Here is a 57,671-nt window from a genome sequence, read left to right on the forward strand (position 1 = left end):
ACATACGCCGCCGACACCTCACCCACCGAATGACCCACCACAAAATCCGGAACAACCCCCCACGACCCCAACAACCGAAACAACCCCACCTGCACCGCAAACAACCCCGCCTGAGCAAACACCGTCCGATCCAACAACCCCCCACCCAACGAGCCCTCACCCAACGAACCCGCCCCAACCGACCCCGACCCACCGAACACCACCTCACGAACCGACCCCACCCCACACTCCTGCAACACCCCACTCAACTCACGATCCAACTCCCCGACCACCTCATCAAAAGCAGCCGCGAACACCCCAAACCGCCCATACAACTCCCGACCCATCCCCACCCGCTGACTCCCCTGACCCGTAAACAAAAACCCCAACCCACCACCACCCCGCCCCTGAACCACCACCCCTGACGACTCACCCGACGCCAACGCCTCCAACCCCGCTACCAACTCCCCCCGACCAGCACCCACCACCACCGCACGCTCCTCCAACACCCCCCGACCACGCGCCAACGAAAACCCCACATCCCCCACACCCAGACCCGGATCAGAGCCCACAAACCCCGCCAACCGACCCGCCTGACCCCGCAACCCCGCCACCGACCGCCCCGACACCACCCACGGCACCACCCCACCCACCGACACCGAACCAGCCACCAACTCGCTCCCGGCGACATCGCCAACCACCCCAGCACCGGCCACCACAGCGACAGCCCCGCCGTCAGACCTCCCCTCGACCACCTCGACATCCCCGACAGACTCCTCCGGAGCCTGCTCGATGATCACGTGAGCGTTCGTCCCGCTCACCCCGAACGCCGACACCCCCGCCCGACGCGGACCACCCGACACCGGCCACTCGCGCGCCCCGGTCAACAACTCCACCGAACCCGCCGACCACTCCACAAACGGCGACGGCTCATCCACATGCAACGTCGCCGGCAACACCCCACGCCGAATCGCCTGCACCACCTTGATCACACCAGCCACCCCAGCCGCCGCCTGGGTATGCCCGATATTCGACTTCAACGACCCCAACCACAACGGCCGCCCCACCGGCCGACCCCGCCCATACGTCGCCAACAACGCCTGCGCCTCAATCGGATCACCCAACCTCGTCCCCGTCCCATGCGCCTCCACCAGATCCACATCCACCGGGGACAAGCCCGCACCCGCCAGCGCCTGCCGGATCACCCGCTGCTGCGACGGACCATTCGGAGCCGTGAGCTGGCTGCTGCGACCGTCCTGGTTCACCGCGCTACCACGCAGCACGGCCAGAACCTCGTGGCCGTTGCGGCGGGCGTCCGAGAGCCGTTCGAGTGCCAGCAGTCCAACTCCTTCGGCCCATGCGGTGCCGTCCGCCGCCCGGGCGAACGCCTTGATCCGACCGTCCGGGGCCAGCCCGCGCTGCCGGGAGAACTCGATGAACATCCCGGGCGCGGCGAGTACCGTGGCACCGCCGGCGAGCGCGAAGGAGCATTCGCCCAGCCGGAGTGCCTGGGCGGCGAGGTGCAGTGCCACGAGTGAGGACGAGCAGGCCGTGTCGACCGTGACCGCGGGTCCCTCGAACCCGAACGAGTACGCGATCCGGCCCGACGCCACGCTGGTGGTGTTGCCGGTGAGCACGTAGCCGTCGGTGTTGCGCGCCGGCCGATGATGGAGGCTGGGCCCGTACTCCTGGGCGATGGCGCCGACGAACACGCCCGTGTCGCTGCCGCGCAGGGTGAGCGGGTCGACGGCGACGTTCTCCAACGTCTCCCAGGCGGTCTCCAGGAGCAGCCGCTGCTGCGGGTCGGTCGCCAGCGCCTCACGCGGCGAGATCCCGAAGAACTCCGCGTCGAAGTCGGCGGCGTCGTACAGGAACCCGCCCTCGCGCACGTAGGAGGTGCCGCTGCGGTCCGGGTCGGGATGGTAGATGCCGTCGAGATCCCAGCCCCGGTCGGTGGGGAAGGGACCGATCACGTCCCGTTCCTCGCTCACCACCCGCCACAGGTCGTCCGGGGAGGCGATGCCGCCGGGAAACCGGCAGGCCATGCCCACGATCGCGATCGGTTCTCTGCCGGCGGACTCGACCTCGTGGAGACGCCGCCGGGTCTGCTGGAGCTGCAGGGTCACCCGGTTGAGGTAGGTGCGGAGCTTCTCTTCGTCGGTCATGGGAGAGGTGCCCTTCACGAGAGGCGCAGTTCGTTGTCGATCAGCTCGAAGATCTCGTCGTTCGTGGCCGCGCCGATACGGGCGAGGTCGTCTTCCGTGGCGGGCCGTGGTCCGCCCCATCTGGTCAGGAGGTCGTTCAGCCGGGCCATGACGCGCTCGCGCGTATCGGAGTCGAGGGCCTCGTCGGTGAGGGCCGCCTCGATCCGGTCCAGTTCGGCCTCCGGCTCGGGTGTCCTGGCCGGCGGGACGAGCAGGGTTCGCAGGTACGCGGCGAGTGCGAGCGGGGTGGGATGGTCGAAGACGAGGGTGGTGGGCAGTCGCAGCCCGGTGACCTTGTCGAGCCGGTTGCGGAGTTCGATGCTGCTGAGCGAGTCGAACTCCCCGTCGAGGAAGCCGCGGTCGGGATCGATGGCGTCGGAAGTCGGGTGGCCGAGCACGGTGGCCGCGGTGGACCGGACAAGTGTCAGGAGGCTGCGCAACTGGTCGGCCTCCGACCGGCCGGCCAGTTCCTCGGCGATGGATGTCGCGGGTGATGCCGTCTCCGCCACCGGTACGGCGATCCGGCGGGGCAGTCCATGTGCTGTTCCTCTCAGCAGCGGAGAGCCGGTCTCCTGGGAGTCGGGCCGGCCGATCCTGGCCGTCACCGCGACCGGCTCCGGTGCGGCCAGCGCGGCGTCGAACAGGGCGAGCGCGTACTCGGTCGGCATGGCGGGCAGGCCGGAACGGGCCAGTCTGGCCACGTCCGTCCGGGTGAGGTCGCGGGTCATGCCGCTGGTCTGCGCCCAGTGTCCCCAGGCGAGCGAGGTGGCGGGCAGGCCGTGCGCGCGGCGGTGGTGGGCGAGGGCGTCGAGGAAGGCGTTCGCGGCGGCGTAGCCCGCCTGGCCCGCGTTGCCCAGGATTCCCGCCGCGGAGGAGAACACCACGAACGCCGACAGGTCGAGCCCCCGGGTCAGCTCGTGCAGGTGCCAGGCGGCGTCGGCCTTGGGGCGGAACACGCCACGTACGCGGTCGGCGGTGAGCGAGCCGATCACCCCGTCGTCGAGCGTCCCCGCCGCGTGCACGACGGCCGTGAGGGGGTGGTCTGCCGATATAGAGGCGATCAGTGAGGACAGGGCGGCGCGGTCGGCGACGTCGGTCGCGGCGATCCGCACCTCGGCGCCCAGCGCGGTGAGTTCCGCGCGCAGTTCCGCGGCGCCCGGCGCGTCCGGGCCCTTCCGCCCGGCGAGCAGCAGGTGACGGACCCCGTACCGGGTGACGAGGTGGCGCGCGGTGATGGCGCCCAGCGTGCCGGTTCCACCGGTGAGGAGTACGGTTCCCGCCGGGTCGAGGCGGGTGGGCAGGGTGACGGCCAGTTTGCCGGTGTGCCGTGCCTGGCTGAGATGACGCAGGGCGTGATGGGCGTGCCGGGCGTCCCACGCGGTGACCGGTAGCGGCACGATCCTTCCCTCGTCGAACAGGGCGGCGAGCACGTCGAGGATCTCGGCGATCCGGTCGGGGTCCACCTCGAACAGGTCGAAGGCCTCGTACGTGACGCCGGGATGGGCCGCCGCCACGTCGGCGGGGTCGCGCTTGTCGGTCTTGCCCAGCTCGACGAACCTGCCGCCGTCCGAGAGCAGTCGCAGGGACGCGTCGGTGAACTCGTGGGCGAGGGAGTTGAGGACGACGTCGACGGAGGGGAACCCGGACTCGAAGTCGAGGGTGCGGCTGGAGGCGATGTGGTCGTCGTCGAGTCCTTGCCCGCGCAGGGTGTCCCACTTGGCGGGCGAGGCGGTTCCGTACACCTCGACCCCCCAGTGCCGGGCGAGCTGGACGGCCGCCATACCGACGCCCCCGGTGGCCGCGTGGACCAGCAGGCGCTCGCCGGGGTGGATGTCCGCCAGGTCGGCGAGACCGTGGTAGGCGGTGAGGAAGGCCACCGGCACGGTGGCGGCCTGCGCGAACGTCCATCCGGCCGGGACGCGCGTCAGGTAGCGCCGGTCGGTGACGGCGAGCGGGCCGACGGTTCCGTGGATCAGGCCCATGACACGGTCTCCGGGCGCCAGGCCGGTCACGCCGGGTCCGGTCTCCACGACGACACCCGCGCCCTCGGCACCGATTCTGGCCTCGCCGGGGTACACCCCGAGGGCGATGAGCACGTCCCGGAAGTTCAGCCCGGCCGCCCTGAGCGCGACCCGGACCTCCCCCTCGGCCAGCGGACGTTCCGCTTCGGGAGCGGGCAGCGAGGTGAGATTCGCCAGCGCGCCGGGGACGTTGACGTCCAGCCGCCAGGTCTCGTCAGGAAGGTCCAGTGCGTCTCCCGCCGGGCGGGCGAGCTTGGGCGCGAGTATCTCTCCCCCGCGTATCGCGAGCTGGCTCTCGCCCGTGGCCAGCGCCACCGCGACGGCCTCTCGCGGCTGCGAGTACGCGCCGAGGTCGAGGTCGAGCAGGACGACACGGCCGGGGAACTCGGTCTGTGCCGTGCGGCCCAGGCCCCAGATCCCTGCGTGCGCGAGGTCGTCGACGTTCTCTCCAGGATGGGTGGCGACGGCGCGGCGGGTGACGACGACCAGTTTGGTCGCCGCGAACCGCTCGTCCAGCAGCGCTTCGCGCAGCCGTTCCAGCACCGTGGCCGTTCCGGCGTGCAGTGCCTCCGGCAGCGCTGTGTTCAGCGCTGTGTCCTGTCCTTCGCCTCGTACCGTGCCGGGGGTCGTGTCTCTCCGCGTGTCTCCGGCGGCCGCCGAGATAAGCAGGACATCCGGAGCAACTTCCCCCAATGATCCTAAATCAGTAAATATCGGCACATCAGGTAGGTCGAGGCCCGCTCCGACCACCGCCCAGCGAGCCGGTGTCGACGGCAGGACGGCGGGTGCGGGCACGGAAGTGGACGCGGGTGCCCAGTCCAGCCGGTACGGCACCGCGTGGTCACGCGCGAGGGAGGCGCCGAGCCGCTCAGGCGAGGCGGGCCGGAACGTGAGGGATTCGACGGAGACGACGGGCGTGCCCGTGGCGTCGGCGGCGGTGATCCTGACCGTTTCCTGGCCGATCGGCGTGATCCGCACCCGCAGTGCGGTCGCCCCCGACGCCTCCAGCGACACCCCGTCCCACGAGAACGGCAGGTGAATGCCCTGCGGCTCGTCGGAGAAGGCGATCCCGACGACCGCGTGCAGTGCGGCGTCGAGGAGCGCCGGATGCACACCGTAGCCGTTGGCCTCGGCGAGATGCTCGGCCGGCAGCCGTACCTCGGCCAGGGTGTCGTCGCCCAGCCGCCACGCCCCCACGAGTCCTCGGAAGGCGGGGCCGTACTCGTATCCCCTGTCGGCGAGCCTCTCGTACAGACCTGCCAGATCGACGGGAACCGCTCCCCGCGGCGGCCAGGTCCCGTCCGCCTCTTCGCGGCCTGGAACGGCGGCGACCAGGGCGCCGGTGGCATGACGGGTCCAGCCGTCAGAAGGGCCGATCCTGGAGTGAACGGCGATCGGCCGGCGGCCGGAGCCGTCGTCGGCGCCGGTGAACACCTGCACCTGCACCTCGCCGCGCTCCGGGACGACGAGGGGCGCCTCCAGCGCCAGCTCGCCGAGGCTCAGCCCGCCGTGCCGGTCGGCGGCCTGCAGGGCGAGCTCGACGAACGCCGTACCGGGAAGCAGCGTGCCACCGGAGACGACATGGTCGGCGAGCCAGGGAAGGGTACGTGACGAGAGGCGTCCGGTCAGGAGCGAGCCTTCACCACCCGCGAGGTCGACCGCCGCGGCGAGCAGCGGGTGGTCCGCCGTCTCCAGCCCCGCGGCGGCGGGTCCCGAGGCGAAGGAGGAGGGATCCAGCCAGAACCGGCGTCGTTGGAAGGCGTAGGTGGGCAGGTCGACCAGCCTCGCGTCACGACCGTTCAGGGCCGCCCGCCAGTCGACGTTCACACCGTGGACGTGCAGGTGGGCGAGGGCCGAGGTGAACGCCCGGACTTCCGTACGGCCGGAAGGCGCGGGGCGGTTCCGATGGCCGGGGCCGTCGTCAGGGGCGTCAGCACGATCAGCGCGGTCGGAGCGGTCGGAGCGGTCGGAGCGGTCGGAGCGGTCGGAGCGGTCGGAGCGGTCGGAGCGGTCGGAGCGGGACGCGGCGGCGAGGGTGCGCGGCGGGGAGTCCGCGAGGCATTCGTGAGCGAGGGCGGTCAGGACCGCGTCGGGGCCGAGTTCGAGGTAGTCGGTCACACCGAGGTCACGCAGGGCCGAGATCCCGTCGTGGAAACGGACGGCCCGCCGGATGTGGCCGACCCAGTAGCCGGGGTCGCGCAGTTCGTCCGCGCCGGCCGGGCGGCCGGTGACGTTGGAGATCACCGGGATGCGCGGTGCGGCGAAGTCGAGGCCCTCCGCGACCCGCCGGAAGTCGTCGAGCACCGCGTCCATGTGCGGCGAGTGGAAGGCGTGGCTGACCCGCAGCAGCTTGGCCCCGCGGCCCTCCCCTCGCCGTCGTGTCACGATCTCCGCCACCACCGCCTCGCTCCCGGAGACGACCACGGAGTCGGGGCCGTTTACGGCCGCGATGTCGACCTCGCCGCGATGGCCGTCCAGAAGTGTCCGGATCTCCTCTTCCGTCCCCCGCAGGGCGGCCATCGCGCCGACGGCCGGAACCGCCTGCATGAGCCTGCCGCGGGCGGTGACGAGGGTCGCGGCGTCGGGCAGCGACAGGACACCCGCGACGTGGGCGGCGGCGATTTCACCCACGGAGTGGCCGATGAGGTGGTCGGGGCGCAGGCCGAAGGACTCGGCCAGCCGGTACAGGGCGACCTCGAAGGCGAAGAGCGCGGGCTGGGCGTACGCGGTCGTGTCCAGCAGTGCGGCGTCGGCGGTGTCCGGTCCGGCGAACATGACGTCGAGAATCGGGCGGTCGAGATGGTCGTCCAGGTGCGCGGCGACGGCGCCGAGGGCGTCGGCGAACACCGGGAAGGTCTCGGCGAGGTCCCTTCCCATGCCCGGACGCTGGCTGCCCTGGCCGGTGAACATGAACGCGAGCCCGCCCGACCTGGTGGCGGCACCGCGTACGACACCCGGGGCGGATCCTCCCTCGGCGAGAGAGACGAGCCCGTCCAGGAACTCCGTACGACCTCCGGCGAGCACGACGGCGCGGTGGTCCAGGGCGGCACGGGCCGTGGACAGGGTGAATCCGACGTCGGCCACGTCGAGCGAGGGGTCGGCGGCGATCCGTGCCCGCAGCCGCGCGGCCTGCTCTCGAAGAGCCTCCTCGGTCCTCGCCGAGAGGGGCCACGGGATGACACCGGAATCACGGGATTCGCCAGATTCGCGGTATTCGCCCGGATCGGTGACCGTGGCGAGATCACCGGCCCCGTCTGGCCGTTCGCGCGGCCCGGTCTCCTGCGGCGCCTGTTCCAGCACAAGGTGGGCGTTGGTGCCGCTGATACCGAAGGAGGAGACGGCGGCCCGGCGCGGGCGGCCGGTCCGTGGCCACGGGGTGGCCTCGGTGAGAAGCGAGACGGCGCCCGCCGTCCAGTCGACGTGCGGTGACGGCCGGTCGATGTGCAGGGTGGGCGGCAGGGTCGCGTGCCGGAGCGCCTGGACCATCGCGATGACGCCGGTGACGCCCGCGGCGGCCTGTGTGTGGCCGAGGTGTGATTTCGACGAGCCGAGCAGCAGCGGGCTCCCCTCACGGCGGTCACGGCCATAGGTCGCCAGCAGTGCCTGTGCCTCGATCGGGTCACCCAGCGCGGTCCCCGTCCCGTGTGCCTCGACGGCGTCGACATCGGCGGGCGAGAGCCCCGCGCCGGCGAGAGCCTCCCTGATGACCCGCTCCTGCGCGGGACCGCTGGGAGCGGTGAGCCCGTTGCTGGCGCCGTCCTGATTGACCGCGCTGCCCCGGACGACGGCGAGTACCGGATGACCGTGGCGCCGGGCGGCCGACAGCGGCTCCAGCAGGACCAGGCCGGCCGCCTCCGACCAGGCGGTGCCGTCGGCCGCGGCCGCGAACGGCTTGCACCTGCCGTCGGGCGCGAGCCCGCCCTGCCTGCTGAACTCGGTGAACATGCCCGGCGCGGACATCACCGTGACGCCACCCGCGACCGCGAGTTCACACTCCCCCGCGCGGAGCGCCTGGACCGCCAGATGCATGGCCACCAGGGAGGACGAGCAGGCGGTGTCGACGGTGATCGCGGGCCCTTCCAGCCCCAGCGTGTAGGCGAGCCTGCCCGAGGCGACGCTGGTCAGGGTGCCGGTGAGGGCGTGACCTTCGTGGCCTTCCGGCGTCTCGTGCAGGCGGGGGCCGTACTCCTGCGGAATCACGCCGACGAACACGCCCGTACGACTGCCACGCTGGCCGGAGGGGTCGAGCCCCGCCCGCTCGTAGAGCTCCCACGACGATTCGAGCAGCAGCCGCTGCTGCGGGTCCATCGCCGCGGCCTCGCGCGGACTCAGCCCGAAGAAGGCGGCGTCGAACAGGTCGGCGTCGTGGAGGAATCCTCCCTCCCCGGTGGCGGACGTGCCGGGTCCTTCGGGTGCGAGGAGCCGGTCCACGTCCCAGCCCCTGTTCTCGGGAAAGCCACCGATCACGTCCCTGCCGGACAGCAGCAGCCGCCACAGTTCCTCGGGTGATTCCGCGCCGCCGGGCCATCGGCCGCTCATCGCGACGATCGCGATCGGCTCTTCGTCCGCGGTTGTCGTCCGCGCGAGTTCCTCGGGTCCCGCCGCGGGGTCGGTGGCCTCGGCGTTCAGGTCGGCGTTCAGGTAGGCGGCGACGGCTCGCGGCGTCGGGCGGTCGTAGACGAGTGAGGCGGGCAGGCGCAGCCCGGTCGCCGCGGCGAGCCGGTCGCGGAACTCGACCCCCGCCGCCGAGTCGAAGCCCAGATCCTTGAACGTCAGATCCTCGTCGACCGCGTCCCCCGCCGCGTGGCCGAGCACGATCGCCGCGCTCGTCCTGACCAGGTCGAGGGTCGTGCGCTCCCGCGCTCCGGGTACCTCGACCGACGCGGCGGCCACGGAGACTGAGGCGTTCCCCGAGGTCTCCGCCGGTGTAACGGGAGCGGGGGCGGTGTCGATCCACAGGCGCCGGCGTTGGAAGGCGTAGGTGGGCAGATCGACCCGCCCCGCCCCGGCGCCGATGACGTCCGTCCAGCGGACGGCTCCGCCGTGGATGTGGACCCGGGCGAGCGAGGTGAGAAACTGACGCGGGTCGCCGTGACCGCGCCGTAGCGTACCGATCGCGAGCACCTCGCCGGCGCTCTCCCCTATGCCCTCGGTGAGGATCGGGTGCGGGCTGCTCTCGACGAACACGCGGTGCCCGTCGGTGACGGCGGCCAGGACCGCCTGTTCGAGCTCCACTGTCTGGCGCAGGTTGCGATACCAGTAGTCCGCGGTGAGTTCGGCCGTGTCGAGCCGGGCACCGGTGACGGTGGAGTAGAAGGCGACGGCCGACGCCCGCGGCCTGATCCCGGCCAGCTCGTCGAGGAGACGCCGCCGCAGCGGCTCCACCTGGGGCGAGTGGGACGCGTAGTCGACGGGAACGTTCCGCACCCGGACGCCCTCCCCGCGGTATTCGTCGAGGAGTTCCGCGAGCGCCTCGGCGTCGCCTGAGACCACGGTGGAGGCGGGTCCGTTGACGGCCGCGACGCCGAGTCGCCCGTCCCAGCGGGCCAGCCGTTCGCGCACCGCTCCCGCGGGAAGCAGGATGGAGGCCATCCCCCCGGTGCCCGCGATGGCCGCGATGGCCTGGCCGCGCAGGGCGACGATCGCGGCGGCGTCGTCGAGCGACAGGGCGCCGGCGATGTGGGCGGCGGCGATCTCCCCCTGCGAGTGGCCGATGACGGCGTCGGGGCGGACTCCCGCCGACTCCCACAGCCGCGCGAGCGAGACCATGACGGCGAAGAGCGCGGGCTGCACGACGTCCACCCGGTCCTGCGGTGGTGCGCCGGGCCGTCCGGTGAGCAGGTCGACCAGCGACCAGCCGACGTACGGCGCGAGGGCGTCCGCGCACGCCCGGATGTGCCGGGCGAACACCGGTGAGGTACGCAGCAGATCCGCGGCCATGCCCTCCCACTGGGATCCCTGCCCGGGGAAGACGAACACGGTGCCGCCGCCGTCGGGTTTCACGCCGCCCCGTACAAGGGAGGCCGCCTGCTCTCCGCCGGCCAGTGCCCGCAGGCCGTCGAGGAGTTCGGTTCCGTCACCCACGAGCACCGCCCGGTGTCTGAACGCCGTCCGGGTCGTGGCGAGCGAGAACGCCACGTCCGCCGGAGCGAGGGAGTCACGCGCGGTGAGGAGGTCGCGCAGCCGCCCTGCCTGCTCGCGCAGCGCGGTCTCGCTCGCACCCGACAGCACCCACGGCACCACCTCGGCCTCGCCCGGCTCCCGCGCGGCCCGCGAGAACAGCCGCTCCCCGCTCGTTTCCGAGAGCACACCGGTTTCGGCGGGCGGTGGTTCCGCGAGCACGACATGGCAGTTGGTACCGCCCATGCCGAACGAGCTGACCCCGGCGACGAGCGGCCGGTCCTGCCTCGGCCAGGGGCCGGTGCCCGACTGCACGCGCAGGTTGAGGCGATCGAAGGGGATGTCCGGGTTCGGCGTCTCGAAGTTGAGGCTGGCGGGGATCCGCCGGTGCACGATGCTCAGCGCCGCCTTGAGCAGGCCGACGATTCCCGAGGCGCCCTCCAGGTGCCCGACGTTCGTCTTGGCCGATCCGACCACGAGGGGGTCGGCGGAGGCCCGGTCCGCTCCCAGCGCGACGCCGAGCGCCGCGGCCTCGATCGGATCTCCGACCCTCGTCCCGGTGCCGTGGAGTTCGACGTACTGAACGGCATCGGGCGCCACCCCCGCGCGTTCGGTGGCGAGCCGGATCACCTCGGCCTGCGCGGCCGGGTTCGGCACGGTGAGACCGCCGGTCCCGCCGCCGGCACCGTCGGCCCTGCCGCCCGGGTCGCCGTCGTTGTTGACGGCGCTGCCACGGATGACGCAGTGAATCCGGTCGCCGTCGGCGACGGCCCTGGCCAGCGGCTTGAGGACGACGACGCCTCCCCCCTCGCCGCGCACGTAGCCGTTCGCGCGGGCGTCGAAGGTGAAGCAGCGCCCGTCCGGCGAGAGCCCGCCGAACTTCTCGGCGGCGATGGTGGCCTCGACGACGATGTTCAGGTTGACACCTGCCGCGATCGCGAGGGTCGACTCGCCCCCGCGCAGGCTCTCGGCGGCGAGATGGACCGCCACCAGGGACGAGGACTGGGCGGAGTCGACCGTCAGGCTCGGTCCTCGGAGCCCCAGCGCGTAGGAGACGCGATTGGCGATGAGGCCGCGGTTGAGCCCGGTCATCGTGTGGCGGGTGATGGCGCCCGTTCCCTGCCGGTGCAGGAGGGTGGCGTAGTCGGCCGCGATGGCACCGACGAAGACGCCGGTGAGGGTGGCCGCCAGGTCGGCGGGCAGGATCCCGGCGTCCTCCAGCGCCTCCCAGGCCAGCTCCAGGACGAGGCGCTGTTGCGGGTCCATCGCCGCCGCCTCGCGCGGGGAGATCGCGAAGAATTCGGGGTCGAAGCGGTCGACGTCGTCGAGGAACCCGCCGAACCGAGGAGTCCGCACTTTCTCGTCCCAGCGGTCGGCGGGCACCTCCGTGATCGCGGAGCGTTCCTCACGCAGCAGATTCCAGAACGCTCCCGGATCGGGGGCGTGCGGCAGCCGACATGCCATTCCGATGATGGCGATCGCGTCGGCCGAACCGTTTCCCCATTCATTCGACGCCGAACGGCCGATACTCATCTTTGCTCCATGTCATGAACCGGCGAGAAATGCTGGAACAATTCTCGCCATTCGGTTCCGAATGGAGCACCCCTAGCAACCCCTAAGGGTGGTTAATCCAGGAAAGCCGGAAGGTCGGCCCGGCGGGAAACGCCGAGCTTCCGGTAAATATTCGTCAGGTGCTGCTCGACCGTGCTCACCGTGACGTAAAGCTTTTCGGAGATCCGCCGGTTCGTATATCCCTGGGAGGCCAGGGCCGCGACCCTGCGCTCGGCGTCGCTGAGGTCCACCTCGCCGGGGCCCGCGGGGGCGGGACTCTCCGATGGGTCCGGCACACCCCGCGAAAGTACGCCGGTCAGCGACTCGGCACCGCAGGAGCTCGCGATGTGGCGAGCCCTGCGCTGGACGGCCCTGGCCCGGTGGGACTCACCGAGACGGGAGTGGGCGCGGCCGAGCTCCGCGAGCGCGAGGGCCAGCTCGAACTGGTCCTGGACGGTCTGCAGGATTTTCACCGCCTCCTCCAGAACGGCCGGGCGCGCCTCGACGGCGAGCGTCGCGGCCCGCAGGCGTGTCGCGATGCCCCTGGTACGGGTGACCGCGCCGCCCAGAAAGGCCAGCTGATCAGCGACGAGCGTCGCGGCCTCCTTGATCCGGCCGAGGTCCAGACAGGCTCGGGCGGCACCGAGACGCCAGGCGGCGATCCCCGGCAGGTCGACGTCCCAGCGCTCCATGAGATCGCCGCAGGCCCGGAAGTCGGCGAGGGCGGCCTCGGCGGCACCGGTCGCCAGCCGGTAGCCACCGCGAGCGAACAGGTAGTGCAGCCCGACGGGCGTGTCGAACATCGCCTGGGGAACCGGTACGGCCAGGTAGCGGGCGGCGTCCTCGTACTTGCCCATACCGACCTTCGCGGTCACCATGGCCGCGAGCGGGAAGCCGAGGGCCACTCCCCAGCTGGTCACCGGCATGTGGGTGAGCGCCGCGTGGGCGCATCGTTCCGCCTCCTGGAGCCGGCCTTGACGAACCGCGATCTCGGCTCGGATCGCCGCGAACATCCCCTGCCAGCTGGGGGCACAGTGGGTCGTGGTCTGTTCGAGCAGCGGCTCGCACCACCGCCGGGCCAGGTCCGTCCGGTCGGCGTAGATCAGGGTCATGAGCGCGGCGGTGAGCGAGTCCAGCGCGGTCTTCCCCATGGGGCACAGCCGCAGGACCTGCTCGGCACGGGTGACGGCCTTCTGATCCTCATGCCCGGTCAGGAAGGCCGACAGCACCCGCACCCCCTCCAGGCCGGTGACCACCTCGACCTCGGCGGCACCGTCCAGGCCGCGATCCGCTCCGGACCGGTGAGTCCGCAGGCCCGGATACCAGCAGGAGACCCAATCGATCACCTCGTGGAACGGTCCCGCGAGCTCCGTGCCCGAGTCCACGAGGTCACCGAGTTTGCGCAGTGTCCGCGTGGCCTGCTCCACATGGCCTCGCCAGAGCAGTCGCCGCACCGACCGCGGCGTACCGGCCTCCCCGATAAGGGATCTTTCCCGAAGCCATCGGTCGAACAGGTCCGCGACCCGCGCCGATGTCTTCTCGTCGAATTCCGCGTCGCCGAAGACTTCCCTGAGCAATTCCAGGGAGGAGGTGAGCGGGAGGGCGGGGGGACGTGATAATTCACGAGCCGTCGCTCTCCCGGCGCCACTTTCACGGCGCGGCGCGTCCGCCGGCCACTCGATTTCAACCTGAGAACCCATTAATTCCACACGACTCTCCGCCGAGAAAAGAAGCAGCGGTCGTCGATGCGATTTTCGCATCCTGCACCGGCCGCAAAGAATCAACGCCTTCCGTTCGGCCCAGCCGTCACCGTCGTCCCCGAGTCGACCCCGTGCCGTGCCATCGCGTTCCCGACCCCACCCCCTATTGTCTATATTTCCTACTAAGTAACCATAAAATACCCTGAGGAGTCAAGCCGGGCAGGGGCCACCGCCCCGCTGCCTTCGGGAAACGGGCAAGCCCCTTCCTGCGGCCGGTGAAAACCTGTGGCGGGGCGGCGGGGAGCGGTGCCAGGGTTCCCGGATGACCGTACCTCGCGTTGATCTGCTCATCCGGCAACTCGACATCGCATGGGCGCTGTTCGAGTATCACCTGAAGGACCTCGACGACCCGGCCTGCCTCTGGGAACCCGCGCCCGGCTGCTGGACCGTCCGGCCCGACGACCGGGGCCGCTGGACGGCCGACTGGGAGGTGCCCGAGCCCGATCCCGCGCCGGTCGTCTCGATCGGTTGGCTGACCTGGCACATCGGTTTCTGGTGGACGACCACCCTCGGGCACTGTTTCGGATCCGGGGCGCCCGAGCGCGAGGAGATCACCTGGCCGGGCACCGCCACGGCCGCGGCCGACTGGCTGCGCGCTCTGAAGGACGACTGGCGGGCGGCGCTGCTGCCGCTCACCGACGCCGACCTCGACTCGTCCGACAGGACCGCCGGCCTGCCGTGGGGGCAGGATCAGCGGCTGGTCGACATAGCGGGCTGGGTCACCGTCGAGCTGACCAAGAACGTCTCCGAGATCGGCCTCGTCCGCCACCTTCACCAAGCACTGGGCCCGTCCTTACGAGATGCGAACGTCGTCGCGGTGTCCCCCTCCCACGAGCCGGGGCGGGGATAGCGTCGCCGCATGAGGACACTGGTCACCGGTTCCGCCGGGTTCATCGGAAGTCATGTGATCGAGGCCCTGGAGGAGGCCGGGCACGAGGTCGTCGGTCTCGACATACGGGCCGGTGGCGGGGATGTGCGCGACGACGCGGCGCTGGACCGCGTGCTGGGCGGTGTCGACGCCGTGGTGCACCAGGCGGCGAAGGTGGGGCTCGGAGTGGATGTGTCCGACCTGCCGGACTACGCCTCGGTGAACGTGCTGGGCACCGCCACGCTGCTGGCCGCGATGGCGCGGCACGGCGTCGAGCGGCTGGTGCTGGCCTCGTCGATGGTGGTGTACGGCGAGGGCGCCTACGACTGCGCGACCCACGGCAGGGTACGGCCCGGCCCCAGGACCCGCGACGACCTCGTCCGGGGGGAGTTCGAACCCCGGTGCCCGAGCTGCGGACTCTCCGTGACGTGCGCCGTCATCGGTGAGGACGCCCCGGCCGACCCGCGCAACGCCTACGCCACGACCAAGCTCGCCCAGGAGCATCTGGCGGCGAACTGGGCGCGCGAGACGCGCGGCGCCGCCGTCGCGTTGCGCTACCACAACGTGTACGGGCCCCGGATGCCGCGCGACACCCCGTACGCGGGGGTGGCGGCGATCTTCCGGTCGGCGCTGGAGGCGGGCCGGGCCCCTCGCGTGTTCGAGGACGGCCGCCAGCTCCGGGACTTCGTGCATGTGCGCGATGTGGCGGCGGCCAACCTCGCGGCGCTCTGCGCGCTCGGCTCGTCGGCCGGGGGAACGCTCACCGCCTACAACATCGCGAGCGGGGAGCCGCACACGGTCGGGGAGATGGCCGCGGCGCTCGCGGACGAGCGCGGCGGCCCGGTGCCCGTGACCACCGGCGAGTACCGGCTGGGCGACGTACGGCACATCGTCGCCAGCCCGGAACGCGCGCGGGCCGAGCTGGGCTTTCGCGCCACCATCCCGTTCGCGGACGGGATGAAGGAGTTCGCCGGCGCCCCGCTCGGCTGACGGGAGTCACCGGGTCGGCTGATCGGGCGGACTCGACGCCTGACAGCCGCCGGTGAGTGAGCGCTTTCTGCGGCTGGACCGATGTCGAGCCCCGAAGGCGGACCGGTCACCAGGGGGAGATGACGAGTCCCTGCAGCAGGAGCCCCGTCAGGGCCTGGGCGGCGAGCCAGCGGCGGCTCGGGGACCAGGCCGCCGCCAGGACGATCCAGGTGGCGTAGGGCACCCAGATGCGCTCGACCTCTCCCCTGGTCACCCCGCTGACGTCGAGGGCGAGCACGGCCACGATCGCCGCCGCGACCAGGGCGCGCGCGTCACCGGACACCGCCCGCAGCAGAGCGGGCACGCCGCGGGGCACCGTCCCCAGCGGGGCACGCGCGCCGCCTGGCGCCATCCGCGCCAGGCCCGCGGCGGTCGCCGGGCCGGTCAGCAGGGCGAGCACGGCCAGGTTGGCGACGAGGAAGTAGAGGTAGGGCCGCGCCGCGCCGGGGTCGGCGGTCCACTCCGCGTGGGTGGCGAGCACTCCGGCCGGCCAGAGGAAGCCTCCCGCGGCGAAGGCGGCCGTAACCGCCGCCACCCCCGCCAGGCAGGCGACCGCGCTCGCGCGGGAGATCCGGGCGACGACGGCGGCGACCACCGGGATCAGCAGGTAGGGCACGAGACCGTAGCTGAGGTACGGCAACGCCCCCAGCAGTACTCCGGCCGCCACCCCGGAAAGGAGGCGCGTCCTGCCCGCGCCTCCGGACACCAGCAGTGCCACCCCCCAGGCGCCCACCCCCGCGAAGAAGGCGTCCATACTCGTGGCGATCCAGACCGCGGCGGGGCTCAAGGCGAGGTACGGCAACGCGCGTCTGGCCGCCTCCTCCCCCGCGACGCTCCGGACGGTGACCGCGACCGCCACGACCGTCGAGCAGCCGACCAGCACGACCAGTACCGCCGCCCAGAACGGACCGGGCAGTCCCACCCTCGCCAGGGCCCAGAGCACCAGCACGGGCAACGGCGGATGTCCTCGCACATGGGTGGGATAGCCGGGAAGCCGCTCGGTGAAGGAGCCCAGCCAGCCCAGCGGGTCGTCTCCCACGGCGGGCAGCACGGCCGGATACTCGTGAGGGCCGGTGAACGGCCTGGTCAGTCCCTCGCCGGAGACGGCGAGCAGCACCGTCCAGGCCAGAGCCGTGCCGTAGGCGAGGAGCAGGGCGGCGCCGAAGCGCGACCGCGCGGTCAGGACGGGCAGTACGGCGACCGCGAGGGCGCCGAGGAGCAGAGGCGGCAGAAGCGAGACCGACGGCGTGCGGAAGTGTCCGTGCAGGGGTGGCAGGTGATCGATGGGCAGCATGCCCAGCGCGTGCAGGACGGCCCCGGCGGCGAACGCCGCGACGACGAGCGAGACCCAGACGGCGAGCGCCCGCCCGCTCCGGCGGCCGCCGGGGTCATCGGGAGCGGAGGGAGCAACGGCCGCACGCGGACCCTCGACCTGCCTGCGGGAGAGTTTGATCACCCTCCCACACTAGGTACGGGCCGCTTTCTTTCCCTGACACGTCACTACTCCGTAAGAGTTGACGGGCCTTGTCGACCTTAGCGTTCTCAAACATGAAGATCGATGTTGTGCTCCCGTGCCTGGACGAGGAGACGGCTCTGCCGTGGGTGCTGGAGCGCATGCCCGACGGTTACCGGCCGATCGTGGTGGACAACGGTTCCACGGACGGATCGGCGCGGGTCGCGGCCGAGCTGGGAGCGCTGGTGGTGAGTGAGCCCAGACGCGGGTTCGGTGCCGCCTGTCACGCGGGACTGCTCGCCTCGACCGGCGAGGTGGTGTGCTTCATGGACGCCGACGCGTCCCTGGACCCGGGCCAGCTCCCTCGGGTGACCGAGCCGGTCGTCTCAGGTCGCGCCGACCTGATGCTCGGCAGGCGGGTTCCCGTGCCGGGAGCGGCCTGGCCGCTGCACGCGCGGCTGGGCAACGCCTTTCTCGGCCGGCGGCTGGCCGGGCGTACCGGCACCAGGCTCCGCGACATCGGCCCGATGCGCGCCTGCCGCCGCGCGGACCTCCTCGCCCTGAACCTGACCGACCGGCGTTTCGGCTACCCGTTGGAGATGGTGCTGCGCGCGGCCGACCAGGGCTGGCGGATCGCCGAGACCGGGGTGGCCTACCTGCCTCGCGCCGGGCGGTCCAAGGTCACCGGCACCGTACGCGGCACGCTGCGCGCGATCGGTGACATGCGCAAGGTCATGAGCGAACCGGGCGGCGCGCGATGACCGGCGACCGGAACGCGCCGCGGCGGGACCCGCACACCCGCGACGCCCGGAACACGACGCGACAGAGCGCGCCCTTCAAGGACGGCGTCCCGAACACGACACGGCGAACCGCCAGCCCCCGGGACGGCGAGCGGCGTGACGTGGTCGGCGCCGGGCAGGGCGGCCGAGCAGGCGGAGGTCAGGCCGTCCAGGCGGGCGACGGCCAGATCGTCGTCATCGCCAAGGAGCCGGTGGCGGGCGAGGTCAAGACCAGGCTCACCCCGCCGTTCAGCCCCGAGGAGGCCGCGACCCTGGCCACCGCCGCACTGGCCGACACCCTGGGCGCGGTGGCCGACGCTCCGGCACGCCACCGGGTGCTGGCGCTGCGCGGCGACATCGGCCCTTGGCTGCCGCCGGGTTTCACCGTCCTGCCGCAGCGGGGTGCCGGGCTGGACGAGCGGCTCGCCGCCGCCTTCGAGGACGCGTACCACTCCCGCCCCCTGCCCATGGTTCTGATCGGCATGGACACCCCGCAGGTCACCCCGGCGCTCCTGACCGACGCGATGGCCGGGCTCGCCACCCGCGACGCCGTGTTCGGCCCCGCCGCCGACGGCGGCTTCTGGCTGCTCGGCCTGCGCCGGCCCGACCCCGCGCTCCTGCTCGGGGTGCCGATGTCGCGGCCCACGACCGGCGCCGCCCAGCTGCTGCGGCTGCGTGCGGCGGGCCTGTCGGTGGGCATGCTCCCTCTCCTGCGGGACGTGGACACCGCCGACGACGCCGCGGCGGTCGCGGCCCAGGCGCCCGCGTCCTGCTTCGCGACCGTCCTCGCCGCGCTCGGGACGAGGGCGATCCGGTGACCGGGCGACCGTACGACGCGCCGCCCGCCGCCCGGAGGGCACGGGTGATCCGGTGATCGGGCAGCTCTACGAGAAGTCCCTGGCGGGCGCCACCGTCGAGATGGAGTACGCCGACGGCAGGACCGCGCCCCTCGACGCGGCCCGCTGGCTCGCCCCGATCGACGGGGACGAGGCCATGCTGTCGCGGTGCGCGGCCCCCACCCTGGACGTCGGGTCCGGTCCCGGCCGCCTCACCGTCGCACTCGCGCGGCGAGGCGTTCCCGCCCTGGGCGTCGACATCGCCCCCTACGCCGTCCGGCTCACCCGGCGCGCGGGAGGCCGGGCGATCTGCCGCGACGTCTTCGACCACCTGCCCGGCCACGGCCGCTGGGCCACCGTGCTGCTCGCCGACGGCAACATCGGGATCGGCGGCGCCCCGGACGCCCTGCTGCGCAGGGTCCGCGAGCTGGTACGGCCCGGGGGCGAGGTCATCGCCGAGGTTCAGCCACCGAGCGCGTCGGGCCGCGTCGAGCATCTGCGGCTGCGCGGCCGCGAGCTCGCCGGCCCGTGGTTCGGCTGGGCCACCGTGTCCGTCTCCGACCTGGGAACCCTCGCCGGGCGTAACGGTTTCTCCCGGGTGGACTCGTGGAAGGAGGCCGGAAGGTGGTTCGCGAGCCTGCGCTGACGGGGAAGGTCCACCGGAACGCCACGCTCGGAGGGCGTCGTTCCTTTCTTCGGCGTTGTGCCGTTCGAACGCGTCGGGAGGTGACGCACCGCGCCTTCCGGCATCACAGGTCGGCGACGACGCTCGCCATATGACATGCCGATGGACAGCGGCGGATCGAATTCGTCGATTATCGACAAAGGCTCACCGGGGGTGAGCCGACGGCGAACGGGGCATCCCGTCTCCCGGAGCGCTGCCCCGCGGAGGAGAATCGATCCCCATGTCCGGGGAACTCTCGTGTCGTGCGGATCCCTTAGCGCCTGAAGACAAGCCGCCACGGCATCAGGGCCGATTCCCACTGCACCCGGAGGCTCATCTTCGAGTCACCCGCCCGGCGGTCGGAGAAATGGATGGGGATCTCGACGATCGTCATTCCGGCCCTGATCGCCCGATAGTGCATCTCCACCTGGAAGCTGTAACCCCCCGAGGAGATCGTGCCGAGGTCCAGGGCGGTGAGGCTTTCCGCCCGCCAGATCTTGAACCCGGCGGTCACGTCCCGCAGCCCGAGGCGCAGGATGGTGCGGACGTAGAAGTTCGCCCACCTCGACAGGGCCCGCCGCCACAGGCTCCACTCGGCGGCCAGCGTCCCGCCCGGCACGTACCGGCTGCCGATCACGCACGCCGCCCCCGTCGCCCGCGCGGTCTCCAGCAGACGCGGAACGGCGTCGACGGGGTGCGAGAAGTCGGCGTCCATCTGCACCACGAACTCCGCCCCCGCAGAGAGCGCGGTCTCCATGCCGTCGACGTAGGCGCGCCCGAGCCCTTCCCTGACCTGCCGGTGCACCACGTCGACCCGGCCGGGGTGCGCGGCGGCCAGTCGGTCGGCCACCTGGCCCGTACCGTCCGGGGAGTCGTCGTCGACCACCAGGATTCGCAGGCCGTCGAGCGGCAACGCGAGCAGGGCCTCCGCGATCGACGGAAGGTTGTCCGCCTCGTTGAACGTCGGGATCACGACGGTGACGGTGGCCATGGTCGGGGTCAGGGCCTTCCGGGATCGATGGTCGGATGTTCTTCGCCGCGAACGACGTGGCGCCGCCTTCCGGTGATGTCCGACACCGGAAGGGACGAAGATCAACCCAATGCTAGCGGCCGCGCCGTTCCCCTCCCGACCGAAGGTCACCGCACGTCGTGTCGCCATGAGTATGAGCAGGAAAAACCCATTGCGCTCACATCAGGTCGACGTATTCTAAAGGATCATCCATTCATAATGGAACCGGGCGGCGACCGATTATCGCGGGGACATTATGCGGGCCGAATCCATGTCGGCCGGCCAACCCCTGGAAATCGCCTGTGACGAGTCCGGTTCGGAGGGTGAGAATCTCATCGGGGGAACACCGATGTTTTCACGCACGCCGGCCTGTGCCTGGACGTCGAGTCGGCGGCCGGCCGCATTCGGGAGATACAAAAAATGGCGCCCTCTCCAGCGGTGGAATACAAGGCCGATCTTCTGCTCCGCGAGAAGAACGGGCCGGCGAGGTACCGGAACGGCGCGGAAGACAGCGTCGGGCGAGCTCAACGGCCGGGGTGACGCGGAGCTCACCGCTCTGCTGCGGCCGCACGTGGATTCGTTCTCGGTCTGGGGAGACCACCGGAGCCGGTCCCTGTGGAGCCCGCCCCCGGCACCCGTTCGCAAGGCCCGGGCGACTCCCCCCGGCGTGCGACCAGGTTGCATTACTGGATAGCGATAGTATCTACTATTGGATAGTTCAACTATCCGAGTAAGAGGTGCGTCGATGTCCGCATTCGTGGTTGAAATCGTTCTCGTGGCCGCCACCCTCGGCTTCCGAGCGCTGGGCGCGCTCGGCGCCCGCCGCTTCGCCACCTGGCCGGTGAGCGCGGCACACGGGATGGCCGCCATGCTCGTCGTCACCGCCACCGCGCACTTCGTCCCGGCCGAGGTGACCTTCATGCCCAACCACGCCGACCTGGTGCGCATGGTGCCGCCCGTCGTGCCGTTCCCCGGCGCCGTGGTCTACGCGACCGGCGTACTGGAACTCCTCGGCGCCGCGGGACTCGTGGTCGCCGCGACACGCCGGGCCGCCGGGATCGGCCTGGCCGCTCTCTACGTGCTGCTGCTTCCTGCCAACGTCTACGCGGCCGTCGCCGACGTCCCCTTCAACGGCGACGAGGCGACGCCCCTGTGGCTCAGGATCCCGCAACAGGTCGTGTACATCGCCGTCGCCCTCTGGGCGGCCAGGTCGGCCGACACCACCCTGACCCGCCCCACCCGGACCGCGCGATCTCTCCGCGCCGAGAGCTCGGAGTCCGCGACCCGCTGAGCAGCGGACGTCTCGCGGAACAGGCCGCCGTCCGGCGCCAAGGCCAGGCCGCGAGAAAAAGAACTGACCGGCCTTGGCGACGAGTCCGGGACGGCGGCCCTTCTCATTCCTCCCGCAGCCCCTCCGGCCGCAGCGTCCGGCGCAGGATCGGCCGGGCGGCCCGCGCCACCAGCACCGCGGCCAGCACGCCGATCCCCACCATGAGCATCGCCCGGGCAGCGGCGACGGAGAGCGCCGCCGGCAGGTAGATGTCCGCCAGCGACAGGACGACCACTGCCACCCCCGCGACGGCGGCCACGACGCACACCGGCAGCGCCGCGATGAGCGCCTGCCGGGTGAGGACCCGGCCCAGCGCGAAGCCGGGCGCGCCCGAGGCGGCCAGGGCCGCGAACGAGCGCCGGTGATCCAGCAGGTCCTCCGCCTGGTGCACCACGAGGGCGGCGGCCGAGGTGACCAGCGCGATCAGCAGGGCGAGGTCGACGAGCAGATAGGCCACACCCCAGGAGTGATTGATGCCGCCCCGGAGAAGGATCTGCCCCTGCTGGGCACCGACCGCGGAACCGAAGAACACGGTCAGCCCCACCACCGCCAGCGCGCGGGCCCACCCCCGGGGGTCGGCCCCGACAATCCGGGCGGCCAGCAGGGTCTCGGCCGACCCGGTGCGGTCGCCGATCCGCCGGGCGGCGGCCCTGATCAACCACGAGGCGGCGAGGACCAGGCCGAACAGCAGGAGCACCACGCCGGCGGTCATGGACAGCGCCGCCCCGTACGGCACGACGGGGATCTTGTTCTTGAGTCCGGCGACGAACATCACGGCACCCGCCGCGGCCAGCGCCAGGTCGGACGCCCTGGGACCGGCCGGGGGCGTCCGCCGGACCACGCCCAGCGGTGAGGCCACCACGTGCCGTCCCGCCCTCAGCCCGGACAGCGTCCCGGCGAGCAGCACCACCGCGAGGATCGCCAGGATCTGCGCCGGTGGGACACGGGGCACCGCACCCTCCAGTGACCACGCCGACACCAGGTGCGCCACCAGGTACAGCGCGACGCCGGACACCCCGCCCAGCAGGAACCGCCACCCGCTCTCGTACGCCCCGAGCAGGCGCACCTCGCGCGGCGTGGCCCCGGCCAGCCGGAGCGCGGCGAGCCTGCGCTCCCTCGTCGCGGTGGCCAGCCGGCTCACCTGATGGACGAAGGCCATGGTGGGCACGACCAGCAGGGCCAGCGTCAGCGCGGTGACGAGCCGCGCCTCCCTGCCGGAGAAGAAGCCGAGATACTCGATCCGCCTCTCGACGAGAAACCCCTCGGGGTGGCGCGAGAAGCCGAGCCCGAACGCCAGCAGGTTCGCCGCCACGCACAGCAGGAAGGTCGCGAGCGCCGCCCCCGCGGCCATGAGACGCCCCCGCACCCGCTCGCGCCGCGACCCGCCCCTGGCGAGCATCCGCATCACGGTGATCACACGGTCACCCCGGCCGTCCTGCCGTCGCGCAGCACGATCTCCCGGTCGGCGTAGGCGGCCACCCGGTTGTCGTGGGTGACGATCACCAGGGTGGTGCCGTCCGCGCGTGCCGTGCCGACGAGCTCGTCCATCACCCGTTCACCGGCCAGCGAGTCGAGCGCGCCGGTCGGCTCGTCGGCGAAGACCACCCGTGGACCGGTGACCAGGGCGCGGGCCACGGCGACCCGCTGCAGCTGTCCGCCGGACAGCTCGCCGGGGCGCCGAGCCGCGCAGTCGGCCACCTCCAGCCGCTCCAGCCGCGACCGGGCGGCCAGCAGCGACTCCTGGCGTCCGTGCCGGTTGAACAGCAGCGGCAGCGCCACGTTCTCCTCGGCGGTCAGCTCGGGGACGAGCCCGCCTGACTGGAAGACGACACCGAAGCTCTGCCTGCGCAGCATCGTCCGGTCGGCGTCGTCGAGGGTGTCGACGCGCCGCCCGTCGAAATGGACCTCCCCCGACTCGGGACGGATGATCCCGGCCAGGCAGTGCAGCAGGGTCGACTTGCCGGAGCCACTCGGGCCGGTGATCGCGACGATCTCCCCGTCGCCGATCTCCAGGGACACGCCGTCCAGTGCAACGGTCCTGCCGAAGGTCTTGCGTAACGCACGTGCCTCAAGCATCGATCTCCTCCTTGAGATCCGCGAGTCGTTCCATGGCCGTCTCGATCCAGCGCAGGTCGGCGTCGAGGTGCTGAAGGGCGTAGTCGGCGGCGAGCGCCTGCGCGGGGGACCCAGAGGTCCGCTCCGCGGTGAGTTCGCGCATCCGCGCCAGGTGGGCCGCGCGCTGCCTGACCAGGTAGCCGTCGGCGGCGCCTCCGGCCACGATCGCCACCACCACGCGCGAGACGAGCGTGCTGGAAACGTGCGGCGCGGGTGTCTCCACCTGCTCCAGCCACCGGGTCAGCTCTGCCAGCCCCTCCTCGGTGAGCGCGTACACCGTGCGCTCGGGACCGCTCTCCTGCACGGTCTCCGCCACCTCGGCGAAGCCGTCCCTCTGCAGGCGCTGCAACGTCGCGTAGACCTGCCCGTACGCGAGCGGCCTGGCGCCCGGCAGGCGCTGGTCGTGCTCGCGTTTGAGTTCGTACCCGTGCTTGGGCCGCTCCGCGAGCAGCCCGAGCATCACGTGTCCTGTAGACATGATCGGGACTATACATTCAATACATACACTGAGCGAATAGACAAAGGCCGATCGTCTTGCGCCGGGGAAGACGATCGCCGGCGTCGTTGGAACAGACCTCGGTAACAGGTGAATCCGCGACGCCGGTCGTCATGTCGGCGGGTCCTGCGGCGTCATGCGGAAGGCGTGCGCGTGCTCGGCCCCCGGTCGCGGAAGGCGCACCCGGTCACGGAAGGTACGCGCCGCGTTTTCCGGTGGCCTCCCGTACCCGCGGGGAGTTCTCGCTCGCGGTGACCGGGAAACGCGGCGTTGCTCCGATGCGTTTGTGGCATTACGGTTGACCTTGTGACTGCCGGGTCGGCCTTGGGCCAACAGCGAGTAGGGCACCCGGCCGAGGCGTGAGCCCCGGGCGGGCCAGAGGCCCTCCCCTTTTCCTCCCGCGCTCTCAGCGCGACGTTTCTCCGTGGACGCGACCTGGATCTCTCCTTCGCGGTCTCCACGTCTCATGTAGCCCGCGCGTGTGATTCCCACCGGTTTTCCATGGTCCGGTGGCTTCCACGTCCCGCGTGACGCCCACCTGCTCTCGCGGCACAGGTCACCGCGGGTTTCGCACCGTTCGTGAACCGGCCCCGGCGATGAATCGCCGACCGGGCCGGGCACCCGGCGCGCCTTCCTGATTTCCCGCACCACGGTCGCGGTCGCCCCGTGGTGATTTCGTCCTGCCCATCGGACGGTCCTTCGTCATGCCCGCGAACAGTCGCGGGACCATCGATTCCGGAGAAGAAAACAAAGAATGCCCAACGAATTCAACCAGCAGATCATCGAGGAGTTCCGCGCCAACGGCGGGCGGGTCGGCGGCCCCTTCGAGGGGGCCCGGCTGCTCCTGCTCACCACCGTCGGGGCGCGGTCCGGCGCCCGGCACACGACCCCGCTCGGCTACCTTCCCGACGGTGGCGCCCGGGTCCTGGTCATCGCCTCGGCCGGGGGCGCGCCGAACCACCCCGCCTGGTTCCACAACCTGGTGGCCGACCCTCTCGTCACGGTCGAGGACGGCATCTTCACCTACCAGGCGCGGGCCGTCGTCCTGGAGGGCGCCGAACGCGACCGCGTCTTCGCCCGAGCGGCCGAGGCCGACCCCGGGTGGGCCGAGTACCAGGCCAAGACGGCGCGTGTCATCCCGGTGGTCGCCCTCCAGCAGGTCGGCGGCGGGCCGCCGAAGGGGTCGTCGGCGGGCGCGACCCTCAGAATGGTCCACGAAGCGTTCCGGCGAGAGCTCGCCCTGATCCGCAAGGAGGTCACCGAGTCGGGTCCCGGACTCGGCGCCCAGCTGCGGGTGAACTGCCTCACCCTCTGCCAGGGGCTGCACAACCACCACACCGGTGAGGACATCGCGCTGTTCCCCTTCCTCGCCGGGAGCCACCCCGAGCTCGCCCCGACCCTGGAGCGGCTGAGCCGGGAACACGAGAAGATCGCGGCTCTCGTGGAGGAGTTGCGGGACGTCATCTCCGCCGAGGGCGCGGATCCGCTGCCGGTGCTCCCCGAGGTCGAGCGGCTCACGGACGAGCTGGAAAGGCACCTGGCCTACGAGGAGGAGCAGCTGCTCCCGATCCTCGGCGCGTAGCACCCCGCCGCCCGCGTACCGGTGACGTTCGCCGTCGGCCGGTGCGCGGGTCACGCGCCTGAGGACGCGTCGTGCGCCCGTGTCCGGCCGTCCTCGGGCCCGCCCCCTCTGTTTGCCGGTTCGGCAACTAAGTTTGCCGGATTCGGGGAGTTCGGCGGAGTATTCACGGCGAACGGAGGTACTACACACATGACCGTACAAGCGGAACAGGCCGTGACGTCCACCCCCGCGGGTGAGGAGCGGCGCTACGACGTCGTGGTCGTCGGCGGTGGCGCCGCCGGGCTGAGCGGGGCGCTGACCCTGGCCCGTGCGCGGCGCTCGGTGCTGGTGATCGACGCGGGCCGGCCGCGCAACGCTCCGGCCTCCCACGTCCACTCCTACCTGACGCGCGACGGCATGCCCCCCTCGGAGCTGGTGGCCGCGGGACGCGCGGAGGTGACCCGCTACGGCGGCGAGATCATGCAAGGTGACGTCGTGGCAGCCGAGCGCCTGGACACCGGAGGTTTCCGCGTCGCCGTCGACGGCGGGATCTCGGTCGCGGCGGACCGGCTGCTCGTGACCACCGGCCTCGTCGACGAACTGCCCGAGGTGCCGGGCCTGCGGGAACGCTGGGGGCGCGAGGTCCTGCACTGCCCGTACTGCCACGGCTGGGAGGTGCGCGACCAGGCGATCGGCGTCCTCGCCACCGGGCCGTTCGCGGTTCACCAGGCCCTGCTGTGGCGGCAGTGGAGCAGGGACGTGACCTTCTTCTCGCACACCGCGCCCGAGTTCGGCGCCGAGGAGTACGAGCAGCTCGCCGCCCGCGACATCGCCGTGGTCGACGGGCCGGTGACGGCGCTGGAGGTGGCGGACGACCGGCTCAGCGGCGTACGCCTGGCCGACGGCCGGGTGGTCCCCGTTCAAGCTCTCGTGGTGACCCCGCGCTTCACCGCCCGCTCCGGTCTTCTCACCGGCCTGGGCCTGGAGACGACCGACCAGGAGATGGGCGGGCACGTGTTCGGCAGCTACGTCGCCGCCGACCCGTCCGGGGCGACGGCACTGCCCGGGGTGTGGGTGGCGGGAAACGTCACCGCGCTCACCGAGCAGGTGATCGGCGCCGCCGCGGCGGGCGGGCGTGCCGCCGCCGCGATCAACGCCGACCTGATCGCCGAGGAGACCCGCCGGGCCGTCGCCGCCCGCCGCGACTCCGGCCGGCACGAGCACACGCGGGAGGATGCCGTCCCCGAGGAGGAGTTCTGGGACCTCCGCTACCGCGAGAGCGACCGGATCTGGAGCGGGAACCCCAACGTCGTCCTGGTCCGCGAGATCACCGGTGTGGAGCCGGGCAGTGCCCTGGACCTGGGATGCGGCGAGGGCGCCGACGCGATCTGGCTCGCGCGGCGAGGATGGCGCGTCACCGCCACCGACATCTCCGGTGTCGCACTGGAGCGCGCCGCCCGGCACGCCGCGTCGGCGGACGTCACCGACCTTGTCGACTGGCAGCGGCACGACCTGGGGGTCTCCTTCCCGCAGGGCGTCTTCGATCTCGTCTCCGCCCACTTCCTGCACTCCCCCGGCGACATGCCGCGAGAAAGGATCCTGCGGACCGCCGCCTCGGCGGTCGCGCCCGGCGGGACGCTCCTCATCGTCGGGCACGCGGGATTCCCCGCCTGGGAGCACAACCCCCATCCCGACGTGCACCTCCCCACCCCGCAGGAGGTACTGGAAAGCCTGGAGCTCCCGGAAGGGGAGTGGGAGGTGCTGCTCTGCGAGGAACACGAGCGGATCCAGAACGACCCCGAAGGACAGCCCACCACCCGCACGGACAACGTCCTCAAGGTCCGGCGCCTGAAAGGCTGAACGGCGGCCCCTCCCCCTTACGGTGAATTCCAGGGCCGGGCGTCTCCCGTGTCTCGCGGAACGGGGTCACGCGACGATCGCCTGGGCGAGGGTGAGACCGAGGAACACCGCGCCGAGACCGGCGGCGACCGAGGCGACGACGTTGACCACGGCGAAGAGGACCGCGCCGGTCTCGGCGAGCCGCAGCGTCTCGTAGGAGAACGTCGAGTACGTGGTCAGCGCCCCGCAGAAACCGGTGCCGAGCAGCAGTTGCACGCCGGGGCCCACCGCGCCGGACAGCGCGGCCCCGGTCAGGGCTCCCAGGATCAGCGAGCCGACCACGTTGACGGTGAAGGTGCCCCAGGGGAAGAGCGTGTCGTGGCGGGCCTGCACGGCCCGGTCCGTCAGGTAGCGCAGTGGCGCCCCGACGGCACCGCCGAGCAGCACCGCGAGCCAGTTCTGCGGCCCGCTCACGTCGTCGCCCCGGTCCCGGGGCGGACGACCTCGACCTCGTCCAGGGTGGCCAGCCCTTCGGTGAGGAGGTCGTCCAGCCTCGGCAGGAAGGCCCGGATCCGTGCCTCGGTGTCGACGATCGTGACGATCACCGGCAGGTGGTCGGCCATCGACAGCAGCCGGGTGGTGTGCACCATCGAGGTGGCGCCGAAGCCCTCGATGCCGCGAAAGACGGACGCCCCCGCCAGCCCGGCGGCGTGGGCCCGGTGCACGATCTCGGTGTACAGGGGTCGGTGGCGCCAGGTGTCCGTGTCGTCGACGAAGATCGTCAACCTCAGTGCCCGGCCGGCTGGAATCATCGCGTTCCCCTCCTCGCCCTCGTCGCTCTCGCCGTCCTCGCCAGGAGCCCGCGGGTGGTCCACGCGCCGGCCGTCACCGCGACCAGGGCCGCGATGACCGTCGCCGCCAGGTAGCCGAGCGCCGGGCCGATCCGGTCGGCGGAGACCAGGCGCTCGATGTCCAGGCAGTAGGTGGAGAAGGTGGTGAAGCCGCCCAGCACCCCGGTGGCCAGGAACGGCCGCGCCCAGGTGGGCGCCGTCCACGCCTCGGTGAGCACGACCATGAGAACACCGATCAGCAGGCAACCGGCGGCGTTGACCCCGAGCGTCGTCCAGGGGAAGGAACCGGCCGCGGCCGGCCACAGCAGGGCGGCTCCGTAGCGGGCACCCGCGCCGATCGCGCCACCGGCGGCGATCACCGCCAGGACGGCGTGATGGGAGCGACGCGACTCGCCGCCCCCGCGCGCACCGGGTGGATCGAGGTCGGGATCGATGCCGGGGTCGACGGGCTCGGTCGCCACCGTGAATTTCACCTGGTCCGGACGCATGCCTCTCCCTACACGCGGGGGGATGCCCGGCATCGCGGGCACCGCCTGTCACGGGTAGGGACCGTTGGCGGCGGGTGCCGCGGTTGGGAGCGGCGGGCCCCACCGCCGCGAGGCCCGCCGGATATCGGCGGGCTCCTCGTGCCCAGCCTAGCGCGGCCGCCCCGCGATCATCCGTACGGCCGCTCCCCGAGGCCTGTGTCGCGGAAAATCACGGAGAGGGAGCCGCGACACCGCCGGGCGGGCGAGGCGGGATCTCGTGGCGTGCGGAGCCCGCTGCCCTGCGGTATCGCGCTTCTCACGCCCGTTCCGCGGTCGCGTTACCAAGACCGGCGCGCGGAGCCGTGACGTCACCACCGGTCATGAGCCGGTCCAGTACGGCGGCATCCGTGCTCACCCGGTTGCCCGCGTCGAAGGAGCGGACGTGGACACGCCTCCCGACGGGCTCGCCGTCGCCGAGCAGGGCGAGCGTCTTCTCGTCACCGTCGGCGGTCTTCGCCAGGAAGCGGCGGCCGTCGGCCTCGAGTCTCCCGATCACGATGCCGACGCGGGTGCCGTCACGCCGGTGCCTCACGGTGTAGGTCTCGATCGTGCCCCGCCCGTCGGCCCGGACGGCCTGCGGGACGGCGGGCCAGGCGTCGATCTCGGCCTGAAGCTCGGCGCTGCGATCCTGGCGCCACCCGGTGGGAGCGGTCGAGTAGACGCCGACCGAGTACTTGCTCAGCATCCCGCCGTTCGCCCCCACCATGCCGTACGAGCCGGGCCTGGCGCGGAGCCTCTGGACGATCTCGGCTATCGCGTGCGTCGAGTAGTTGTTGCCCGCTCCGCCGAAGAAGGGGAGTCCTCCGGTGACCGTCAGCCCGCGCGGGTCGTCGGCGGCCAGGCCGAGGCCGTCGCAGATGTTGGAGACGGCGATGGGAAAGCAGCTGTACAGGTCGATGGCGTGCAGGTCGTCCACCCCGATGCCCGCCAGGTCCAGGGCGTGCCGGGCGGCCGTCACGGAGGCCGGTCCCGCACCGAGGTCGGCCCGGTCCAGCAGGTCGCGCTCGCGCAGATCGGCGTGGCCGTGCAGGAAGACCCACCTCTGCGCGGGGACGCCGAGACGTCTCGCGTCGGCCACGGACATCAGCAGGACGGCCGCCCCCTGGTTGACCTTCTCGCGCGCGACGAGGTAGCGGGTGTAGGGCTCGGCGATGAGCCGGTTGTCCTCGGTCGGGGTGACCAGTTCCCCTGCGTCGCGTTCGACGGGCGCGGCGGCGTGCGGGTTGGCGGCGGCGACCCTGGTGAACGGGGCGAACAGCGCCCCCATCCCGGCCGCGTACTCCCGCCTCGTCTGCCCGAGGCGGGCCCGGCGCGCGTTGTCGAACAGCGCGTACTGACTCGGCGCGCCCGCCAGCCCGTGCGCGGCCAGGAACCGGGAGACGAGTCCCTTGAGCCCGTAGCCGCGGTCCTCCAGATCACCTTCGACGGTCTCGCCGAAATCGGGCCTGTCCTCGGCCCCCGCCAGGTGCAGGACCGTCGAGATCGCCTCGGATCCGACGATGAGGGCCACCCGCGAGGAACCGGCCGCGATCGTCGCGGCGAGCTCGTTGACCAGGCGCTGGGGCGCCTGCCCGCCGGCCACCTCCAGGATCGCCCGGCCGGGGTTCGCACCCACCCGGTTCGCGACGGAGCGAGGGTAGTTGGTGGATCTGCCCAGCGGTGCGAGGGCGCCGGGCGCGGAGATCTCGAACTGGCGCACCCCCGCCACGGTGTCGACGGCGGCGGCGACGTCCGCGGGGTTCGCGCGGGTGTCGGCGAGGGCCTCGCGGACGGCGGCCGCCGCGAGCTCGACGGGTGACAGGCGCCGGTAGTCGCGCTCGCCGATCCGCTCGGACGACTGCCCGACGCCCACGAGCACCGGCGTGCGGGGGTCGAGGTCCTCGAAGGTCATCTTCACACTCCAGCGGATCCGGCGCCGAGGGCGTCACCACCCCGAAGTGATGCTCACCCGGGCCACCCGTGATTTATAGCTGAAAACCGCCCTTGAAGGATGGAGCGTATCTCCTTCCTCCACGCGATCGCCGTGAGGTCGGACCGGCACGGGTTACGGGTCGGCGAAGAGCCGCACTCGGATCCTCACCGCGACGTCCACGCAACTACTATTTGGAAACTTTCCTATTGACAAACTTTCTGATCACATGTTTGATCCGAGGTAATTTTAAGGGGTGAAGTTACCAAGGCCTTCCTCCCAGCCGATGAGAGAGGGTTCGGGGCCGCTCACCCCACGGAAGCACCCGTGGCCCGCGGCTTCAGGAGCGCGTGCCGCGCCCACGAAGAAACCCCCAGAGAGGAGAGCCACCGTGACTCCGCAGCACCCCCCACCGCCACTCCCGGGCGCGGTCGCCGCGCCGCCCCCCGCCGTCACCGGATACGCCGAGGTGCCGTCCGGCGCGACCAGGAACACCCCCATGTCACGGCGGGATCCCGGGAGACTCCGATGAGACACCTCCTCATGGCGCTCGCCGTGGTCGCGGCGTTCCTGATCGTGCCGGCGGGTACGGCGCAGGCCGCGCCACCCGCCGGGCTCACCACCGTGATCAGCCGCAACAGCGGCAAGTGCGTGGACGCGCGGGCCGCCGCGACCGCCAACGGCACCGTCGTCCAGCAGTACGCGTGCAACGGCTCGGCCGCCCAGCTCTGGCGGTTCCAGTCGACCAGCGGCGGGTTCCACCGGGTCGGCAACGGCAACAACGAAGCCCAGGCGTGGGACGTCAAGGACGTCTCCACCGCCGACAGCGCTCCCATCCAGCTCTGGTCCTACTCCGGCGGCAACAACCAGCAGTGGCAGGCCGTGGAGGAGGCCGGCGGCTTCTACCACTTCGTCAACAGGCACAGCGGCAAGTGTCTCGACGTACCGGGTGCCTCGATCGGGGACAGCGTGCAACTCCAGCAGTACACATGCAACGGCACGGCCGCCCAGTCCTTCAGCCTGGGCGCCCCTCCGCCGAGCGGGAACAACCCCGACCTCGGCCCGAACGTGAGCATCTTCGACCCGTCGACGCCCACCGCGACCATCCAGGCGAGGCTCAACGCGGTCTTCAGCCAGCAGCAGACCGACCAGTTCGGCGCCAACCGCTTCGCCCTGCTGTTCAAGCCCGGCTCATACTCGGTGGACGCCAACATCGGCTTCTACACGCAGATCGCCGGTCTCGGCCTGTCACCCGACAACGTCACCATCAACGGCGCCGTGCACGCCGAGGCCGACTGGTTCCAGGGCAACGCGACCCACAACTTCTGGCGCGGAGCCGAGAACCTGTCGGTCACCCCGCCGTCGGGCACCGACCGCTGGGCGGTCTCGCAGGCCGCCTCGTACCGGCGGATGCACCTGCGCGGCAACCTGCAGCTCGACGACGGCGGCTGGTCGAGCGGCGGCTTCATCGCCGACTCCAAGATCGACGGCCAGGTCCGGTCGGGGACGCAGCAGCAGTGGCTGTCGCGCAACGCCGAGTGGGGCGGCTGGACCGGTTCCAACTGGAACATGGTGTTCGTGGGCGTGAACAACCCGCCCGCGGGCAACTTCCCGAACCCGCCCTACACCAGGGTCGCGACCACGCCGGTCGTGCGCGAGAAGCCGTTCCTGTACGTCGACCAGGCCGGCGCCTACCAGGTGTTCGTACCGGCGCTGCGGACGAACTCCTCCGGCACGACGTGGACCGGCGGCAACCCCGCGGGCACCTCGATCCCGATCGGCCAGTTCTTCGTCGTCAAGCCCGGCCACACCGCGGCGGACATCAACGCGGCGCTCGCACAAGGGCTGAACCTGCTGTTCACTCCCGCCGTCTACCACCTCAACGACACGATCAGGGTGACCCGGGCCAACACCGTCGTGCTCGGTCTGGGCCTGGCCACGCTGATTCCCGACAACGGCGTGACCGCGATGACCGTCGCCGACGTGGACGGCGTCAAGGTCGCCGGGCTGCTGCTCGACGCGGGTACCACCAACTCGGCCATGCTGATGCAGGTCGGTCCCGCGGGATCGTCGGCGAGCCACGCCGCCAACCCGACGTCGCTGCACGACGTGTACTTCCGGGTCGGTGGCGCGGCAGTCGGCAAGGCCACCCAGAGCCTCGTCGTCAACAGCGACAACGTGATCGGCGACCATCTGTGGATCTGGCGCGGTGACCACGGCAGCGGCATCGGGTGGAACACCAACACCGCCGCCAACGGACTCACCGTCAACGGCGACGACGTCACGATGTACGGCCTGTTCGTCGAGCACTACCAGCAGCACCAGACCGTCTGGAACGGCAACGGCGGCCGGACGTACTTCTACCAGAACGAGATGCCCTACGACCCGCCCAGCCAGGCCGCCTGGATGAACGGGAGCACGCAGGGCTACGCCGCGTACAAGGTGGCCGACTCGGTCACCACGCACGAGGCCTGGGGCCTGGGCAGCTACTGCTATTTCAACGTCAACCCCGGGGTCGTGGCGGCCCGCGCGTTCGAGGTCCCGAACAAGCCGGGAGTGCGCCTTCACAACATGGTGACGGTCTCGCTCGGTGGTGTCGGCACGATCCGCAACGTCGTCAACACCACGGGCGGCCCGTCCAACTCCAGCACCAACGTGGCCAATCTCGTCGATTACCCCTGAGCCGGTCTCCCCCGCGTTCCTGAACCGCACGGAAAACGAGCCCTTCCCCGGGCGGGGAAGGGCTCGTCGACGGTCGACGACTACAGCGTGCCGGGGCCGTAGTAGCCGCCCAGCTTCTCGCGGTAGTCGGGCTCCCTGTAGGTCGCCTCGTCGAACTCCGGCGCGTCCTTGATCTCCTGCTTGGTGCGCGAGACGTAGATCTTGCGCTCCTGCGGGTCGATCTGGTGCACGGTGCCGGCCGGCAGCAGGACCTTCTTGCCGAAAATCCAGAACCCGGTGTCGACGACGATGTAGCTGTTGCCCACCGTGTTGCTCTCCTCGTCCACCGAACCGATCTTGCCGTCGGTGGCCTCCACGTCGAACCCCACGAGATCCAGCGCCTGCTCGCCGCTGTAGGTGTCGGGGCGGTAGCTCCACACGTCCGTCATGGTGTTTCTCCTCGTCGGTGAAGGTGGGACAACCGCCCCCTACCCGCCGCGCCCGCGCTAAACAGGCCGTCGGAGATCCGGGACCGTGCCCCCGGCGGCCGCGTCGCCCTCCCTCCGAGGTCGAGAGCCGAATCCACCGGTGCCGACGACCGCGTAATCATTTCGCGGCGAAGTACTCCGCCACGATCCGGGTGTGCAGCGGAAAGGCGAGCTCTCGCGGTCCGTCGATCAGCAGCCACTCCGTCGTCTCGTCCGTCGGCACGACCGGCGGGAGGTCGGCCGCGCCCGTCCGAGGTCCCAGCGCGAAGACCAGCACGGTCCCGTCGGGGGCGCTGAGCACGTCGAGGAGGCGCACGCCGTCCGGGTCGACGACGACCCCCGTCTCCTCGCGAAGCTCCCGGACGGCCGCCTGCTGCCAGGACTCGCCCATGTCGACGAAGCCACCGGGCAGCGCGAGAGCGCCCCGGTGCGGTTCGACGCCACGACGGACCACCAGCAGGCCCTCGTCCACCGGCAACACCATCACCGCGACCGGCAACGGGTTGAGGTAGGAGGTGTTCCCGCAGCCGGAGCAGGTGCGCGGCCACGCCTGGTCGGGGGCGAAGGCTCCGCCGCAGAAGGAGCAATGTGAGTTCCTGATCGTCACGATCGCGAGACTAGACCAGAACGAGGTCTTGATCCGACTTCTCCGCCCGAACGACCCGAAGCCCGAACGACCCGAACGGGAACCCGCGACGAGATCCCGCCCCTCACCGCCCGGCCGGGTCCTGCCGGGAAGCGGTCGTCCGGCCGGTTTCCGCCGGGGTAGGCCTTCCCGGGTGACGCCCGGCGCGACGTCCTCTGCGCGCAGGGGGCAGACTTTCCCGCGTGAAGCGAATCCTCATCATCGGCATCGGCGCGGGAAACCCCGACCACCTCACCCTTCAGGCGGTCAAGGCCATCGCGGCGGCCGACGTGTTCTTCGTCCTCGACAAGGGAGAGGCCAAGCACGACCTCGTCCAACTCCGGCAGGACCTCGTCGACGCGCACGCCCGCGCCCCGTACCGGCTGGTCGAGGCCCGCGATCCCGAGCGCGACCGGACCACCCCCGCCTACGCGGGCGCGGTGGAGGACTGGCGGTCGCGCCGCGCCGACATCTACGAGCGGCTCGTCCGCGACGAACTCGGCGACGACGAGATCGGCGCGTTCCTCGTCTGGGGCGATCCCTCCCTCTACGACAGCACGCTGGCCATCGTCGAGGAGGTCCTCGCCCGGGGCACGGTGCGGTTCGAGTACGACGTCGTCGCCGGCATCAGCAGCGTGTCCGCGCTGGCCGCCCGGCACCGCACCAGCCTGACCCGGGTCGCACGGCCCCTGCACATCACCACGGGCCGCCGCCTGTCGGAGGAGGGACCCGGCGAATCCGACGACATCGACGACATCGTCGTGATGCTCGACGCCCGCAACGCCTTCGCCTCCCTGCCCGACCCCGCCGACTTCGAGATCTACTGGGGCGCCTACCTCGGCACCCCCGACGAGATCCTGGTGGCGGGGCCGGTCGAGGAGGTCGCCGACCGGATCCGCGACGTCCGTGCCGAGGCGAGGGAACGCAAGGGCTGGATCATGGACACGTACCTGCTGAGGCGGGTTCCTCGCGGGAGCTCTCCCTCCTGACGGGAGGTCGCGGCGGGTGGCGCGCGAGGGCCTGGCGTCGGATCGGCCTCGTCGAGGAGCGGCGTCGGCGTTCCGCTTCGACAGGGGCACGGGGAGTTCGGCAGGACCGAGGTGAGAGCCGCCTCGCCGTAATGTGTTCGTACGGAGGGCGGCTCGGAGGTAGTGTTGCCCTCCAGCAATGGACGTGATCGAGGAGGTGAGACCCATTACCGCTGTGTCAGGTCGGGTGCTCCCGTCTCACGGTCGCGCGGTCCTTCCGGCGTAGGTGACCGAGGGAGCCCCATCGGCATCCCGAAAGGCTCCAATGTCGGCTTTACCGCCGTTTCTCCCCCAACCCGTTGTCGTCACCAGGCTCCGGGCCGCCGGCTGCGTCTTCGCCGAGGACGAGGCACGGTTGCTCCTCTCCACGGCGCGGACGCCGTCCGAACTCGCCGCCATGCTGGACCGGCGGATCTCCGGTCTGCCCCTCGAACACGTTCTCGGCTGGGCGGAGTTCTGCGGGCTGCGGATAGCCGTGGACACCGGGGTCTTCGTTCCCCGGCGCCGCACCGAGTTTCTCGTCCACCAGGCCGTCGCCCTCGCCCACCGAACCGCCGGATCGGCAGATCGGTCCGCCCCCCTCCCTCGACCCGCCTCCGATCCCCCTGTTTCCTCCGGTTCCGAAGACCTCACCGCTCCCGGCGACCAGGCCCCCCGGCCACGGATCGTCGTCGATCTGTGCTGCGGCTCCGGAGCGGTGGGGGCCGCACTGGTCGCGGCCCTGGAACCGGTCGAGTTGCACGCCGTCGACATCGACCCCGCCGCGGTGCGCTGTGCCCGGCGCAACGTCACCCCCGGCGGCCGGGTGTACGAGGGTGATCTCTACGAGCCGCTGCCCGCCACGCTGCGGGGCCGCGTCGACATCCTGACCGCCAACGCCCCCTATGTGCCCACGGAGGCGATCGGACTGCTGCCCCCGGAGGCCCGCGTACACGAACCACGAGTGGCACTCGACGGCGGCGCGGACGGGCTGGAGATCCAGCGGCGGGTGACCGCGTCCGCGGCGCGGTGGCTCGCACCGGGCGGTCACCTGCTGATCGAGACGAGCGAACGCCAGGCGCCGCGGACCGCCGAGGCCTTCGCCCGCAACGGGCTGGTCCCGAGGGTGGTCGAATCCGAGGAGCTGGACGCCACCGTCGTCGTCGGGACCATGCCCGCCCTCCCTCCGCCCCGCGATCGGGAAACGGGCACGGTCGGATAGGGTTTAGCGGTTGAATCGCTGTTCGCGGCCCTGTTTCGAGGACCGCGAACAGCGCGACCGCCCCGCATGAGGAGATCCCCGCATTGTCCGACAGCCGTGAGCACACGGCCCCCTCCACCGGGGGAGATCGTGCCGATCTGCGAGCCGACTGCGAGAGCTGCTTCGCGCTGTGCTGCGTCGTGCCCGCCTTCTCGGCCTCGTCGGACTTCGCGATCGACAAGAAGGCCGGGCAGGCCTGCCCCAACCTGCTGACGGACTTCCGCTGCGGCATCCACACCCGCCTCAGGGACAAGGGTTTCCGTGGTTGCACCGTCTACGACTGCTTCGGCGCCGGGCAGAAGGTCTCCCAGGTCACCTTCGGTGGGCAGGACTGGCGGCGGGCGCCACAGACCGCGAAGCGGATGGCCGAGGTGTTCCCGGTCATGCGCGACCTCCACGAGCTGCTCTGGTACCTGACCGAGGCGCTCACCCTGCGACCGGCCCTTTCCATCCACGATGAGCTCGGCCTCGCCCTGGAGAGGACCGAACGCCTCACCCGCGACACCCCCGACGTTCTCGCACGGCTGGACGTGGCGGCACACCGGCGGGAGGTCAACGTCCTGCTGCTGCGCGCGAGCGAGCTCGTGCGCGGCGAAGCCGGGCGCGGGAAGAGGAAGGACCGTAGGGGCGCCGACCTCATCGGAGCCAAGCTGAAGGGTGCCGACCTGCGGGGCGCCAACCTGCGGGGCGCCTACCTCATCGGGGCCGATCTGAGGGGCGCCGACCTCAGGACGGCCGACCTCATCGGAGCCGACCTGCGGGACGCGGACCTCTCGGGCGCCGACCTCACCGGGAGCATCTTCCTCATCCAGTCCCAGCTGGACGCGGCCAAGGGTGACGCCCGGACCTCGCTGCCGCCGTCACTCACCCGACCTGCCCACTGGTAGCCCGGCCCTCGCCCACCCGGCCCGAGCTCAACGGAGGCCCCTGCCGCCCACCTCCGGCTGGCTCCACAGCCGTCCGGCTTCTCATGGGGAAGCCGGATGCTTCACTGCCGGGGCGTCCGCTCCTCCGTACGGCGGGTCAGGGTGGGATACAGGCACGCGGTCGCCACCAGCGACGCGACGCCCGCCAGCGCCATCGCCGCGGAGACCGGTACGAACTCGGCCAGCGTCCCCGTCCCCGAGGCCGCCAGCGCCTGTCCGGCCATCATGCCGCTGCCCGCCAGCCCGAGTGCCTGTCCCCTGACCCGCGCGGGCACCGCCGCCACGTAACGCTCCTGCGTGCCCAGGTGCCCGGCGAACCCGAAGGAGGCGACCGCCACCAGCGCCGTCGCCACCCACACGCCCGGTGACAGCGCGAAGAAGAGGTACGGCACCGCCAGCAGCGTGAACAGCGGCACCGCGAGCCGGATCCGCTGCTCGGGGGTGGTCCATCGGCCGACCAGGAGGTCACCCACAAGCATGCCACCGGCCGCCGCGACGAACAGCGCTCCCGCCGCTCCCGCCGAGTCGTCCGCGTATGGCACGTAGAGCGCCTCCGCTCCGACGATCAGCCCGTTCGGCACCCACTGCACCAGCAGCAGCCCGCGGATCCGTCGGTCACCCAGCAACTCGGCGTTCACCGCCCATGACTGTCGCCAGACAGCCCGCCCCGACACCCTCGGCGGCCTGGCCCGCAGCCCCAGCCGCTGCGTGAGCGCCACCAGCACGCCGAGCGCCGCGCCCGACCACAGTGCCGCGTACGGCCCGGCCACGGCGAGCAGCGTCCCGGCGAGGGCGAATCCGGTGATCTGCACGGCGCCGACCGCGATGTTCAGGGCCGAGCGGCCCAGCACGTAGCCGTTACCCGGCAGCAGGTCGGCCAGCAGCCCCTGGCGTGCGCCGCCCGCGACGGCGTCGAACAGCCCGCACGCCATGACCAGCGCCAGCATCCCCCACACCGGCAGCACTCCGAGGGCAAGCGTCGCGACCGCGACCGCCCTCGTCAGATCCCACGAGACCAGCAGCGCCCTGGGCGGCAGCCCGTCGGCCAGCCCTCCGAGTGTCAGCGCGCCGACGGCCTGCGGCAGGAAACCCGCGAGGTAGGCGAGTGCGGCCAGAAACGGCGACCCCGTGTGGGCGTAGACGAGCGTGGACAACGCCAGGCTTTCCATGATCTTGCCCATGACGCTCGTGGCCTGCGCGACGAACAGCGTCCTGAACTGGCCGACGGCGAAAAGCTCCCGATAGGTGTTCACGCACCGGAGCTTGCGGGCCGATCCGTACGGCGGGCTACTGTTTCGTCAGGAGGCGAAACGTGGCCTATCTGGAGTGCACCCCCGAGGATCTGGCGCGTACCCGTTTCGTGATGTCGCCGATGGCGCAGGTGGTCACCGCCCTGCCCCTGCTCGCCGGTATCCGGTCTTCGCCGGGGATGTCGCGGTGGACGGCCAGGGTGCGGGACCGCTACGAGGCGCTCGTCGCCGCCGACCCCGTCCTGCGTGCCCTGGTCGACCTGCTGGTGGTCACCGACTACGTGCCCGACTTCTTCTGCGTGCCACCACCCCGCGCGGACACCACGTTCGCCCAGGAGGCGCTGGCCGTGCGGCACACCCCGTACCACAAGGCCCGCGCCGACCTGGAGCTGAGTTATCGGGGCCGGCCGACGGCCGCGGCACTGGACGTGCCCGACGTCGCCGAACGGGTCGCCGAGAGCCTGGTCGCCGTGTGGAGCGCGCTGATCGAACCCGACTGGCCGAGGACACGCGCACTGCTGGAGCGTGACATCGTGCGGTGGGCGGGACGACTGGCGGTGTACGGCTGGACCGCGGTGTTCGAAGGGCTGGACGTGCAGATGTCGCTGCGGGGCGAGCGGATCCTGCTCGGCCGGGTCAGCGGCGCCTCGCACCGGCTGGGCGGTGTCGGCCTGGTCCTGATGCCCAACGCGTTCGGCGGGAGGATCGTCTACCTCGACCCGCCACGCGCCTTCGGGGTCACCTATCCCGCGCGGGGTGTGTCCGCGCTGTGGGAAAGCCGGCCACCCGCGCCCGACAGCCTGGCCGCGCTGCTCGGCAGGGGCAGGGCCGCGGTGCTGCTGGAGCTGGCGACGCCCGCGAGCACCAGCCAGCTCGTCGCCAGGCTGGGCATGACGCTCGGCGGCGTCGGCGACCACCTCGCGGTGCTCAGACGATCGGGGCTGGTCTCGCGCGGCAGGAGCGGGCGTTCGGTGCTCTACACGCGCACCCCGATGGGCGACGCCCTGACGGAGTGGAACGCGTGAACAGCGACGCACCGCGTGGTGCTTCGAGAAAAACACACGCGCCCGCTCGGGGCCCGCGGGCCTCAGGTCAGCTCGCCGAGACCCTGAGAACGATCTTTCCTCGTACGTGGCCGGTCTGGCTCAGCCGGAACGCCTCGGCCGCCTCGGACAGGTCCAGGACGGTCGTGATCTCGGGGACGGCCAGGCCGCCCTCGATCATCCGTCGCAGTTCGTCGAGGTCCTCCGTGCTCGGCCGGGCGAACACGAAGGTGCCGCCGTGCTCCATGACGCCGTCGTTGGTGAGCGAGACGACCCGTCCCCCTGCGTCCTCGCGCAGCAGGCCGAGGGACGAGACCAGTTCCTCGCCGCCGTACATGTCCATGATCGCGGTGACCCCTGTCGGTGCCAGCAAGCGCACCCGCTCTTCGAGACCGGGACCGTAGGTGACGGGTTCGGCACCGAGACCTCGCAGGTAGTCGTGGTTGCGAGCCGAGGCGGTGCCGATGACGCGCGCCCCCAGGGCTGCGGCGACGCCCACGGCGAACGATCCGACGCCGCCCGCCGCGGCCTGCACCAGTACGGTGTCACCGGATCCCACCCGCAGCGCGTGGACGAGTGACTGGTAGGCGGTGAGACCGGCGATCGGAACGGCGGCCGCCTGCTCCCAGCTCAGGTTGGCGGGCTTGCGGGCGATGGTGCGCAACGGCGCGGCCACCCGCTCGGCGTAGGTTCCCCGCCCGATGGAGTCCTCGCGCACATATCCGATCACCTCGTCCCCCACCTCGAAGCCGGTGACCGTCGGGCCGACCTCCGCGACCAGCCCGGCGACGTCCCAGCCGGGGATGACGGGGAAGTGGACGTCGAAACGGCTGTCCAGATGCCCGGAGGCCGTCTGCCAGTCGACCGGGTTGACCGAGACCGCCTTCACGTCGATGAGAACGGACTCCGGGCCGAGCTTCGGCTCGGGAACGTCCTCCAGCTCCAGGACCTCCGGCCCACCGTAACGCCGGTAAACGATCGCTTTCATCCCCCTGCTTTCCGAAGCATGCACCGGCCCGCGCGCAGCGCGGCACCATGGGTCGTTTCGTGACGTCGAACAGCTGTGAATCCTAGGGCGGCGGACGGTGTACGCGTCGAATCCGGCGAGGGGCGCGCGTCCCCGTACGAACTCAGCGCCTGCGCCGCCGACCGGTCCCTGTCCGGCGTGGGGCCTATGAGGCGAGTGTCTGGCGGACGCCGGTCCGCGAGGCGTTCTCGATGGCGGCGAGCACGCGGTGCTGGCGCACGGCGGTGTGGAAGGAGGGGTACGCCTCGCGTTCCTCGGTGATCGCACGGGCGACCTCCAGATAGAGGGCGGCGACGTTCGCAGGCGGGCCAGGGGGGACGTTGGCGAGTGAGGGCTCGGAGGTGTGGGCGAGGGCTTTGGCGGCGGGCGTGGGCGCTGTCCTGCCTGGTGGTCGCGACCGCGGTGACGGCGTACTCCCCCAGGTTGAGCAGGGCCGGTAGGTGGGCTGCCGTTCCCCATCCCCGGCCGAGGCTTGCACCGACGACGCCGATACGGATCGGACCGGCGGGTGATCTGCTCATGGTCCCCCTTCACGAGTTAAGTATCGATCGGTAAAAAACTAGCCCGGAGCGGACCGGCCCGTCAACGGGGTAACGTATCGATCGGTAAGAAACTAGGGAGGTGCGCATGCCAGGAGGGCGCCCGCGCGCGTTCGACCCCGAGAACGCCCTGGACCGGGCACTTGAGGTCTTCTGGAGCCAGGGCTACGAGGGAACGGCGATATCGGATCTCACCGCGGCCATGGGCATCAACCGTCCCAGCCTCTACGGCACCTTCGGCAACAAGGAGGAGCTGTTTCGCAGGGTGTTCGACCGCTACGTCAACGGTCCGGGGGCGTTCACCGTCCGCGCCCTGGAGGCGCCCCGGGCACGAGAGGTCGTCGAACGCCTGGTGTACGGCGTGATCGAGCTGACCACCGGCCCCGACACCCCCCTCGGATGCCTCAGCATCCGCTGCGTGCAGGCGTGCGCGCCGGAGGCCGAGCAGATCAGGAGCGAGGTGGTGGCGCACAGGCAGGCCGGGGAGGCGGCACTGCGGGCGCGCCTGTCACGGGCGAGGGACGAGGGCGACCTGCCCGGCGACTGCGACCCGGCCGACCTGGCCCGCTTCGTCACCACCCTCGCCGACGGCCTCGCGGTACAGGCGGCCGCGGGCTGCGCCAGGGAGGATCTGCTGCGGGTCGCCGAGACGGCACTGCGCGCCTGGCCCACCGAGGGGTGAGCCAGAGCGCACGCGGCTACCCGTTTTCACGTGTAGTAGCCCTCGACCGGGACGCGCGCCTCGTCGAACAGCGCCGGGCCCTCCTGGGACACGTGCGGCCAGCCGCCTCCCGGCTTGAGGCTCGCGAGTTGCTCGTTGGAGAGCGCGAACACGACGCGGCCGAGACCGGATCGTTCGATGGCGCCCGCGCACATGGGGCAGGGCTGGCAGCTGGTGTACATGGTCGTGGCCGCCGCGACGTCGGGGGTGAGCTCGCGGGCCGCCCACCTGGCCAGCTTCAGCTCGGGGTGGGCGCTGATGTCGCGGTCGCTGAGAACCGTGTTGTGGTCCTCGGCGAGGATCGTGCCGTCCGGGCCCACCAGTAGCGACCCGAAAGGGGCGTCTCCGGTCGCCCGCGCTTTGGCGGCGAGTTCGATCGCCCTGCGGAGATGCTTCTCGTCGTCGTGCGTCATGATCGTCCTGTTCGTGGTCGATGAGTGTTCAGGTCCCAGTGGGCCGCCACGGTCGCGAGCGCCTGCCAGGCCACCTCCGGGTGGCGCGTCTCCTGCGGGTCGCCGTTGAACGGATCGAGCACGACACTGTCGGCGCCAAGCAGGCGTAACTGTTCGAGGTCGTCGATGACCTGGTCGATCGTGCCTTCGCCGGCGAGACGTCCCGGAGCGGTGATCGGGACCTGCGTGAGCCGCAGGACGATGCGGGGTGCGAAGCCCGGTACCGGCCGCCGTTCCTCGTCCGCGAGGACCTTCAGCCGGTCCAGCCCTTCGCGCATCCGCTCCAGGGTGAGGCGAAGCGGGTGCCACGCCTCCCCGAGACGTACCGCCCGGCGCAGTCCCACGTCGCCGTTGCCGCCGACCCAGATCGGTATTCGCCCGGCCTGGTAGTCCTCGTCGTTCTCCCAGGCGGCGCGTATCACCCGGAGGTGATCGTCGGTCAGCGCCCCGCGTCGCTCGAACGGAACCCCGAGCGCCTCGAACTCCTGCCGCGCCCAGCCGACGCCCACGCCGAGGACGAGCCGCCCGCCGCTGAGCCGGTTGAGGTTGGCCGCCATGCGGGCGACGAGCAGCGGGTGGCGGTACGGCACGATGAGCACCGTGGTGCCGAGCCGGATCCCGTCGGTCACCCCGGCCAGCCAGGACAGGGTGGTGAAGGGCTCGTAGAACGGCGGCGGGTACTGCTCGGCGACATCGGGGGTTATCGCGACATGGTCCGAGACCATGAGGAGGTCGAAGCCCAGCCCCTCCACAGTCCGTGCCCAGCCGCGCAGCACCCCGGGATCGGTGCCCGGCCCGAAGTTCAGTACGTTGACGCCTGTTTTCACCGCTTCAGGCTAGCGAGCGATCATGGAGATCCGGAAGGGATACCTCGATCAGCGCTGCATCCTCTTTGAGGACATGCGACCGTGAAATCACCCGGTCGACCGCTTCAGCCGTCGGAGACCTCGGGCTGAAGGACCTCGAGAGCCTCACGCAGCACGGGTGTCGGCGCGAGGTCACAGGCGGCCCGGATCGCGCCCGTCAGAAAGGCGACGAAGACGTCGACCAGCGCCTCGATCTCGTAGGGACGACCGCTTCTCAGCCAGACCAGGGCCGTCTCGTCGCAGGCGGCGCTGAACCCGCGCATGGTCAGCCGGAGCGCCGACGCGTCCGCGTCGAGGCCGAGTAACCCGCAGATCGCACGGATTCCCTCCTGGCTCGTCGTCTCGAAGGCCTTCCAGGCCGCGTCGGTGGTGTCCGCACGCCGCAGGATGAGGTTCAGGGCGGCGTCCTCGTTCTCGGCCAGAAACCTCAGATGGGCGGCGAGGTGGCGGCGGAGCCGCTCGACGACGGGCCCGTCGGAGCCGATCTTCGCGGCGGCGCGGAGCCGTTGGTCGATCACGCCCACGACTTCCGCGTAGAGGTTCTCCTTGCCGTTGAAGTGGTGGGACAGAAGCCCGTGGGCGACCCCTGCCGAACGGGCGATGTCCGCGACGGTGACGTCGGCGTAGGGGCGCCTGGAGAAGTGCTCCAGCGCGGCTTCCAGCAGTTTCCGGCGCGTCTCCTGAGCGGCCAGTTGCCGCCGGGTGGGCGGCTTGCCCACGACGGACTGGGTCACGTCCATTCCCCTCCTCGCGACGCCGGCTCGACCTGTCATCAGCGTATTCCACGATCGTCCCCCGCCCGGTCATGGAGAACGCCTACCGGCATTTGATTGATTATCATTCAATGAAGTATGTTCAACGTAACGCATCGCCCACGGCGGCCGGACGGCGAAGTGGGACAACAGATCGCTGGAGGAAGAGCGATGACCAAGGTTCTTATCGTCGGGAGCACGGGCACCGTGGGCAGCCTGGTGCTCGAAGAGGTGCTCAGACGCGGTACCGACGCGCGAGTGCTGGTGCGCGACGAACAGCGCGCCGCGCACCTTCCCGCGCACGTCGAGCGCCACGTGGGCGACCTCGGCGACCCCGAAGCGGTGCGCAGTGCCATGAAGGGCGTCCAGGCCGCTTTCTACGTCCCCCCGCACGAGCCGGACGAGGTGCGACTGGGCACGTCGTTCGTACGAGCGGGCGAGGAGGCCGGCATCCGGCTCGTCCTCGCCGGCACACACATCAGCGACCCCCAGATGAGAGCCGCGTTCGTGGAGAGCATGCCCGCCTACCGCGGCAAGATCGAGGTCAGCACCGCCTTCGCGGCGTCGACGGCGAACCCCGTCGTGATCGCTCTCGCCAACTACAACCAGAACGACGAGATCTTCAAGGAAGACATCCTGAACGGCGTCTACCCGACGCCGATCAAGCGATCGAACCGCATCGACCTGCGAGACATGGCCGAGTTGGCGGCGACCGCGCTCATCGATCCCGCTTTCCCGAGCGGTGAGTACGCCCTGATCGGGCCCGAGTCGTTCACCGGGGCCGAGGCCGCCGAGATCTGGGCGGCCGAACTCGGGCGTCCGGTGACCTACGTGGACGGCGATGGGGAGTGGCAGGCGATCTTCGGCAAGCGGCTCGCCGCACAGAAGCTCGAGGACTGGATCTCGAGCTTCGTCCTGCTGAAGAACGCGGAGTTCCCGACCGATCCGGCGCAGGTCCAGGAGGTGACCCGGCTGCTTGGCCACGCACCGCGCGACTACCGTAGCTACGTGCGCGAGACCGCGCGACTGTGGAAGAGCCAGGAGCGCTCGACGCCTCCGGCCACCTCGTCGATCTGACCCCGTCCAGGGAAGGCGCGCGCCGCGGCCCGTGAGCCGCGGTCCGTCGTCGGCGGGAACACGGACCGCTCGGGTACGCCGGTGAGACGGTCCGTGATCCCGCCGGGCGACTTTACGATGTAGATCAACAAAACGCGGGCCGGAGATTTTAGCCGACGAAGCCCAGCCCGCGAGCGGGCCCGGCGCGGCCCCCGGCACGAGTGTGTGAAATGGGTCCATGGCTGCCGTACCGATATGGACCGACCTGCTCAAGACCCGATCCGCCCTCTGCCTGGGAATCGCCCCCTCCCCCAAGTGGCTGGAGGCGTGGAGGATGAACGACGACGTGGACGGGGCCCGGCGGATGTGCGGGGTGGTGCTGGAGGCCGCGGGCGAGCGGGTGTCCGTCTACCGGATCCAGGTCCCGTTCTTCACCCGCTTCGGCGCCCCGGGCACGGACCTGCTGCGCGAGGTCGTCGACGGCGTGCACGAGCGGGGCTCGCTCGCCGTGCTGGACGCGAAGGTGTGCGACGCCGACGACACGATGGACTCCTACGCCGACCTCTACCTCGGTCCCGGCAGTGTGCTGGGCGGGGACGCGGTGACGGCGAACCCGTTCATGGGCTTCGCCGCCCTCGATCCGCTGCTGCGCAGGGCCCGTGACAGCGGGACCCTGGTCATGGTGCTCGTCCGCACCTCCAACCACGCGGCCGGCGGGGTCCAGGGCGCCGTGACCGGGTCGCGCACCGTCGCGCAAAGCACCGCCGACGAGGTACGGGAGTGGAACGACGAGCACGGCGTGGCCGCCGCGGCCGTGGTCGGGGCCGGCCGCGAGGAGGCGACCGACCTGGTGGCCCGCATGCCGTCGGCGGTCGTGGAACTGCCGGGCCTGGGCAGGGCCGGACGCGAGACCCACGACCTTCTCGCCGTCGCCGCCGAGGCTCCCGGACGTGCCGTCCTGCCGGTGACGACCGGGGTACTGCGGCACGGGCCCGACGTCGCCGCGCTGAGCGCGAGCATCGCGGCCTGGCGCAAGGAGATCGACGCCGGGGTCCCGGCGTGCTGATCGAACTCCGGCCCGGCACCTCCGCCGAGGTCGCCGAGGAGGTGGCGGCGCTGGCCGGGGCGCACGAGGACGTCGCCGCCTGGCCGGTCAGGCTGGCCGGGCGGGTCTTCGTCGTGGTGAGCGGCGACGAGTCCCTCGCCCGCGCATCCACCTCGCCCGCGGTGCTGGCCCGTCACCCGGCCCCTGAGGGCCACTGGCTGGTACGGCGGGAAAGCGGCGTGGCACCGAGCGAGGTGACGATCGGCGACGGGGTGGTGGGGGGAGATCGGCTGTGGTGGGCGGCGGGGCCGTGCGCGCTGGAGTCGGCCGAGGACACGGCCGAGACGGCCCTGGCGGTCAAGGCGCAGGGGGCGCACGCCCTGCGGGCCGGGCTTTCCAAGACGCGCAGCAGCCCCTACCACTTCCCCGGCAAGGGCAGGCGTGGCCTGGAGGCGCTCGCGGAGGTCCGGCGGGCGGCGGCCATCCCCGTGATCACCGAGGTGTGCGACCCGCGCGAGGTGGAGGCGGTCGCCGAGGTGGCCGACTGCCTGCAGGTGGACGGACGGCAGCTGGACAACCGTCCGCTCCTGGCAGAGCTGGGCTCCCAGCCCAGGCCGATACTTCTGATGCGGGGGCCTCGGGCGAGCCTGGACGACTGGCTGCGGGCCGCGGAGTTCGTCCTCACCCGGGGCAACGACGCCGTGGTGCTCTGCGCGGGCGCCTCGGGAACCCCGCCGCAGCCCGGGTTCGGGGCGATCGCCGCGCTGCGCGCCCGCACCGACCTGCCGGTGGTCTTCGACCCCAGTCACAGCACCGGCTCGGCCTCGCTGGTCGCCCCCGCCTCGCTGGCGGCCGCGGCGTACGGCGTGGACGGGCTGCTCATCGAGTCGTGTTTGAGGCCGGAAAGGATGTACCGGCCCGGCGACGCGGCGCACATGTTCCCCCCCGAGTCCCTCGCGGATCTCATCGCCGCCTGCGAGCGGGCCCGGGACTCCGCACGATCCCTGGCGGTTCCGCGATGACCGTTTCCCCGACCTCTGCGAGCTCTGCGACTTCCATGACCTCAGTGACCTCGACGACCTCGACGACCTCGACGACCTCGACGCGCGCCGCGTCCCCCTCGCCCCCCGCGGTCCATCCCGCGAGCTGGCTGGTGCCGCTGCACCGGCCGGAAAGGGCCCGCGCGAGGCTGGTCTGCGTGCCCAACGCCGGAGGCGGCGCCACGACGTTCCGCGGCTGGGCCGACCTGCTCCCCGGTGACGTGGAACTGTGGGCGGTGCGCTCGCCGGGCAGGGAGACCCGCATCTCCGAGAAGCCCAGGCACAAACTGTCGATGATCGTCGACCCGGTGATCGACGGGCTGTCGCGCCTGGAGGCGCTGCCGTTCGCGCTGTTCGGGCACAGCATGGGCGCATTGGTGTCGTTCACGGTCACACGGCGGCTGCGCTCGCGCGGGTTGCCTGGCCCCGGGCGGCTGTTCGTGTCGGGCTGGAACGCCCCCCAGGTCCGCGACGGCATGCCACGGCTCGGGCAGCTCGGTGACGAGGACCTGATGCGGGTGCTGCACCGGCTGGACGGCATCCCCCCGGAAGTGATCGGCAACGCGGAGCTGATGAGCCTCATCATGCCGGTGCTGCGGGCGGACCTGAACGCCGCCGAGTCCTACGTCCACGAGGACGAGCCACCGCTCGCCTGCCCGATCTCGGTGTTCGGCGGGAACGGGGACCCGACCACGACGGCGGCGGGCCTGAGCGCGTGGAGCGCGCAGACAGGGGCGGCGTTCCGGCTGCGGCTGCTGCCGGGCGGGCACTTCTTCATCCACACCCAGCGCCGCACCATGCTGCGCGCGATACGGGAGGATCTCGGCGCCTGCCGCTGAGTCCGTCGGGGGGAGACTTCCGCCGCCGCACTCCCGGCCGGGAGTGTCCCGGGAGGGGCTCAGCGCTTCTTGCCGACGAGTTTCCCCATGGACAGGGTGGCCTCGGCGCCGTAGAAGCGGCCGACGCGTTCGACCTCCTTCTCCAGCTCCTTGGTCTGTCCCGAGTCGAGCTCGACGAACGACTCCAGCTTGATCTCGACCTTGCCGCCCTTCTCCCTGCGCTCCCACATCCCGGCCACGACCCCGTCGACGAGCATGATCTGGTGGGCGACCGCGCCCTCGTACCTGCCCCTGCCGTGTTCGAAGACGCGAGCGGCGGTGTCCTTGGGCACGACGACCTCCTTGGGACCGCTGCCGAGGACGTACGCCTCGTACTGCGGCAGCAGCCGCACACAGCTCGGGTCGGACGGCCAGCGGCCCTCGTCGGCGGCGAGGACGTACGCCTTGCGTCCCTCCACCTCGACCTGGGCGACCTCCTCGCCGAGCGACTCCAGCGTCTCGCGCGCCTCGGGCGGCCTGAGCGCGAACCAGCGGGCCAGGTCCTGGTGGGTGGCGGGACCGTACGCGCGCAGGTAGCGGCGCACGATCTCCATCGCCGACTCCTCGGGGTCCGGCTGGTCCTTCACCTCGGTCTTCAGCCCCGCCCACCGGTCGGGCCTGACGTAGGTGACCTTGGCTCCGCGTACCGGCCCGAAACAGAGCACGCCGAGGTAGGCGACAGGACGCAGCAACTCGCCCCAGTTGGAGGCGAGCTTGTCCTTCGCCCACGCTCCGACGCGTCCGGAGACCTCCTTCGCCAGCTCCTCGCGGGTCAGGCACTCGCCGTCCAGCGCGTCACGGACCGCGTCGACGAACGCCTCGCCCTGCTTGGCGGTGAGCCCGTGGTGGGCGTGCCAGCTGTCCTTGGCGCGCCAGTAGGGCTTCCAGCGCATCGCGGCCATCCACAGGGCCAGCTCGTCGGCGGCGTGCACGTGCAGGGTGCCGCGCAGGCTGTACGTCTTGACCAGGCGCTTCTTGTCGTACAGCTCCGCGCGCACCTGTTCCTGCGTGGCGTCCTTCACCCGTGCCCCGATGGCCAGCTCGGCCGCGGCGGCGACCTGCGACTGCACCCCGCACACGTCGCGCACGGGTTTGCGCAGGTCGCCGGAGACGGGTTTCACGAGGTGATGGCGGGCCAGCCGCCGCGCGTGGACCTGATCCCAGGTGAGTGAGTTCATGGTCGACGCTTCTACCCCATGGGATGGAGCCGAACCTGGACGTGCTTGACGCCGTTGATGACGGGAGAGCGCAGATAGTCGGGCGGGCCGAGCAGTTCCGCCCCCGACACCGAGTTCGCGAGTTCGTCCAGGAAGACGGTGAGTTCCAGCTCGGCGAGGGCGGCTCCCAGGCAGAAGTGCGGGCCGGAGCCGAACGCGACGTGCCCGCTGCGGGAGCTGCGCGGACGCCCGACGTCGAACACCTCGGGAGAGTCGAACACGCGCTCGTCGCGGTTGGCGGAGGTGTGCCAGATGACGACGTCCTGGCCCGGCCGGATGGTCTTGCCGTGCAGCTCGGTCTCGCGGGCCGCGCGGCGCAGCACGTGGCGGCTGGGCGAGGTCCAGCGCAGCAGCTCGCCCACCGCGTTGGGCACCAGCTCTGGTTCCTTGCGCAGCCGCTCCCACTGGTCGGGGTGCTCCATGAAGGCGAGCAGTCCCCCGACCGCGGCGTGCCGGGTGGTCTCGTTGCCGCCGAGCATCAGCACGTCGAAGAAGAGCAGGCACTCCTCCTCGCTCAGCACCCCCGCGTCCTGGGAGCGGGCGAGCAGGCTGACGATGTCGTCGCCGGGCGACCTGCGGCGTTTCTCCACCAGGCCCTGGCAGTACAGCAGGAGCTGGCCGTGCGCCTGGGCGGCGTTGGCGCGCACGTCGGAGGTCATCTGGTACTCGCTGTCGTGCGAGCCGAACGCCGTGGAGGTGAGCCTGAGCATCAGGTCCCAGTCCTGACGCGGCACGTCGAGCAGCGCGGAGATGCCCGCGACGGGCAGGGCCGCCACGACGGTGGCGAAGTCGCACTCTCCCTGTTCCAGCGCGTCGGCGAACACGTCCTTGACGACCGAGCGCAGGTACGGCTCCAGGGCGGCGATCGCCCGGGGGGTGAAGCACTTGTTGACCAGCTTGCGCAGCTCGGTGTGTCGGGGCGGGTCCGTCGTGTTGATCATCTTCCCGGATCCCTGGTCACCGGTGTTGCGGTGCGGGCCGAGGGTGTTGGTCTGGTTGGAACTGAAGGTCTGCGGGTCCTTCTGGACGTTCACACAGTCCTCGTAGCGGGTGACCGACCAGAAGCCGGGCTCCTTGCCGTCGGGGTTCCAGTAGAGCGGGTCGTTGTCTCGCAGATGGCGGAAGACCTCGTGTGGTCTGTCGCCGACGTGCAGATCGGCATCGGCCAGATCGACATCAGTCATTTAGGAACTTCCCATTCCTTGGAGAATTTTCCGGCAGAAGTCATCTCGCCGGCGGGATGGCTCGATTACCGGCGGGCCCGATTACCGGCGGGGCGGCCCCGATTAACCCGCGTACCGTCCCGATTAAGGCGAGGGCGGGATTATAGGCCGCCTTCCGGAGACCCGTCCGAGCGTTTTTTCCTGTTTCCGGTGACATGGTTATCGTCCTCCCATGGTTCTACGTGTCAAGCTCGCCCTGTCATTGCTCACGGCCGCCGCCCTGGTGGGAGGTGCTTCCCCACCGGCTTCCCCGGTGGTGGAACGACCCGTCGCCGCGGGGACCGCGCGGCCGTTCGCGATGCAGGACTTCATGACCACGAAGAAACTCGGTCAGGTCGTGCCGTCCCCCGACGGTAAAGCGGTGGCGGTGGTCGTGAAACGCGGCCCGAGCGAGTCGAGCAGATATGGGGCATCATTTGTCGACGGAAACGAGCGCGCGGACATCTGGATAGTCGACGGCCAGGGTCCGGCGCGCGACGTGACGCACGGCGCGAAGGACGGCACCGGCCACTACAACCCGGTGTGGTCGCCCGACGGGCGCATGCTCGCCTTCGCCTCCACCCGGGGCGGCGACGACGTGTTCCTGCACGTGTGGGAGCGCGAGACGGGCGAGACCCGCAAGCTGACCCCGCGCGGGGTGCAGACGATGACGAACGCCTCGGGCTACCTCGTCCAGTGGCTGGACGAGCGGCGGGTGATCGCTCCGATGGTGAACGCCGGCCGCTGGGCGCTGGAGTACGGCCAATGGCTGGAGGCCCAGCGCGTCGCCCCGAAGCAGTGGGCGAAGGTCGAGAAGGGCAAGGAGGCCACCGCCTCGGTGCTCGACAGCTCCACCGCCCAGGGCGAGGACAAGCTGGACGAGGAGATCGCCGTCATCGACGCCGTCACCGGGAAGCTCACCTCGGCGGGCCCTGCCCGTACCTACACGGCGGGCAACCTGGTGGCCGACCCGACCGGACGCCTCATCGCCCGGGTGGACGACCTCGGCCCCACCCCCGCGGTCGCCGGGCAGCTCAAGCGTGTCCTGGAACGGCGCACCCAGCTCGCGATCGCCTCCGCCTCCGGCGGGCAGCCGCGCGTGGTGACCGAGGTGCCGAACCCCTCGGTCACCGTGCAGCCCCGCTGGGCCGCCGACGGTTCCCGGCTGCTGGTCGTCGGCAAGACCACCCCCGAGACGCCCGACCCGTTCACCGCCTACCTCGTACCCTCCGCCGGTGGGAAAGCCACGCCGCTCGCCGCCGACCGGCTGGTCGCGACGGGCCTGCTGTGGGGCGCCGGAACCCCGCTGGTGCGCGGGGTGAAGGTCAAGGACGCCGCCAACCCGGCGGCCCGCCAGGACTGGTGGGCGTTCGACCCCGCCGACCCGGCAGCCGCGCCGCGCGACCTCACCTCGCGCTTCAAGGTCCCGCCGCTGGAGCTGGTACCGGTGCCCGGCGGCGTGCTGGGCGTGGCCGACGGGCGCGCCTGGCTGATCGACCCGCGTACCGGAAAGGCGCGCGACCTGAACGCGGGCGGCGCCGCGCCGCTGGCGGAGCTGGCCTGGCCGCTGGACGACGGCGTCAAGCGCAACGGCGTGCGGCCCACCGACCGGGGAGGGGCCGAGCCGGCCAACCCCCGCCTCGACCGCGACTTCCCCGTGGTGCTCGCCCGCGACACCAAGGGCGGCCTGTACGAGCTGGCGCCCGGCGCCTCACCCGTGCTGACCCCGCTCCCGCTGCCGCACCCCGAGGCGGGCGTCGCCGGGTACTCCCCCGCGAGCCGCACCGCGGTCTTCGGCGCGGGCGGCGACCAGGGCACCGCACTGTGGACCTCCCAGGCGGGCCGCCACACCCAGCGGCTCTCACTGAACGGCCACCTCGCCCAGGTGACCCCTCCGAAGCGTGAACTCATCACCTACAAGGGGGCGGACGGGGAGAAGCTCACCGGCGCGCTGCTGCTGCCGCCGGACCACCGCGACGGGCAGCGCCACCCGCTCGTGGTCAACGTGTACGGCACCCGGATCGTCTCCACCCTGGAGGACGTGCCGGAGTTCCAGGTGAACAATCCGAGCTACCTCACCCTGCAGTTCCTCGCGGCCGAGGGTTACGCAGTGCTCGTCCCCTCCATCCCCCGCCCCCAGGGCAAGGCCGCGGCCGAGCCGATGACCTGGCCCACCAAGCCGATCATGAACGCGGTGGACGCCGCGATCGACGAGGGCGTGGCCGACCCGAAGCGACTCGCGGTGCTGGGACACTCCTTCGGCTCCTACAACGTGCACAGCCTGGTGACGCAGACCGACCGCTTCAAGGCGGCGATCGCGATCTCCGGCTTCTCCGACGTGATCAGCAGCTACGGCGTGTTCGACTCCCGCTTCCGCTACACGCCCCGCGCGCAGGAGTGGTTCGCGCCCGCCTACATCGAGGACCCCGCGTTCGAGTTCGGGCTGGGCAAGCCGCCGTGGGAGGACCCGCAGAGGTACGTGCGCAACAGCCCGCTCCTGCACGCGGGCAAGATCAAGACGCCGGTGCTCATGCTGCACGGCGAGCGTGACTACCTGACCCACACCGGCTCGGAGGAGATGTACACCGCGCTGGCCAGGCAGGCCAAGAAGGTGCGGCTGGTCAGCTACTGGGGTGAGGCGCACATGCCGTACTCGATGATCTCCCCCGCGAACTTCCAGAGCATGATCGAGCAGGAGCTGGACTGGCTCCGTCTCAACCTGCCCGGAGGCACCCCGTGAGACTCTTCTCGCCCGCCCAGGAACGGGCCTGGCTGGAACACCGGATCCGCGGTGACGCCGTACCCGACGGGATCTCCCTGCGGCTGCGGCTGACCGGCCCTCTCGACGAGAAGGCGCTGGGCTCGGCGCTCGGCGACCTGGCCGCGCGGCACGAGGTGCTGCGCTGGACCCTGCCCACCCGTGGCGACGGACCTCGCCCGGTGGTGTCGGCCGGGGCGCTGCCCGCGCCCCGGGCGGTGCCGGTCGAGCCGGAGAAGCTCGGCGCGACGCTGGCCGAGGTGGAGTCCCGGCCGTTCGACCCGGTCACCGGGCCGCTGGCGCGCGCCTCCCTGCTCGCGCTCGGCCCTGAGGAACACGTGCTGGTGGTGCGCATGCACCCGTGCGTCGCGGACGAGGGCTCGGTCGCGGTGCTCGCCGCCGACCTGGCCGAGCTGTACCGGGCCAGGGCCGAGGGCGACTCCCCGCGCCTGCCCGGCACGCCCCGCGTACCCGCCGAGGACGACTTCCCCCGCCCGGACGCGAAGGCTCCCAACGCGAAGGCCCCTGACCCGTCGGCGTCGTTTCCCGGCGCCCGGGACTCGGCGCCCGTTCGCGGCCGGGACGCCGCGCCCGCCGACACCGCGGCGGTCTCGGACAGTGGTCCCGGGGCGACGGGCGACGACAGGCGGGAGTTCTGGCGCGAGGCGCTGCGGGACGTGCCGCCGCTGGAGACGGCCACCGACCGGCCCCGCCCCGGGCGCCGCTCCGGCGCGGGCGGGACGCACCGCTTCGAGGTGGCCGTGCCGTCCGAGCCGGTCTCCCCCTCCCTCGCGGTGCTCGCGGCGTTCGCCGTCCTGCTGTCGCGCTGCTCGGGCCAGGAGCGCTTCACGATCGGCGTGCACGCCCCGGGGCGTGTCTCGGGGCTGCTCGGCGGGGAGCCGAACGAGTTCGCGGGGACGGCCGGGCCGCTGGACGACCTTCTCCCCCTGCCGGTGGACCTGTCAGGCGACCCGGACCTCGCCACCCTCTCCGCCCGGCTGGGGCGGGCCGCGGACGACGCCTGGCGGCACCGGCTGCCCCTGCAGGACCTGGTCTCCGCCGTCGCGCCGCCCCGTGACCCCAGCCGGGGCGCGCTGTTCGACGTGGCGTACGGCGTCGTGCCCCTTCCCCCCTCGCACGAGGCGGCGGGCCTGCGCCTCGAACCGCTCGGCGACGAGGAGCCCGCCGCCCGGCGTACTGCCTGCGACCTGGACCTGCGTCTCGCCGCGAAAACACCGGACAGGACAGGAACCCGGAACGGCGAAGGCCGGGGAAACGGGGCCGGAGAAGGAAGAGGGGCCGGGGAAAGCGCCGAGGACGGCCACCTGTTCCGGGCGACGCTGACGTACGCCACCGACGTCTTCGACCACGCCACGATCGAGCTGATGGCCGCCCGCCTGAGGAGGCTGCTCGGCGAGATGACCCGCTCCCCCGCGCGGCCGGTGTTCGACCTGCCACTCGACGACCGCTCAGGACCGATCGCGGGCCCGCCCGCGGCGGTGGACCTGGACTCCCCGGGCTCCACCCTGGCCGCGCTGATCGCCGCCCAGGTCCGGCGCACCCCAGAGGCGACGGCTGTGGACGGGGACGACGAGCGGCTCACCTACCGCGAGTTGGACGAACGCGCCCGCGAGCTGGCCGGATGGCTCGCGGCCGAGGGGGTGGGCCCCGGCACCGTGGCCGCGATCTGCCTGCCGCGCTCGGCCCGCCTGGTCACGGTCGTGACCGGGGTGCTGTACGCGGGCGGCGCGTTCCTCGCTCTCGACCCGTCCCAACCGGCCCCCAGGCTGGAGTATCTGCTGTCCGACGCGGCGGCGGCCGTCCTGGTGAGCACCGGGGAGATCCTCGGCGGCCTGCCCGAGGGCGGGGGGCGCCGCCTCGACCTCGACCGGCGCGATCCCGTTCCCCTCGACCGTCTCGTCCCCGGGCCGTCCAACCGGCATGCCCCCGCCAAGGAGACTCCGCCCGGCCCTGCCGGGCCCCACGACCTCGCGTACATGATCTACACCTCGGGCTCGACCGGCCTGCCCAAGGGGGTGCTGCTCGAGCACTCCGGCGCGTGCAACCTGGTCATGGCCCTCGCGCCCGAGCTGGGGATCGGCCCCGGGGTACGGCTGCTGCAGTTCGCACCGCCGACCTTCGACGCCTGGGTGTGGGAGGTTTTCACCACGCTGACCTCCGGGGGCACCCTGTGCGTGCCGGAGGCGGGGAACATCCTCGTCGGCCGGGCGCTGAGCAGGTGCCTGTCGGAGCGCGAGGTGAACGCCGTGTTGCTGCCCCCCTCGGTGATCGCGACGCTGCCCGGCGACGACCCGCTGCCCGCCCTGCGGGTGCTGGTCACCGGTGGCGAGGCGTGCATCCCCGACCTGGTGGAGCGCTGGGGAACCGGCCGGCGCATGGTCAACGCCTACGGGCCGACCGAGGCGACCGTCATCGCGACGCTGGCCGACTGCTCGCCCGGCGAGGGCGTACCGCCGATCGGGCTGCCCATGGCGGGGGCGTACGCGCTGGTGCTGGACGCCGCCGGACGCGTCGCGCCGTGGGGGGTGCCCGGGGAGCTGCACGTCGGCGGCGCGGGCGTGGCACGCGGCTACCACCGGCGGCCCGCGTTGACCGCCGAGCGATTCGTCCCTCTCGCCGGACGACCACCCACGGCACCGGACACACCCTCACCTTCGGCCCTGGATGGCCCCCCGCCCTCGGCGCCGGACGGGCCTTTCCCTTCGACGTCAGACGGGGCGTCCCTCTCGGGGTGGGATGTTCCTCTCCCTTCGACGTCAACCGGCCCCTCCCCCTCGGCCCCCTCGGTGCCGGGCGGGCCGCCTCCGGTGTGCGGTGAGCGGCTCTATCGGACCGGTGACCTGGTGCGGCAGCGCCCCGACGGCCGCCTCGACTTCATCGGCCGGGTGGACCACCAGGTCAAGCATCGCGGCTACCGGATCGAGCTGGGCGAGATCGAGCAGACGCTGCGGGCCTGTCCCGGCGTGGACGACGCGGCGGTGGCCCTGGAAGACGAGCAGCTGGTGGCCTACGTGGCCACCTCCGCCTCCACCGCCGCTTCGGGGACCGCCGCCGCGTCCGTTTCCACCCCCGCGCCCCGCTCGGGATCCACCGCGACCTCCACCTCCGCGATGACGGTCACGGCGAAGGACGCCAGGGCGTGGACGGCCGGGCGGCTGCCCGGCTACATGGTGCCGGGAACCGTGCACGTACTGGACGAGTTGCCGCTGACCACCGCAGGCAAGATAGACCGCCGCAGGCTCGCCTCCTCGGCCGCCCGCGCCGCGAGCCGGTCCGACGAACCGCGCGACCGGCTGGAGCTGGAGGTGCTTGAGGCTTTCCGGCGGGTGCTGGACGAGCCGGGTATCGGCCCGCACGACGCCTTCTTCGAGTCGGGCGGCGACTCCCGGCTCGCGGTGACGTTGCTCGGCCGCCTGCGCGGCGGCCTGCGCAGGCCGGTGGCGGCCCGCCTGCTCTGGGAGCGCCCCACGGCCGCGAGCCTGGCCTCGGCGCTACGCGAACTCGGATAGACCTTTCGGCCACACTATGACCTGAATCACATCAGGGATGCCTTATTGGTGTGGTTTTGAGATGACCGCCGGTGAGGGCTTTGCCTGGCGGTGCGGGCGGCCTGTGGACTGGTAACGAGAATTACCGGTGGGCTTTTGGTCGTCCGTAACGGGCGCGTGCTGGGCGTCTGTCTGCCGTGAGCGGAACGGGGAATAGAAGTTCTCCGTTGGTCAATTCGCAAGCGCCGCCGAGCAGGGGAGCGTGAATTGACACTACAGGGAGGATCCATCCCTGTACGACTTGAAGATATTTTCCCGCACAGGCGTTTGAAGCCGGAGAAAGTTCTGACTATCCAATGAAAAGATCGCACTAAACCGGTAGACATGAGCGCACGTAATTTCGACGGGAAGGTAGCGGGTGGGTTTCGACTTCGACGGGTTCATAGC

At 71.5% G+C, this 57,671-nt stretch carries 43 protein-coding genes (1 of these 43 running past the window's edge); 21 read left to right on the forward strand and 22 right to left on the reverse strand.

The window, feature by feature from the left end; translation table 11 throughout:
- The 3 genes from ABT352_RS35325 to ABT352_RS35335 all read right to left on the reverse strand — a co-directional run.
- On the reverse strand, positions 1 to 2,144 hold a 2,144-nt coding region (locus ABT352_RS35325; protein WP_350949373.1), incomplete at its 3' end, for a type I polyketide synthase.
- A 14-nt stretch (positions 2,145 to 2,158) separates the two neighbouring features.
- Entirely contained in the window at positions 2,159 to 11,857 is a 9,699-nt protein-coding gene (locus ABT352_RS35330; RefSeq protein ID WP_350949374.1) for a type I polyketide synthase, read from the reverse strand.
- A 92-nt stretch (positions 11,858 to 11,949) separates the two neighbouring features.
- Positions 11,950 to 13,329 (reverse strand): helix-turn-helix transcriptional regulator, encoded by a 1,380-nt coding sequence (locus ABT352_RS35335; protein WP_350949375.1) that lies wholly within the window; start codon positions 13,327 to 13,329, stop codon positions 11,950 to 11,952.
- A 568-nt stretch (positions 13,330 to 13,897) separates the two neighbouring features.
- On the opposite strand from ABT352_RS35335, the gene ABT352_RS35340 reads away from it, so the two are divergent.
- On the forward strand, positions 13,898 to 14,485 hold the full coding sequence (locus tag ABT352_RS35340; RefSeq protein ID WP_350949376.1) for a DinB family protein: 588 nt from the start codon (positions 13,898 to 13,900) through the stop codon (positions 14,483 to 14,485).
- A gap of 9 nt (positions 14,486 to 14,494) precedes the next feature.
- Positions 14,495 to 15,493: an NAD-dependent epimerase/dehydratase family protein gene (locus tag ABT352_RS35345; protein WP_350949377.1), complete on the forward strand. Its 999-nt coding sequence runs from the start codon at positions 14,495 to 14,497 to the stop codon at positions 15,491 to 15,493.
- A 106-nt stretch (positions 15,494 to 15,599) separates the two neighbouring features.
- On the opposite strand, the gene ABT352_RS35350 is transcribed toward ABT352_RS35345, so the two are convergent.
- Entirely contained in the window at positions 15,600 to 16,988 is a 1,389-nt protein-coding gene (locus ABT352_RS35350) for a hypothetical protein (protein WP_350949378.1), read from the reverse strand.
- A gap of 92 nt (positions 16,989 to 17,080) precedes the next feature.
- On the opposite strand from ABT352_RS35350, the gene ABT352_RS35355 reads away from it, so the two are divergent.
- Genes ABT352_RS35355 through ABT352_RS35365 form a run of 3 tightly spaced genes read left to right on the forward strand, consistent with a single transcriptional unit; the run spans position 17,081 to position 19,246 of the window.
- Positions 17,081 to 17,746, forward strand: coding sequence for a glycosyltransferase family 2 protein (locus ABT352_RS35355; RefSeq protein ID WP_350949379.1), 666 nt, complete (start codon positions 17,081 to 17,083; stop codon positions 17,744 to 17,746).
- Complete coding sequence (locus ABT352_RS35360) at positions 17,743 to 18,582, forward strand: TIGR04282 family arsenosugar biosynthesis glycosyltransferase (RefSeq protein WP_350949380.1); 840 nt, start codon at positions 17,743 to 17,745, stop codon at positions 18,580 to 18,582. Before ABT352_RS35355 ends, ABT352_RS35360 begins: the two co-directional genes overlap by 4 nt.
- Before the next feature lie 52 nt (positions 18,583 to 18,634).
- The gene (locus ABT352_RS35365) at positions 18,635 to 19,246 is read left to right on the forward strand and encodes a class I SAM-dependent methyltransferase (protein ID WP_350949381.1); all 612 of its coding nucleotides are present in this window, start codon (positions 18,635 to 18,637) and stop codon (positions 19,244 to 19,246) included.
- 292 nt (positions 19,247 to 19,538) lie between these two features.
- On the opposite strand, the gene ABT352_RS35370 is transcribed toward ABT352_RS35365, so the two are convergent.
- Positions 19,539 to 20,255: a polyprenol monophosphomannose synthase gene (locus tag ABT352_RS35370; protein WP_350949382.1), complete on the reverse strand. Its 717-nt coding sequence runs from the start codon at positions 20,253 to 20,255 to the stop codon at positions 19,539 to 19,541.
- A 763-nt stretch (positions 20,256 to 21,018) separates the two neighbouring features.
- Between ABT352_RS35370 and ABT352_RS35375 the strand changes: the two genes are divergently transcribed.
- Positions 21,019 to 21,564, forward strand: coding sequence for a DoxX family protein (locus tag ABT352_RS35375; RefSeq protein WP_350949383.1), 546 nt, complete (start codon positions 21,019 to 21,021; stop codon positions 21,562 to 21,564).
- 103 nt (positions 21,565 to 21,667) lie between these two features.
- Here ABT352_RS35375 and ABT352_RS35380 read toward each other — a convergent pair whose 3' ends face one another.
- From ABT352_RS35380 to ABT352_RS35390, 3 genes are read right to left on the reverse strand one after another with little or no spacing between them, the layout of a single operon-like run.
- On the reverse strand, positions 21,668 to 23,020 hold the full coding sequence (locus tag ABT352_RS35380) for an FtsX-like permease family protein (RefSeq protein WP_350949384.1): 1,353 nt from the start codon (positions 23,018 to 23,020) through the stop codon (positions 21,668 to 21,670).
- A complete protein-coding gene (locus tag ABT352_RS35385) occupies positions 23,017 to 23,679 on the reverse strand; it encodes an ABC transporter ATP-binding protein (RefSeq protein ID WP_350949385.1) in 663 nt (220 codons plus the stop codon). The genes ABT352_RS35380 and ABT352_RS35385 overlap by 4 nt, the downstream gene beginning before the upstream one ends.
- A complete protein-coding gene (locus tag ABT352_RS35390; RefSeq protein ID WP_350949386.1) occupies positions 23,672 to 24,196 on the reverse strand; it encodes a PadR family transcriptional regulator in 525 nt (174 codons plus the stop codon). Before ABT352_RS35390 ends, ABT352_RS35385 begins: the two co-directional genes overlap by 8 nt.
- A 772-nt stretch (positions 24,197 to 24,968) precedes the next feature.
- Between ABT352_RS35390 and ABT352_RS35395 the strand changes: the two genes are divergently transcribed.
- Together ABT352_RS35395 and ABT352_RS35400 are read left to right on the forward strand one after the other, a co-directional pair.
- Positions 24,969 to 25,796: a nitroreductase/quinone reductase family protein gene (locus tag ABT352_RS35395; RefSeq protein ID WP_350949387.1), complete on the forward strand. Its 828-nt coding sequence runs from the start codon at positions 24,969 to 24,971 to the stop codon at positions 25,794 to 25,796.
- A 189-nt stretch (positions 25,797 to 25,985) separates the two neighbouring features.
- Positions 25,986 to 27,635, forward strand: a complete 1,650-nt coding sequence (locus tag ABT352_RS35400) for an FAD-dependent oxidoreductase (protein WP_350949388.1) — start codon at positions 25,986 to 25,988, stop codon at positions 27,633 to 27,635.
- 66 nt (positions 27,636 to 27,701) lie between these two features.
- Here ABT352_RS35400 and crcB read toward each other — a convergent pair whose 3' ends face one another.
- The 4 genes from crcB to ABT352_RS35420 all read right to left on the reverse strand — a co-directional run bounded on the left by crcB (position 27,702) and on the right by ABT352_RS35420 (position 30,883).
- Complete coding sequence (gene crcB / locus ABT352_RS35405; RefSeq protein ID WP_350949389.1) at positions 27,702 to 28,088, reverse strand: fluoride efflux transporter CrcB; 387 nt, start codon at positions 28,086 to 28,088, stop codon at positions 27,702 to 27,704.
- Positions 28,085 to 28,426 carry a DUF190 domain-containing protein gene (locus tag ABT352_RS35410; protein ID WP_350949390.1) on the reverse strand — a complete coding sequence of 114 codons (342 nt, stop codon included), beginning with the start codon at positions 28,424 to 28,426 and terminating at the stop codon, positions 28,085 to 28,087. Before ABT352_RS35410 ends, crcB begins: the two co-directional genes overlap by 4 nt.
- The gene (locus tag ABT352_RS35415) at positions 28,423 to 28,953 is read right to left on the reverse strand and encodes a fluoride efflux transporter FluC (RefSeq protein WP_350949391.1); all 531 of its coding nucleotides are present in this window, start codon (positions 28,951 to 28,953) and stop codon (positions 28,423 to 28,425) included. The genes ABT352_RS35410 and ABT352_RS35415 overlap by 4 nt, the downstream gene beginning before the upstream one ends.
- Positions 28,954 to 29,248: 295 nt before the next feature.
- Positions 29,249 to 30,883 carry an acetyl-CoA acetyltransferase gene (locus ABT352_RS35420; protein ID WP_350949392.1) on the reverse strand — a complete coding sequence of 545 codons (1,635 nt, stop codon included), beginning with the start codon at positions 30,881 to 30,883 and terminating at the stop codon, positions 29,249 to 29,251.
- A 546-nt stretch (positions 30,884 to 31,429) separates the two neighbouring features.
- Between ABT352_RS35420 and ABT352_RS35425 the strand changes: the two genes are divergently transcribed.
- Positions 31,430 to 33,583 carry a pectate lyase-like domain-containing protein gene (locus ABT352_RS35425; protein WP_350949393.1) on the forward strand — a complete coding sequence of 718 codons (2,154 nt, stop codon included), beginning with the start codon at positions 31,430 to 31,432 and terminating at the stop codon, positions 33,581 to 33,583.
- 80 nt (positions 33,584 to 33,663) lie between these two features.
- On the opposite strand, the gene ABT352_RS35430 is transcribed toward ABT352_RS35425, so the two are convergent.
- Positions 33,664 to 34,011, reverse strand: coding sequence for a PRC-barrel domain-containing protein (locus ABT352_RS35430; protein WP_350949394.1), 348 nt, complete (start codon positions 34,009 to 34,011; stop codon positions 33,664 to 33,666).
- 157 nt (positions 34,012 to 34,168) lie between these two features.
- Positions 34,169 to 34,657, reverse strand: a complete 489-nt coding sequence (locus tag ABT352_RS35435; RefSeq protein ID WP_350949395.1) for an NUDIX domain-containing protein — start codon at positions 34,655 to 34,657, stop codon at positions 34,169 to 34,171.
- Between the two features lie 221 nt (positions 34,658 to 34,878).
- Between ABT352_RS35435 and cobF the strand changes: the two genes are divergently transcribed.
- The 3 genes from cobF (at position 34,879) to ABT352_RS35450 (ending at position 37,830) form a co-directional block, all read left to right on the forward strand.
- Complete coding sequence (gene cobF, locus ABT352_RS35440; protein ID WP_350949396.1) at positions 34,879 to 35,664, forward strand: precorrin-6A synthase (deacetylating); 786 nt, start codon at positions 34,879 to 34,881, stop codon at positions 35,662 to 35,664.
- A 304-nt stretch (positions 35,665 to 35,968) separates the two neighbouring features.
- Complete coding sequence (locus ABT352_RS35445) at positions 35,969 to 36,904, forward strand: putative protein N(5)-glutamine methyltransferase (protein WP_350949397.1); 936 nt, start codon at positions 35,969 to 35,971, stop codon at positions 36,902 to 36,904.
- A gap of 83 nt (positions 36,905 to 36,987) precedes the next feature.
- Positions 36,988 to 37,830: a pentapeptide repeat-containing protein gene (locus tag ABT352_RS35450; RefSeq protein WP_350949398.1), complete on the forward strand. Its 843-nt coding sequence runs from the start codon at positions 36,988 to 36,990 to the stop codon at positions 37,828 to 37,830.
- A gap of 101 nt (positions 37,831 to 37,931) precedes the next feature.
- Here the strand turns inward: ABT352_RS35450 and ABT352_RS35455 are convergent, their stop codons facing one another.
- Positions 37,932 to 39,122, reverse strand: coding sequence for an MFS transporter (locus tag ABT352_RS35455; protein ID WP_350949399.1), 1,191 nt, complete (start codon positions 39,120 to 39,122; stop codon positions 37,932 to 37,934).
- Between the two features lie 59 nt (positions 39,123 to 39,181).
- Here ABT352_RS35455 and ABT352_RS35460 point away from each other — a divergent pair, with 59 nt between their 5' ends.
- A complete protein-coding gene (locus tag ABT352_RS35460; protein WP_350949400.1) occupies positions 39,182 to 40,144 on the forward strand; it encodes an ArsR/SmtB family transcription factor in 963 nt (320 codons plus the stop codon).
- A 67-nt stretch (positions 40,145 to 40,211) separates the two neighbouring features.
- Here ABT352_RS35460 and ABT352_RS35465 read toward each other — a convergent pair whose 3' ends face one another.
- Entirely contained in the window at positions 40,212 to 41,150 is a 939-nt protein-coding gene (locus tag ABT352_RS35465; protein ID WP_350949401.1) for an NADP-dependent oxidoreductase, read from the reverse strand.
- Between the two features lie 184 nt (positions 41,151 to 41,334).
- Positions 41,335 to 41,667, reverse strand: a complete 333-nt coding sequence (locus ABT352_RS35470; RefSeq protein WP_350949402.1) for a hypothetical protein — start codon at positions 41,665 to 41,667, stop codon at positions 41,335 to 41,337.
- Between the two features lie 149 nt (positions 41,668 to 41,816).
- On the opposite strand from ABT352_RS35470, the gene ABT352_RS35475 reads away from it, so the two are divergent.
- The gene (locus tag ABT352_RS35475) at positions 41,817 to 42,410 is read left to right on the forward strand and encodes a TetR/AcrR family transcriptional regulator (protein ID WP_350949403.1); all 594 of its coding nucleotides are present in this window, start codon (positions 41,817 to 41,819) and stop codon (positions 42,408 to 42,410) included.
- A 26-nt stretch (positions 42,411 to 42,436) separates the two neighbouring features.
- On the opposite strand, the gene ABT352_RS35480 is transcribed toward ABT352_RS35475, so the two are convergent.
- The 3 genes from ABT352_RS35480 to ABT352_RS35490 form a co-directional block, all read right to left on the reverse strand.
- On the reverse strand, positions 42,437 to 42,862 hold the full coding sequence (locus ABT352_RS35480; protein WP_350949404.1) for a nucleoside deaminase: 426 nt from the start codon (positions 42,860 to 42,862) through the stop codon (positions 42,437 to 42,439).
- Positions 42,859 to 43,728: an LLM class flavin-dependent oxidoreductase gene (locus tag ABT352_RS35485; RefSeq protein WP_350949405.1), complete on the reverse strand. Its 870-nt coding sequence runs from the start codon at positions 43,726 to 43,728 to the stop codon at positions 42,859 to 42,861. The genes ABT352_RS35480 and ABT352_RS35485 overlap by 4 nt, the downstream gene beginning before the upstream one ends.
- Positions 43,729 to 43,832: 104 nt before the next feature.
- Positions 43,833 to 44,507 (reverse strand): TetR/AcrR family transcriptional regulator, encoded by a 675-nt coding sequence (locus ABT352_RS35490; protein ID WP_350949406.1) that lies wholly within the window; start codon positions 44,505 to 44,507, stop codon positions 43,833 to 43,835.
- 183 nt (positions 44,508 to 44,690) lie between these two features.
- Between ABT352_RS35490 and ABT352_RS35495 the strand changes: the two genes are divergently transcribed.
- The 4 genes from ABT352_RS35495 (at position 44,691) to ABT352_RS35510 (ending at position 48,499) form a co-directional block, all read left to right on the forward strand.
- Entirely contained in the window at positions 44,691 to 45,596 is a 906-nt protein-coding gene (locus tag ABT352_RS35495) for an SDR family oxidoreductase (protein WP_350949407.1), read from the forward strand.
- A gap of 217 nt (positions 45,597 to 45,813) precedes the next feature.
- Entirely contained in the window at positions 45,814 to 46,641 is an 828-nt protein-coding gene (gene pyrF / locus ABT352_RS35500) for an orotidine-5'-phosphate decarboxylase (RefSeq protein ID WP_350949408.1), read from the forward strand.
- Positions 46,635 to 47,642, forward strand: coding sequence for a 3-deoxy-7-phosphoheptulonate synthase (locus tag ABT352_RS35505; protein ID WP_350949409.1), 1,008 nt, complete (start codon positions 46,635 to 46,637; stop codon positions 47,640 to 47,642). The genes pyrF and ABT352_RS35505 overlap by 7 nt, the downstream gene beginning before the upstream one ends.
- Before the next feature lie 44 nt (positions 47,643 to 47,686).
- Positions 47,687 to 48,499: a thioesterase II family protein gene (locus ABT352_RS35510; protein WP_350949410.1), complete on the forward strand. Its 813-nt coding sequence runs from the start codon at positions 47,687 to 47,689 to the stop codon at positions 48,497 to 48,499.
- A 59-nt stretch (positions 48,500 to 48,558) separates the two neighbouring features.
- Here the strand turns inward: ABT352_RS35510 and ABT352_RS35515 are convergent, their stop codons facing one another.
- A complete protein-coding gene (locus tag ABT352_RS35515; protein ID WP_350949411.1) occupies positions 48,559 to 49,716 on the reverse strand; it encodes a winged helix DNA-binding domain-containing protein in 1,158 nt (385 codons plus the stop codon).
- An 11-nt stretch (positions 49,717 to 49,727) separates the two neighbouring features.
- Positions 49,728 to 50,939, reverse strand: coding sequence for a cytochrome P450 (locus ABT352_RS35520; RefSeq protein WP_350949412.1), 1,212 nt, complete (start codon positions 50,937 to 50,939; stop codon positions 49,728 to 49,730).
- Positions 50,940 to 51,150: 211 nt separating this feature from the next.
- On the opposite strand from ABT352_RS35520, the gene ABT352_RS35525 reads away from it, so the two are divergent.
- The 3 genes from ABT352_RS35525 to ABT352_RS35535 all read left to right on the forward strand — a co-directional run.
- On the forward strand, positions 51,151 to 53,697 hold the full coding sequence (locus tag ABT352_RS35525) for a S9 family peptidase (protein WP_350949413.1): 2,547 nt from the start codon (positions 51,151 to 51,153) through the stop codon (positions 53,695 to 53,697).
- Complete coding sequence (locus tag ABT352_RS35530; protein ID WP_350949414.1) at positions 53,694 to 57,245, forward strand: non-ribosomal peptide synthetase; 3,552 nt, start codon at positions 53,694 to 53,696, stop codon at positions 57,243 to 57,245. Before ABT352_RS35525 ends, ABT352_RS35530 begins: the two co-directional genes overlap by 4 nt.
- A 397-nt stretch (positions 57,246 to 57,642) precedes the next feature.
- Positions 57,643 to 57,671, forward strand: partial view of a hypothetical protein gene (locus ABT352_RS35535; RefSeq protein WP_350949415.1) — the start only. Its footprint extends 217 nt past the window's final position; 29 of the gene's 246 nt are visible here — the first part of the coding sequence; the start codon lies at positions 57,643 to 57,645; the stop codon falls past the right edge of the window.

It is taken from the genome of Streptosporangium sp. NPDC000563, assembly GCF_040299985.1.
Classification (GTDB): domain Bacteria; phylum Actinomycetota; class Actinomycetes; order Streptosporangiales; family Streptosporangiaceae; genus Streptosporangium.

Coding starts and splice junctions, on each gene's coding strand:
- ABT352_RS35330 (WP_350949374.1), bottom strand. CDS start 11,857: ATGAGTATCGGCCGTTCGGCGTCGAATGAATGGGGAAACGGTTCGGCC.
- ABT352_RS35340 (WP_350949376.1), top strand. CDS start 13,898: ATGACCGTACCTCGCGTTGATCTGCTCATCCGGCAACTCGACATCGCA.
- ABT352_RS35345 (WP_350949377.1), top strand. CDS start 14,495: ATGAGGACACTGGTCACCGGTTCCGCCGGGTTCATCGGAAGTCATGTG.
- ABT352_RS35355 (WP_350949379.1), top strand. CDS start 17,081: ATGAAGATCGATGTTGTGCTCCCGTGCCTGGACGAGGAGACGGCTCTG.
- ABT352_RS35360 (WP_350949380.1), top strand. CDS start 17,743: ATGACCGGCGACCGGAACGCGCCGCGGCGGGACCCGCACACCCGCGAC.
- ABT352_RS35370 (WP_350949382.1), bottom strand. CDS start 20,255: ATGGCCACCGTCACCGTCGTGATCCCGACGTTCAACGAGGCGGACAAC.
- ABT352_RS35375 (WP_350949383.1), top strand. CDS start 21,019: ATGTCCGCATTCGTGGTTGAAATCGTTCTCGTGGCCGCCACCCTCGGC.
- ABT352_RS35385 (WP_350949385.1), bottom strand. CDS start 23,679: ATGCTTGAGGCACGTGCGTTACGCAAGACCTTCGGCAGGACCGTTGCA.
- ABT352_RS35390 (WP_350949386.1), bottom strand. CDS start 24,196: ATGTCTACAGGACACGTGATGCTCGGGCTGCTCGCGGAGCGGCCCAAG.
- ABT352_RS35395 (WP_350949387.1), top strand. CDS start 24,969: ATGCCCAACGAATTCAACCAGCAGATCATCGAGGAGTTCCGCGCCAAC.
- ABT352_RS35400 (WP_350949388.1), top strand. CDS start 25,986: ATGACCGTACAAGCGGAACAGGCCGTGACGTCCACCCCCGCGGGTGAG.
- ABT352_RS35410 (WP_350949390.1), bottom strand. CDS start 28,426: ATGATTCCAGCCGGCCGGGCACTGAGGTTGACGATCTTCGTCGACGAC.
- ABT352_RS35415 (WP_350949391.1), bottom strand. CDS start 28,953: ATGCGTCCGGACCAGGTGAAATTCACGGTGGCGACCGAGCCCGTCGAC.
- ABT352_RS35420 (WP_350949392.1), bottom strand. CDS start 30,883: ATGACCTTCGAGGACCTCGACCCCCGCACGCCGGTGCTCGTGGGCGTC.
- ABT352_RS35425 (WP_350949393.1), top strand. CDS start 31,430: ATGAGACACCTCCTCATGGCGCTCGCCGTGGTCGCGGCGTTCCTGATC.
- ABT352_RS35430 (WP_350949394.1), bottom strand. CDS start 34,011: ATGACGGACGTGTGGAGCTACCGCCCCGACACCTACAGCGGCGAGCAG.
- ABT352_RS35445 (WP_350949397.1), top strand. CDS start 35,969: ATGTCGGCTTTACCGCCGTTTCTCCCCCAACCCGTTGTCGTCACCAGG.
- ABT352_RS35465 (WP_350949401.1), bottom strand. CDS start 41,150: ATGAAAGCGATCGTTTACCGGCGTTACGGTGGGCCGGAGGTCCTGGAG.
- ABT352_RS35475 (WP_350949403.1), top strand. CDS start 41,817: ATGCCAGGAGGGCGCCCGCGCGCGTTCGACCCCGAGAACGCCCTGGAC.
- ABT352_RS35480 (WP_350949404.1), bottom strand. CDS start 42,862: ATGACGCACGACGACGAGAAGCATCTCCGCAGGGCGATCGAACTCGCC.
- ABT352_RS35490 (WP_350949406.1), bottom strand. CDS start 44,507: ATGGACGTGACCCAGTCCGTCGTGGGCAAGCCGCCCACCCGGCGGCAA.
- ABT352_RS35495 (WP_350949407.1), top strand. CDS start 44,691: ATGACCAAGGTTCTTATCGTCGGGAGCACGGGCACCGTGGGCAGCCTG.
- pyrF (WP_350949408.1), top strand. CDS start 45,814: ATGGCTGCCGTACCGATATGGACCGACCTGCTCAAGACCCGATCCGCC.
- ABT352_RS35515 (WP_350949411.1), bottom strand. CDS start 49,716: ATGAACTCACTCACCTGGGATCAGGTCCACGCGCGGCGGCTGGCCCGC.
- ABT352_RS35520 (WP_350949412.1), bottom strand. CDS start 50,939: ATGACTGATGTCGATCTGGCCGATGCCGATCTGCACGTCGGCGACAGA.
- ABT352_RS35525 (WP_350949413.1), top strand. CDS start 51,151: ATGGTTCTACGTGTCAAGCTCGCCCTGTCATTGCTCACGGCCGCCGCC.